Origin of the sequence: Streptomyces sp. VTCC 41912 (assembly GCF_045799175.1) — a bacterium.
Lineage (GTDB): Bacteria > Actinomycetota > Actinomycetes > Streptomycetales > Streptomycetaceae > Streptomyces > Streptomyces albulus_C.
On record NZ_JBJMAB010000033.1, the window covers coordinates 57672 to 99063 of the forward strand.

A 41392-nucleotide genomic window follows, 5' to 3' on the forward strand; every position below is an offset into this window, starting at 1 on the left:
TTTGCCGGTGCCGTTGTTTGGTTCGGGTCGGGTGTATCGGGCGCCGTCTTCGCCGCGGGAGCGGGTGTTGCATGAGGTGTTCGCTGAGGTGTTGGGGCGTGAGCGGGTGGGGGTGGATGACGGTTTCTTCGAGTTGGGTGGGGATTCGATCGCGTCGATGCGGTTGGCGGCGCGGGCGCATCGGGCGGGGCTGCTGCTGAGCGCGAAGGACATCTTCGTCCACAAGACCATCGCCCGCCTCGCCACCGTCGCCCAGGACGTGGACCCCGGCGCCGGAACCCCTCGCACCGACGACTTGGTGCGGATCGACGCCGACGAACTCGACGAACTCGAAGCCCAGTGGAAGAAGACATCGTGAGCCAGACATCCCTGGAAGCAGTCCTGCCGCTTACCCCGCTCCAGCAGGGCATGCTCTTCCACGCCCAGTTCGACGGCGGACAAGGCGAGGGCGAGGACGTCGACTTCTACAACGTGCAGACGCCTCTGGAACTCGTCGGTGCCCTCGACACAGAGGTGCTGCGCGGTTCCTGTGCCGCGTTGCTGGACCGCCACGGAAGTCTGCGCGCAGGCTTCCTCAGACGCCGCTCCGGCGAGGCCGTCCAGGCAATTGCCCGAACGGTGGAGCCCCACTGGGAGGAGGTCGACTTCTCCGGCTTCGGCGCCGCGGAGCGCCGGGCGCGTCTGGCGAGGTTCCTCACCGAGGACCGCGCCCGCCGCTTCGACATGGCCAGACCGCCGCTCCTGCGGTTCACGCTGGTCCGACTGGCAGCGGATCGGCACGTCCTGGTCCTCACCCACCACCACATCCTGCTCGACGGCTGGTCGGTCCCGCTGGTGCTCAGCGACCTGTTCCGCCTCTACCGGGACGGCGGCACCACCGAGAACCTGGCACCGGCGGTGCCGTTCGCGGACTACCTGGGCTGGCTCTCCCAACAGGACGGCGCGGAGGCCGAACAGGCGTGGCGCGCCGCGCTGTCCGACCTCGACGGTCCGACACTGGTGGCCGGCGGCGCCGGCACCGGCGCCTCCGACCGTGGCCAGCGGCGCGTCGTCGTGCAGCTGGCCGAGGCGGCCACCGCACGGATCGCGGAGGCCGCCCGCACCCGCGACCTCACGGTCAACACCCTGGTGCAGGGTGCCTGGGCGCTGATGCTGACCTCTTTGACCGGTCGCCGGGACGTCGTCTACGGCAACACGGTCGCCGGACGCCCCCCGCAGCTCGCGGGCAGCGACCGCATGGTCGGCCTGATGATCAACACCGTGCCCGCCCGGGTCCGCGTCGACCCGGCAGAGCCGGTGGCCCGCCTGCTGTCCCGCATCCAGGACGAGCAGACGGCCCTCTCCCACCACCACCATGTGGGCCTCGCGGACATCCACCGGGCCGTCGGTGTCCCCGAACTCTTCGACACCACCCTCGCGTTCGAGAACTTTCCCGTCGACCAGGCCGTACAGGGCGCTTCCGTGGCGGGCCTGACCATCGGCATCCTGCGGGACGCCGTCGAGGACACCCCGGAAGGCACCCACTATCCGCTGAGCCTGGCCGTCTACCCGGGCGAGGGCCTGCGCTTCGAGCTCAACTACCGCGCGGACGTGTACACCGCGCCGATCGCGACCGGCATCCTCACGCGGCTGTGCGCACTCCTGGAGAACATGGCCGCTCGCCCCGAACTGCCCGCCGCACAGCTGCCCGTGTGGAGCGACGACGAGCTGAGCGACCTGCTGGCTACGTCCACCGGCCGCTCCGTCGCGCACGCACCGCGGACCCTGCCGGACCTGTTCGAGGAACAGGTCCGTGCCACACCCGAAGAGATCGCCGTAGCCGATGCCACCACCAGCCTGACCTTCGGCAGGCTCAATGCCCAAGCCAACCGGCTCGCCCGGCTGTTGCGCGCGCACGGCGCGGGCCCGGGCCGGCTCGTCGCCGTCGCCCTGCCGCGCACCACCGACGCGGTCTCCGCGATCCTCGCGGTGCTCAAGTCGGGAGCCGGATACCTCCCCGTCGACGCCGAGAACCCCGCCGAACGGGTCGCCGCGATCTGCGCGGAGGCCCTGCCGGTGCTCGTCCTGGCCGCCGGCCCGACCGCGCACCTCCTGCCGGACGACGTACCGGCACTGCTCATGGACACGGCCGAGCTCCCCGACAACGCCTCCGACCTCACCGACGCCGACCGGACCGGGGCACTGCGCCCCGCCGACCTCGCGTACGTCATCTACACCTCGGGCTCCACCGGCCGCCCCAAGGGCGTCGCCGTCGAGCACCGCAACCTGGTCAACATGTTCCACAGCCATCGGGCGAACTACTTCGAGCCCGAGCGGGTCCGGGCGGGCGGGCGCCGGCTGACCGCCGCACTCACCAACTCGCTCGGCTTCGACGCGTCCTGGAGCCAGCTGCTGTGGATGGTCGCCGGGCACGAACTGCGCATCGTCGACGACACCGTGCGCAAGGACGCCCTCGCCCTCGTCGACCACGTGGCCGACACCGCGGTCGACGTTCTCGACACCACGCCCTCCGTCGCCCGGCAGCTGCTGGCCGCGGGCATGTTCGCGGGGGAGCGGCACCGCGTGCGGGTCCTCGCGCTCGGCGGCGAGGAGGTCGGCGAGGACCTGTGGGCCGAGCTGCGGGACGTCCCCGGGCTGTCCCTGTACAACCTCTACGGCCCGGCCGAGTGCACGGTCGACGCGATGTTCTGCCATGCCGACGCGGCTGCCCGCCCCTCCCTCGGAGGCCCCGCCGACAACACCCGTGTGTATGTGTTGGACGGGTTTTTGCGGCCGGTTCCGGTGGGTGTGGTGGGGGAGATTTATATCGCTGGTGTGGGGGTGGCTCGGGGGTATGTGGGTCGTCCTGGGTTGACGGGTGAGCGGTTTGTGGCGGATGTGTTGGGGTCGTCGGGTGGGCGGATGTATCGGACGGGGGATATGGGGCGGTGGTCTGCGGAGGGGGTGGTGGAGTACTGCGGTCGGTCTGATTTCCAGGTGAAGGTGCGGGGGCACCGGATTGAGTTGGGGGAGATCGAGGCGGTGTTGGCGGCTGATCCGTCGGTGGCGCAGGCGGTGGTGGGGGTGCCGGTGGATGGGGCGGGGGTGCGGCATGTGGTGGGTTATGTGCGTGCTGTGCCTGGTGTGGTGGTGGATGTTGAGGGTGTGCGGGGTCGGGTGGCGCGGGTGTTGCCGGAGTTCATGGTTCCGGTGCGGGTGGTGGTGGTGGAGTCCTTTGCGTTGACGCCGAACGGGAAGGTGGATCGGCGGGTTTTGCCGGTGCCGTTGTTTGGTTCGGGTCGGGTGTATCGGGCGCCGTCTTCGCCGCGGGAGCGGGTGTTGCATGAGGTGTTCGCTGAGGTGTTGGGGCGTGAGCGGGTGGGGGTGGATGACGGTTTCTTCGAGTTGGGTGGGGATTCGATCGCGTCGATGCGGTTGGCGGCGCGGGCGCATCGGGCGGGGCTGCTGCTGAGTGCGAAGGACATCTTCGTCCACAAGACCATCGCCCGCCTCGCCACCGTCGCCCAGGACGTGGCGGACTCCGAGAGGCGCAACGACCCCGCCGTACCCGCCGGCCCGCTGCTCACCCTCGACGACACCGAGCGGGCCGAACTCGACGCGAGCGGCCACCGGGTCGCGGACGTCCTGCCGCTGACCCCGCTCCAGCAGGGCATGCACTTCCACGCCCTGATGTCCTCGGACGCCGTCGACGTCTACGTCACCCAGCGACCGTTGCGGCTCGCCGGGCCGCTGTCACCCGCCGTACTGCGCACCGCGTTCGACTCCCTGCTCGCCCGCCACCCCGCACTGCGCGCCTCGTTCGTCTCGTTCGGCTCCGGGCGGACCGTCCAGGCCGTGCACGAGGACGTGCGCGTGCCCTGGCAGGAGGCCGACCTGTCGGCCCTGGACGCGGAGGAACAGCGTGCCAGGCTCGCCGAACTGCTGGCCGAGGACCGGACCCGGCGCTTCGACCTGGCGCGGCCACCGCTGCTGCGGGTGGCGCTGGTCCGGCTGGCGGCCGACGAACACCTGCTGCTGGTGACCCACCACCACCTGCTGCTCGACGGCTGGTCGCTGCCGCTCGTCTTCCGCGACCTGTTCGCCCTCTACGCCCACGCCGGCAACGACCGCGGCCGGCCGCCGGCGCCGTTCGCCGACTTCCTGCGCTGGCTCGGCACCCAGGACGACGAGCGCGCCGCCGAGGCGTGGCGCGAGGCCCTCGCCGGACTCGACGAGCCGACCCTGGTCGCCCCCGGCTCCGAGCCCGCCACGGCCACGCTGCCCGAACTGGTCTCGACGGCCCTCGACCCGACGGCCACCGAGCGGCTCACCGCCGCGGCACGCGCCGCGGACCTGACCCTCAACACCCTGGTGCAGGGTGCCTGGGCGACGGCGCTCGGCCACTTCCTGGGCCGTGACGACGTCGTCTTCGGCGCGACCGTCGCCGGGCGCCCGCCGGAGCTCGCGGGCGCCGAGGAGACGGTCGGCCTGCTGATGAACACCATCGCCGTACGCGTGGGACTCGACCCGGCGCGGCCCCTCGGCGACGCGCTGGCCGACCTCCAGGCCGCACAGGCCGGACTCCGCCCGTACCACCACTTCGGGCTCGCCGAGGTGCAGCGCGTCGCCGGGCTCGGCGAACTCTTCGACACCGTCGTGGGCTTCGAGAACACCCCCGTGGACCGGGACGCCGTCCAGGAGCAGGTGCCCGGCCTGCGGATCTCCGTCGACGACGCACCCGCACCCGGGGCGTCCCACTATCCGTTCAGCCTGGTCGTGGTGCCGGGCGAGCGCCTCAGCCTCGAACTGACCTACCGGGCCGACCTGTTCACCGCCGAGGTGGCCGGTGCCCTGCTCGACAGGGTCCGCAAGGTCCTTGACGCCTTCGTCCAGGACCCGGCGATCCCCCTCGGCCGGATCGAACTGCTCACCCCGCGCGAACACGGCGAACTACTGAGCACCGCGGCCCACCCCGCCGTGCCGCCGGCGCGTTCCACCTTCCCCGCGCTCTTCGAGGAGACGGTCCGGGCGAGGCCGGCCGCCGTCGCGGTGCACGAGGGGCCACGTGCCGTCACCTACGGCGACCTCAACGCCCGGGCCAACCAGCTCGCCCGCGCCCTGGTGGCCCGCGGCATCGGCCCGGAGAGCGTCGTGGCGGTGGCGGTGCCGAAGTCGGCCCAGCTGGTCCTCGCCGTGCTGGCGGTCCTCAAGAGCGGCGCCGCGTACCTGCCACTGGACCTCGGCTACCCGCCGGAGCGGTTGCGCTACATCGTCGCCGACGCCCGCCCGGACCTCGTGCTGACCACCGCCGAGGGCGCGGACCTGATGACCGAGGCGGGCGCCGGTGCGACCCTGCGCCTGGAGGGCGCATCGCCTGCCGAGAACCTCGGCGTGCCGGCCGAGTTGATCGCCGGGCTGGCCGAGACCGACCTGTCCGACGCCGACCGGACGGCACCGCTGCGCCCCGACAGCACGGCCTACCTCATCTACACGTCCGGCTCCACCGGCCGCCCCAAGGGCGTCCTGGTGCCCCACGCCGGCATCGCCGCCCTGGCCGCCCAGCAGCGCGAGGGGCTCACCCTGCGCCCGGACGAGCGGGTGCTGCTGTTCGCCTCCCCGAGCTTCGACGCCTCGGTGTGGGAGCTCGCCACGGCCCTGCTCACCGGTGCGGCCGTGGTCGCCGCGCCGGCCGACGAACTGCTGCCCGGGCCGGCTCTCGCTGCGACCGTGGCCCGGCACGGGGTGACGACGCTGCTGGTACCGCCGTCCTCGCTCGCCGTCCTGCCCGACGGCGCGCTGCCCGAGGGCGTCACTCTCGTGGTGGGCGGCGAAGCCTGCCCGCCCGACCTCGTCGAACGCTGGTCGGACGGGCGGCGCATGGTCAACGCGTACGGCCCCACCGAGGCGACCGTCATGGCCACGATGAGCCGGCCCCTGGCGGGTCGCACCAGCCCACCCCTGGGCGAACCGGTCGTGGGCGCCAGGGTGTACCTGCTGGACGACGCCCTGCGGCCGGTCCCGGTGGGCGTGACCGGCGAGCTCTACCTGGCAGGTGAGGGTCTGGCACGCGGCTATCTGCGCCGGCCCGGGCTGACCGCCGAGCGCTTCGTGGCCGACCCTTACGGCGCCGCGGGGGCGCGGATGTACCGCTCCGGGGATCTCGCCCGGCGCCGGCCGGACGGCACGGTGGAGTACCGGGGCCGCGGCGACCGGCAGGTCAAGGTGCGCGGCTACCGCATCGAACCCGGTGAGATCGAGTCCGTACTGGCCGAGGACCCCGCGGTCGCGCAGGTGGCCGTGGTCGTCCGTGAGGACAGCCCCGGCACGCGCCGTCTCGTCGCGTACGTCGCTCCCGCGGCCGGCGCCGAGCCGGACCCGGTGGCGCTGCGCGGCAGGGTCGCCGCCGCACTGCCCGAGTACCTGGTGCCCGCGGTCGTGGTCACCCTGGATCGGCTGCCGGTCACCCCGAGCGGCAAACTCGACCGGGACGCCCTGCCCGCGCCGGACTTCGCCGCGGCCGCGGACAGCCGTGCCCCGCGCACCGCCCGCGAGCGGCAGCTGTGCGAGCTGTTCGAGAAGGCCCTCGGGGCGCGCCGGATCGGCATCGACGACAGCTTCTTCGACCTCGGCGGCGACTCGATCGTCTCCATCAGGCTCGTCACGCTGGCCCGCGCGGAGGGCCTGGACATGACGCCCCGGGACGTCTTCACGCACAAGACGGTGGCCGAGCTCGCCACCGCGGTGAAGGAGCTCGTCGCGGTGCCGGAGGCCGAAGCCTCCGAGGAGCCACTGATCACCCTGGACCAGGACGAGCTCGCCGAGTTCGGCGAGGACTGGCGGGACACGGTGTAGGCCGCCCCTTGGGGACCACCCGCACCGCCCCCTTCCGTACGACCGCTGGACCACACCGTGGCCGGGACCCTGCTCGGCCGGTTCGGCGTGCACCAACAGGCGGCCCGGCCACCGGCGCGGGCCGCACAGGACCGAACGACGACGACCCTTGCGGTCCCGACCCGGTGAGGACACCGACCATGACACTCATATCTCCGCCCGCTGCCACGTCCCGCCCGGCCGAGGCCGACACACCGCTCGACACCCCTTGGGAGTTCCACCTCGACGCCGACGACGTGGCCGAGCTGGAGGCCGCCGCGCACCGACTCGGCAACTCCTGCGGTGACCCAGCACTGCCGGACTTCTACGACCGGGCGCAGCTCGCCGAGGAACTGCTGCCCGCCCGACTGCGCTCCTTCCTGACGGCATACCGGCGTTCCGGGCGGTCGGCCGCCTGCCTGCTGCACGGCTTCCCGGTGGACCAGGCGCGGCTCGGCCCCACCCCGGAGCACTGGCGCAAGGCCGTCGACGGCGACACCGCCCGGTCCCAGGAGACCTGGCTGGCGCTGTGCGGTCTGGCGCTGGGCGACCCGTTCGGCTGGGTGACCCTCCAAGACGGCCGCATCATCCAGAACATCCTGCCCATCCGCGGCGACGAGACGCGCCAGAGCGGGCACGGCAGCGAGACCCTCCTGGAGTTCCACACCGAGGACGGCTTCCACCCCAACCGCTGCGACTACCTGCTGCTGTTCGGCCTGCGCAATCCCGACCGGGTGCCCACCATCGTGGCGTCCGTCCGCGACGTCCGGCTCGATGACCATGACCGCACGGTCCTCGCGGAGGACCGCTTCCACATCCTGCCGGACACCGAACACCTCCGGCAGTTGGAGACGCACGCCCCCGATCACCCGGCGCTGCCCGGGCTGCGCGCCCTGCGCGACCGGCCAACGCCGACCGCAGTGCTCTTCGGCGACCGGCTCAACCCCTACCTGCGCATCGACCGGCCCTTCATGCACGTACGGACCGGTGACACCGAGGCCGAGGCCGCGCTCGACAGACTGATGGCCGAGCTGCAGCGCGTCCAGCAGGACGTCGCCGTGGGCCCCGGCTCGCTGCTGATCGTCGACAACTACCGTGCGGTGCACGGCCGCAGACCCTTCACCGCGCGCTACGACGGCACCGACCGCTGGCTCAAGAAGCTGACGGTCAGCCGGAACCTGCGCCAGAACCTCAACGGCTACGCCCTTCGGCACCCCCGTGTCATCGTCTGAGCCGGGCCCCGCCACTCTCCTCACCGACCCTGTGAAAGGGCAGCCAAGCGTGCGCACTGTCATCGTCTCCGGCGCGTCCAGTGGAATCGGGCAGGCCACCGCCGAGCGCTTCGCCCGCGCCGGCGACTTCGTCGTCAACCTCGACGTGAACGCCCCGCCCGCGGACACCCCGACCGGCCCTCGGGAGGGGGGCGGTCACCTGCGCTGGGTCGAACAGGACGTCGCCGACTGGGAGGGAGTGCGGACGGCCGTCGACGAGGTCCGGGCCGAGCGGGGCCGACTCGACGTGGTCATCGCCAACGCGGGCATCAGCGTGCGGCACGGCATCCTCGACCTGACCGAGGCCGACGCCCGACGCACCGTGGACATCAACCTGATGGGCGTCCTCGCCCTGTGGCGCCACAGCGTTTCGCACATGCTGGACCAGGGCGGGGGAGTGCTGTTGGCCACCGCGTCGGTCAACGGCACGCGGGGCTATCCGCTGTACGCCGACTACAACGCCTCCAAGGCCGCTGTGACCTCGCTGTGCCAGACCTTCGCCATAGAACTGGCCCCCCTGATCCGCACCGCCTGCGTCGCGCCCGGTGCCGTGCTGACCCCCATGCAGCGCGCCGAGTACACCGACGCCATGCTCGACGAGGTCAACGAGCGCATCCCCGCCCGCCGCCACGCCCGGCCCGAGGAGATCGCCGACGTCTTTTACTTCCTGGCCTCACCCGAGGCCGCGTTCGTCTCCGGCCAGCAGTTCGTGGTGGACGGCGCCGAGACCGCCGGAGCCACCACCGCGTTCTTCCCCGGCCCCACCGAGCCGACGCGGTGACCGCACCGACGCCCGTCCCACACCGCCGAGTCACCACTTCAGCAGGAGTTCGATGATGACCGCCATGACCAGCCGCCCCGAGCCGGCTCCGGACGCGCTCGGGGACGTGGACCTCGCGGACCCGCTGCTGCACGCCCGCCACGACCTGGGGCCGCTGTGGCGTCGTCTGCGCACGGAGGCCCCGGTCCACTGGCAGCCGGAGAGCGGCACCCGACCCGGGTTCTGGGTCGTCAGCCGCCATGCGGACGTCGTCGCGGTCCTCAACGACTCCCAGACCTTCACCTCCGAGCGCGGCAACGTGCTCGACACCCTGCTGGCCGGCGGTGACTCCGCCGCCGGCAAGATGCTCGCCGTCACCGACGGAGGCCCGCACAAGGCCCTGCGCAGCGCCCTGCTCAAGCCGTTCTCGCCGCGTGCGCTCGATGTCGTCGTCGACAGCGTGCGGCGTGGCACCCGGGCCCTGGTCGAGGAGGCGGTGGCCCGGGGCACGGTGGACTTCGCCGCGGACGTCGCCGCGCACATCCCGCTCGCCGCGATCTGCGACCTGCTCGGCGTGCCGCTCGCGGACCGCCGGCAGATCATCGAACTGACCTCCTCCGCGTTGTCCTCCGCGGACGGCGTCCCCACGGAGGAAGCGACCTGGTCGTCCCGCAACGGCCTGCTGTTCTACTTCTCGGAACTGGCCGCCGCGCGCCGCGAGAAGCCGCTGGACGACGTGATCAGCCTCCTGGTGACCAAGGAGATCGACGGCCGCCCGCTGTCGCACGAGGAGATCGTCTTCAACTGCTACAGCATCATCATGGGCGGCCACGAGACCACCCGGTTCGCCATGGTCGGCGGGGTGCAGGCGCTGATGGAGCGGCCGGAGCAGTGGCACGCACTCAAGACCGGGCAGGTGAGCACGGCCTCGGCGGTCGAGGAGGTGCTGCGCTGGACGACGCCCGCCCTGCACAGCGGCCGTACCGCCACGCAGGACGTCTTCCTCGGCGGGCAGTTCGTCGAGGAGGGCGACATCGTCACCGCCTGGATGGCCTCGGCCAACGGTGACGAGCGGGTGTTCGACCGGCCCGACGTGTTCGACCTGGCGCGCACCCCCAACAAGCACCTGTCGTTCGCTCATGGGTCGCACTTCTGCCTCGGTGCGTTCCTGGCCCGCGCCGAACTGGCGGCCCTGCTGGAGAGTCTGTGCGACCTGGTCGCCGTCGCGGAGCCCGCGGGCGCGCCGGGCCGTGTGTTCTCCAACTTCCTGAGCGGCTTTTCGTCCCTGCCGGTCACGCTCGTGCCGGAGGGCCGTCAGGCAACCTGAGGGAGACGATCCCCCCACTGCCCACTGCCCACTGCCCACTGCCCACTGCCCCTCCCACGGCCCTGTCACCGTCAGGGCCGTGGGGGCTTCCCGGCCCGCGCTCGCTACCGCGCCGACAGCGCCGCCAGTTCCTCGGCCACCGCTGCCACGGTGGCCCGCGGATGGCTCTGCGGAAAGTAGTGGCCGCCGGGCAGGACGTGCATCCGGTGCTCAGCCGTGGTGTACAGGTTCCAGGGCGCCACGTGCGCCACCGGAGACACCGCGTCCTCGGCGCCGGCGAAGGCGACCAGCGGGCAGCCCACGGCGACCGGCCGCGGGATGCGGTAGCCCTCCGCGAAAGCCATGTCGCTGCGCACGGCGCGCAGCAGGTCCCGCAGGAAGTCCGGAAAGTCGAGCAGTTCGTCGGGCAGTCCGCCGCTGCTGCGCAGCCAGGCGACCAGCCGGGCCTCGTCGCCGTCCGCGACGGGCTCCCCGTCGAGCGGCACGTGGGGAGCACGCGATCCCGACACCAGAAGGACGCTCGGCGGCCGCAGACCCGCCCCCCGCTCGATCTCCCGCTCGATCCGTCGCGTCAGCTCGTAGCCGAGCAGGGCGCCGAAGCTGTGCCCGAAGAGCGCGTACGGCAGGGTGAACTCGCCGCGCAGCCCGTCGAACAGGGCGTCCACCAGCGTGTCGAAGGACTGCGGCAGGGGTTCGTCGATGCGGGAGCCGCGACCGGGCAACTCGACCGGCGCCAGCTCGACCCCGTCGGGAAGGTGCGGTCGCCAGGAGCGGAAGGTACCGGCCCCTCCTCCGGCGTGCGGCAGGCAGATGAGCCGGGACCGGAGCGTGCCGGGGGCGTGCCGGGCACCGATCCAGTCGACGGTGGCCGGGGTGGGGTTCGAAGCGCACATGGGGCCAGCCTCGGTACTGCCGCCGGCGCCAACCAGGCAAGAGCTGCGGCAAATTGAGCGGGGTCCGCCCGCCCGCGCCCGGAGTTGCCGCTTGCCTGCCGGGTCCGTTGCCTGCGGCCGGTGGCGTGCCCGCCCGGCGTGCGGCGCGTCCGACCGGCGGGCCGGGAGCCGGCCTGCGGCGATCACCGCGCGTCGTCCGCCCGCCCGGTCGCCAGGCAACCGACCGGCAACCGGGATGCTGGTCGAAATGCCGCCGGTCCGCGGGTGAGTTACCGGCCGCTTGCCTGGCAGGAGCGGGGGGCGCGCCGCGATGCTGCGCAGCAGGCGGGCATGTGCACCGCGCCCCGTGCGTACCGGACGTGCCGCACCTCCCTGACCTTCCGAGAGGACAACTATGCTGGACATACCGGACCGGGGGCTGCTGGCGTGGCTGGACGAGGCGTCCACCGAGCGCGGCCTGTACTACGCCAACCGCGGCGACGACTGGGACTTCTCGTCCTACCACGACCTGGCGGAGCTGGTGTTGCGGACCGCCGCCGCACTGCGCGCGAAGGGCGTGGGCGAGGGTGACGTGGTGGGGCTGGTGCTGCGTTCCAGCCCCGGTTTCGTCGCCGGCTTCTTCGGCGCGCTGGCCGCCGGTGCGACGCCCTGCTCCATCGCCCCGCCGTTCGCCTTCCAGCGGGCCGACGAGTACGAGCGGCACGCGGCCCACCTGTTCGAGACGGTCCGGCCCAGGTACACCGTCTGCGACGACGAGTCGCTGGAGCGGATCCGCAAGGTCACCGCAGGGGTCGGGGTGCCCGAGCCGGAGGTCTTCGCCCAACTCGTCGCGGGGGTGGCCCCGCTGGAGCGGCCGCTGCCGCTGCCGGAGACCGCGCTGGTGCAGTTCACCTCGGGCTCCAGCGGCTTCTCGCGCGGCGTGCGGATCTCCGCCGACGCCCTGCGGACCAACCTCACCGGCATGCGCCGCTGGATCGACTGGACCCCGGACCGCCCCGGCGTCAGCTGGTTGCCCGTGCACCACGACATGGGCCTCGTGGGCTTCCTGCTGAACGCGGTCGTCACCGGCTGCGACGCCTGGATGATGCAGCCGGACGACTTCATCCGCTCGCCGCTGCGCTATCTGCGGTGCATCAGTGAGCAGGGCGCTGCCATGACGGGCATGCCGAACTTCGGTCTCGCCTACCTCCTGCGCCGGGTCAAGCCCGCCCAACTACAGGGCCTGCGCTTCGACTCGATGCGGGCCGTGATCATCGGGGCGGAGCGGGTCGACCCGCAGGTCCTGGAGGATTTCCACGCGCTGTTGGGGCCGCACGGCCTCGACCGCGGCGCGCTGCTGCCGGCGTACGGCGGCGCGGAGGCGACGCTGGCGGTGACCGGTCTGCGGCCGGGCGAAGGCTGGGCGACGCAGGTTCCGGACGACGGGGACGCCGCGGCGCTGACCGGGACGGCGGTGGTCGGCTGCGGCCGTCCGTTGGAGGGCCGGGAGGTGCGGATCGTGTCGGAGGACGGCGAGGAACTGCCGGACGGGCAGGTCGGCGAGATCGTCGTCACCGGGGTGTCGATCGCGAGCGGATACGTCGGCGACGGGGGTTCCGCGTCCGGAACCAGCCTCGCCGGGGAGGGGCTCGCCTCAGGTGACGCGGGCTTCGTGCGCGACGGGCAGTTGTTCGTGATCGGCCGGCTCGGTGACGGGCTCAAGGTCAGCGGAAAGATGGTCTTCGCCGAGAGCCTGGAGACCCTGCTGCACCAGCGGGGCATTGCCGAGCGCCGGGTCGCCGTCCTGCTCGGGGTCCTGGACGGTCGGCCCACGGGTGTGGCCGTCTTCGGCGGTGTGCAGGACGGCTGGCGGGAGGCCGCCCACGAGGTTCTCTCGGAGTGGCTCGGGGACGCCGACCTCCTGGCCGTCGAGCTGCCCCGCGGCGGCATCGCGGTCACGTCCAGTGGCAAGCCCCGCCGCCGGGTCATCTGGAAGGCGCTGTGCGCGGGGGAGTTCACCGCCGCCACCACCCCACTGACGAGGCCGTGACCAGGACGGGAGAGCGGGCGGAAGGCCGACGCCGCCGGCCCTGTGGCGCGTCACCCATTAGTGCGTCCGTAGACAATGGTGTGCGTCGCACACTATGGTGTCTTCGTGTCCGTGGAAGAACTGACTCTCGCCCAGGCCCATGAACTGCGCCGTGGGACGGTGGTCCTGGCCTGCCTCGCGCTGCTCCGGGAGCCGAGTTACGGCTATGCGCTTCTGGAGACGCTCAACGCTGCCGGGGTCTCCGTCGACGGCAACACCCTCTACCCCTTGCTGCGCAGGCTGGAGAAGCAGGGCCTGCTCACCAGCGAGTGGAACACCGACGAATCCCGGCCGCGGAAGTTCTACCGGGTGAGCCCCGACGGCTCCCTGGTCCTCGCCGGCCTGGTCCGCGAGTGGCAGGACCTCTCGGCCACGATCGCACGACTCACCAAGGAGAACGGATGAGCACCAGCAGTCTCACCGAGCGTTACGTGGACGAGGTCGTCCGGCGGCTCCCGGCCGCCCAACGCGACGACATCGGCGAGGAGCTGCGCACCACGATCGCCGACACCGTCGAGGCCCGCGAGGCGGCGGACCCGCAGTCGGCCGAGCGCGAGGTGCTCACCGAGATGGGCGACCCCGTCCGGTACGCGGCCCGCTACACCGGCCGGCCGCTCGCGCTGATCGGGCCGGACCTCTACCCGGCGTACATCCGCCTCCTGGTGCTGCTGCTGTCCTCCGTGCTGCCGGTGATAACCACCGTGTCCGTACTGGTGGAACTGGCCGACAGCGGCGACGTCGGCGCGGCGGTCGGCGAGGGCGTCACCACCGTGCTGACGCTGGGCGCCCAGATGATCGCCGTGCTCACCGTCGTCTTCGCCCTGGTCGACCGGCTCCGCAGCCGGGACGGCGCGCCCGCCCGAAGCGCCGCGTGGACCCTCGACGACCTGCCCGAGCCCCGGAAGAAGGACAAGGTCGGCATCGTGGATGCCCTCGGGGCGGCGTGGTACGCGCTGCTGATCTCCCTGACCGTGTGGCAGCACGTCGCGAAGCCCTACGGGGCCGACGGCCACGGCGGCGGCAAGGCCGTCGAGGTGCTCGACCCGGCCCTGTGGTCGGGCTGGATCTGGCCCGTCCTCCTCGGCCTCGCCGCCATGCTGGCGCTCTCGGCGGCCCGGATCACCGTACGGGGGTGGACCGTTCGCCTCGCCGTCCTGAACACCGTGGCGCAGGCCGTGTTCGCCCTGCCGTTCGCCTGGATCCTCCAGCACCGGATGCTCTTCAACCCGGAGTTCCTGAAGACCGCGGCCACGGACGCGCTGACCCAGGAGGTCTACTCGGGACTGGCCGTCATCGTGCTCGTCCTCGGCGCGAGCGCCGTGGTGACGGGCTTCCGCTCGGCCCGGCGCTGAGACGGGGCTCCCGGTGGCACCGACCGTGCCGATGACGCCGACCGCGCCGACCGTGTCGACGTACGGCACCGCGCCGACGTACGGCACCGCGCCGGCGCCTGACGCGCCGGCGCCCGGGTGGACGCGCTCTCGCCGGCATCCGCCCGGGCACCGCGGGACTCGTCGGCCGGCTGGCCGGCCGGCGCGAGCGGTGCGGGCCGCGGCCGGGCCCGAACCGCTGCCGTCAACGGACCCGCAGGGTCTCCGGGCGCACCAGGTTCTCCGCGAGCAGCAGATCCTTCACCCGGTCCGAGAGCATGTCCAACTGGCGCAGCACGAAGATGACTTGCTGGAACAGCATCTGCCGGTAGGTGGCCATCATCGGGTTGGTCCGCGCGAAGTGCAGCCCCTTGGCCACGTCGAGGTCCATCCGCTCCCAGACCTCGCGCAGCATGAACCGACGCGACATCAACTGGATCGCCTCCAGCAGGAAGTCCTCGCGCTCCCGCAGCTCCGCGGAGGTGACCTGGCTGTACATGCCGGTGAGCGCGGTGACGCCGAAGGCGATGTGCCGGGCCTCGTCCTGCGCGACCATCCTGGTGATCTGCCGGATCACCGGGTCGCCGAAGCCGCTGCTCGCCAGGCGCAGCGCCGTGATCGCCAGCCCCTCGACGACCACCTGCATGCCGAGGTAGACGATGTCCCACCGGGACTCCGACAGCAGATCGCGCAGCAGCGTCTTCAGCCCGGGGTTGATCGGGTAGACGGACCGCAGCTTCTCGTCGACGTAACGGGCGAACGCCTCGACGTGCCGCGCCTCGTCGGCGACCTGCGAGGCGGCGTAGGTCTTGGCGTCGAGGTCGGGCACGGTCTCCACGAGACGGGCGGTGGTCACCAGCGCACCCTGTTCGCCGTGCAGGAACTGGCTGCACATCCACGCCTGGTACTCCCAGCGGAACTGGGTCAGCAGCTCGCGTGGCACCGGACTGCCCTCGCCGACGACGAAGGACGCGAGCCGCGCACCGTTCTCCTCCGACAACTCGGCGCCGAACTGGACGTCGTGGTCCCAGTCGATGTCGGTGGTGGCGTTCCACTGTGAGACCTTGTTCTTCTCGTAGAGGTTCCACACGCGGCTGTCGCGGTCCCCGTAGTTCCAGTTCAGGCACGCCTGGAACATCGCGTCGACCTCCATGAGGTCGGCCTTGACGGCATCCAGGGTGAAGAGCGTCGCGTCGGACGTCTCGTCGGGCACTGTGGTCATTGGATTGCGGTCCACCCCTCCGGCGCGGAACAGGACTGTTCGCGGTCAGTTTTGGTGCGCCGAACCCCTCTTTCCAGGAACTGCCGGGGCAATTTGACGGCAGACCGGTTGCCGGTTCCCTTGCCTGGCCCCGCCCTCCCACCCGCCGCACGATGGAGCACGGCGGGCAGCAGCCCCCCCGCACACCGGCCGAAGGAGGAGCGGGATGGGAACCCGAGCCACCGCACCAGTCGCCTCCCCGAAGAGCGCACCGGTGCACGACCGGGCCCGCCCGTGGATCGTCGGCCGGGTCACCGCGCCCGACCCGCGCCTGCGACTGATCTGCCTGCCGCAGGCGGGCGGCAGCGCGGGCTCGTTCGCGCCCTGGCGCCTCGTGCCGCCGGCCGGGGTGGAACTCGCGACCGTGGAGCTGCCCGGCCGGGGCGTGCGGAGCGCCGAGCGCCTGCCCGACACCCTCGAAGAGCTCGCCGATGCCGTGATCGACGGTATCCGCGACGAGTTCGACCAGCCCTACGCGCTCTTCGGACACAGCTTCGGCGCCCTCCTCGGCTACGAGATCGCCGTCCGCATCGCCCGGCGCGGCCTCCCCTCGCCCCGCGCACTGCTCGTGTCCGCCGCCCGGGCACCGCACACCCCGGTGCGCCGGCGCGTCTCCGACCTGGCCGACCCCGAACTCCTCGGCTGGCTCGACGGGTTCGGCGGCTTCCCGCCCGAACTGGCCCGCTACCCGGCGTACCTCCGGTACGCGCTGCGCACGGTCCGCCGCGACCTCGCCCTCACCGAGTGCTACCTGGCTGCGGGGCCGGCCCGGGTCGGCTGCCCGCTGCACGTCTTCGGCGGCGCCGACGACCCGCTCGTCAGCGGTGCCGACCTGGCGCGCTGGCGCGACTGCGCCGCGGCCGGCTTCACGCTCCGGTCGCTGCCCGGCGGGCACGACTACCCCTTCACCGGTGCGTCGGCGCTCGACGCGATCGTGTCGGTCCTGCCCTGACCGGCGACCGGCCGGGAGGGACCGCTGCCGTCAGGTTCCACACGGTGCGCGCCCGCCGCCCTGCCGTCCTCACGGCGGCCCCGGAACAGGTTCACGGCCCTGTTCCGGGGCACCGGGGTTCGCCACGAGTGCCACCGCGGTGAACACCAGCCCGGACCGTGCGGACCACCGACCCGTGAACCCCGCGGCCCAGGGGCCCGCAGCCGTCAGGACGGCATCCGGCGGGACGGTGCGGAACGTGCCGTCGGCCCGCAGCCGCACGCGGTAGTCCCCGAAGCCGAACCGGGCCCCGGTCCACGGCGAGAACGCCTTGTAGGACGCCTCCTTGGCGCAGAAGAGCACCCGGTCCAGCGGTACGCCGGCACCCCGCGGAAACTCCTCGCCGAGCCAGCCGCGCTCGGTGTCCGTGACGATCCGGTCCGCGACCGCGCGGGGCAGGGGCTCCTGCGGCTCCGCGTCGATGCCCACCGCGGCGAAGTCCGCGGCACGCGCGACGGCGGCCGCGCGGTACCCCCGGCAGTGGGTCATGCTGCCCACCACCCCCGCAGGCCAGCCGGGAGCGCCCAGCGCACCGGGCACCAGGGGGACGGGGCGCACTCCGATCCGGCCCAGCGCCGCGCGGGCGCAGCCCCGTACCGTGGTGAACTCCCTGCGACGTTCCTCGAACACCCCTGCCACGGCGGCCTGTTCGGCGGCGAAGAGCACGACGGTCGCCTCGGGGCCCGTGTCGCCGAACGCCTCGTGGGTGCGGACGCCCGCGGGGACGAGCTGAGTGATCACCCGCAGATCATGCCACCGGCCCGCCCCCCTGAGAGTTGCCGGTGCACTGCCTGGCCCGGCCCCTGACGCATCGGCCAGCATGCAGGGGAGGTCCACGGCGCAGGCCCGGACGAGCACACACCAACGGGCGGGAAGACGGGTACCCATGGCGCAGTCGTGTCCCGAGGAGTCGGCGGAAGACCGCAAGCGCCCGCCGCCGTTGTGGCGTGACCGCGACTACCTGTACTGGTGGACGGGCAACGGCCTGTCCGCACTGGGCACCAGCATGTCGACGCTCGCCATCCCGCTGCTCGTCCTCCACCTCACGGGATCGGCGACGCAGGCCGGTCTCATCACCGTCCTGCACATGATCGGCAGGCTCGCCACCCTCGCGATCGGCGGAGTGCTGGCGGACCGGATGAACCGCCGCGCCATCCTGTGCCTCGCCCCGCTGGTCCAGGCGCTGTCGATGGGCGCCGTCGCCCTGCTGGCGTACCGGGGGGACCCCTCGATCGCCGTGATCGGCGCGATGGCGCTGGCCGGCGGGCTCGCGGACGGGCTGAGGAACGCCGTGTCGATGCCGGTGCTGCGCCGGATCGTCCCCAAGGAGCAGGTCGCCGCCGCCACGGCCCAGAGCATGGGCCGTGACATGGTCGCGCAGCTGGTCGGTGCCCCCCTCGGCGGTCTGCTGTACGCGATGGGCCGTTGGATCCCGTTCCTCGTCGACGCGCTCTCCTTCCTCTTCGTGTCCCTGGGCTCCGTACTGATCCGCCGCCCGCTGGGGCCGGACCGGCGCGCCGACGACGCGCCACGGGCCGGCCTGGGCGAGGAGTTGCGTGACGGCCTGCGCATGATCAGGCGCAGCGACTACCTGGTGTTCACGATGGTCTGGGGAGCTCTGCTGAACGTGGTGGCGGAGGGCTTCACCCTGCTCTTCGTCGTGCTCGTGCAGCACCGCGGCGGTGGGCCCGCCGCGGTCGGCACCGCGACGTCCCTCGCGGTGGCGGGCGGCGTCCTCGGGGCCGTCGTCGGGCCGTGGCTGATGGGGCGGCTGGGGGCGCGACGCGTCCTCCTGCTGTCCGCATGGGTCTTCACGGCGTCCTTCGCCGCCGCGGTGGCGGTCCCCAGCCCGTGGCAGATCGGCCTGGTCATCATGGTGGCCATGGCGGCCATGGTGCCGATGAACGTCGTCATCGAGTCCTACGAGGTCCGTCTCGTCCCGGACCGGTACCAGGGCCGGGTCGCCGCACTGAGCCGGTTCTTCGTCCAAGGGCTCCAGTGGGTCGGCCCGCTGGCGGCGGGGGTCCTCGCCGACGCGGCCGGGGTGGCGGGGGCCGTTCTCACCCTGGCCGGGGCGATGGCGCTGCTGGCCATCGCGCTGCACACCTCCCGGCGCCGCCTCGCGGTCCTGGACACCCCGCTCGCCGCGGTCCGGGAACTCGACCCGCCGCCGGCCGCCCGGCCGCTGCCCGAGCCGGTCGCGTAGGGCCGGGCGTCGCCAGGCAGGGGCCGACCGGGCACGGCCCACCGCGGCACGGCCCACCCCAGTCACCACGCATCGCAGGAGAAGGGAAGGACAACACGTGCAACCGTCAGTGGAGATGGGCATCGTCTCGACCGGCATGGCGTTCGGCGAGCGGCGGGACGTAGCCGCCACGGCAGCCGACTACGTCCCCTACCCGGAGGACGTCGCCGCCCTCGGGTACGAGAGCTACCACCGGATCGCCGACGGCGTCACCGCGACCGCCCTCGCGGTGGAGGCGGCCCGGGAGGCCCTGGAGAACGCGGACCTCGCCGTCACCGACGTCGACCTGATCGTCGTCGGCAACTCCGACGTCCCCGAGTACTTGGGCTGGGACGGTTCGGCGGCGGTCGCCCGGGCGCTGGGTGCCCACGGCACGCCCACGGTGCTCGTCACCCAGGCGTGCGCCGCCTGGTCGCTGGCGTTGGACCACGCGGCCGGCGCGATGGCCCTCTCGACCGACACCAACACCGTGCTGGTGGTCCTGGTCAACGTGGTCAGCGAGGCGCACAGCAACCGGATGGACTTCAACGGCTCCATCGCCAGCGACGGCGCCGTCGCGGCCGTACTGCACCGGGGGCACCCGCGGTTCAGGCGGCTGGCCTCCGCGCGCTTCACCAACCCGGAGTTCGCGGACCTGTTCCGCATCGAGCGCGGCGGCGCCGCCGCGCCCCTGCCGCTACCGGGACGCGAGCACCTGCGGTCGGACCCGATGGCCGCGGTCTTCGAGCACTTCGGCCGGGACCCCCGGCGCTTCAAGGAGTTCATCGAGGAGATCCACGGGCGGGTCGCGGACGTGGTCGACCAGGCCCTCGCCCGCGCCGGGAAGCACCGCGAGGACCTCGCCCGGCTCGTCTACGTCAACGAAGGGCAGCAGGCCATCCGCGCCGTGGCCGACGCGGTGGGCATCCCCTTCGAGCGCACCAACGCCGAACTCGCCCGCGAACTGGGCCACATGGGCGCGGCCGACCAGCTGATCTGCCTGTGGCGGCACGTCGAGGCGGGGGAGTTGGCGCGCGGCGACCTCGTGGCGCTCGCGGGCGTCGCCTCACCGGGCATGCACTGGTTCTGCACGCTGATCGAAGTCTGAGCGGCGCGGCTTTCCTCCCGTACGCGAACAGGCCGGTCCGGGGCGGATCGTCAGGTGATCCGCCCCCGGACCGGCCTCCGTACGGGACCGAGCGCCAAGGTCAGCCCCGAGGCCGGTCCGTCAGCAGTGCCAGGCACGACGCGGCGCGGGCCGTGGCCGCCTCGCGCGGGGTCGTCGACCCGTCGGCCGCGCCGTCGAGCGCCGACACGACGAGATCCTCCATCACGGCGGAAACGCGCGCGTAGGCCGACGCGGCGGTCGGCTCGATGTCCCCGAACAGCGTCCACCACCACCAGGCGTTGCCCGCCGAGTTCGCGACGAAGTCGGGGATCACGGCCGTGCCCCTGGCGGACAGCGCGCGCTCGGCCCCGGGCGTCACCGAGATGTTGGCGCCCTCGACCACGTAACGCGCGCTCACCCGCTGGTGGTTGTCCTCGTCGATGGCGTACGGGATGGCCGCCGTCACCAGGACGTCGCACGGTACGGACAGCCAGTCGGACGCCGCCGGCCGGTCGTCGGGGCGCAACCGTGCGCGGTCGACGAGCCCGTCCGCGGTGCGGTGCGCGAGCAGGTGCTCCACGTCCAGCCCCGCGGGGTTGGCCACCACACCGTGCTGGTCGGCGACCGCCACCACACGCAGCCCGGCCTCCGCGAGGTAACGGGCGATGGCGCCTCCCATCGTCCCGAAACCCTGTACCGCGGCGGTCGCCCCGCGCACCCGGTCGCCCCGGTGCTCCAGCGCGGCGAGGGTGGCCCTGGCCACCCCGTAGCCGCCGATGAGATCGGCCAGCGAGATCCCGCCGACCTCCGCCGCGAACCCCGCGTCGAGGCGGGCGAGGCCCGCCTCGGGGCCGTCCGGCACGTGGGACAGCGCCGCCTGCACGGTCGATGCGATGCCGACCTCGGCCGCGGCCTCGTCGAGCAGCCGCTGCTGCACCCCGAGATCCTCGCCCATCGCCCAACAGGTGTCGATGTAGGGCTTCATCGCGCCGAGATAGCGGGTGAGCACGCCACGGGCCTCGGGACGGCGCGGGTCGAAGTCGATGCCGCCCTTCGCGCCGCCATAGGGAACGTAGCGGTCCGAAGGGCGGTAGTTCAGCGCCTCCTTGAGGCTCATCGTCCTAGCGAGGTCCGCGACCTCCGCGAGGGTGCAGCCGCCGCGCATGCGCAGACCGCCGCTGGAGGCACCGCCCAGCAGCCGGTCGATCACCAGGTAGCCGCGTGCCGTCGTCTCGGGATCCGTCCAGATCACCTGTAGATAGGGGTCAGTCATTACCGTCTTCCGGGTTCGGCGAGTGGGCGGGGATCGTGATCAGGGTCGGCCCCTGGCGTGCCAGGGCCGCGGTGACCTCGGCGGTCACCGCGGCGGGGCTCGCGGCCACCACGCCGTGCGCTCCGTAGGCGGCGGCCAGGGCGGTGAAGTCGGGGCTCGGCAGGTCCGCGCCCAGGGGCGGGACGCCGAGCCGGGACTGCTCCGTGCGCACCGAACCGTAACCGCCGTTGTCCACGATGACGACGGGCAGCGGTCTGCCCAGCAGGACCGCGGTGGCCAGCTCGTTGACGGTGAACTGGAGGCCGCCGTCGCCGGTGAGCGCCACCACCGGCAGATCGGGGCGGCCCACCAGGGCGCCGATGGCCGCCGGCAGCGCGAAGCCGAGCGTGGCGAACCCGGTGGGATGGAGGAACGCGTCGGGGCGCGGCACGCGGAAGCCCTTGAGCGCGCCGTAGTGGGACACCATCGAGCTGTCGCTGGTGAGGACCGCCTCGGGCGGCATCGCCGCGCGCAGCGCGTCGATCAGCCCTGTCCACCGGGCTCCCTGACCCGCATGCTCGGCCTCTATCCGGGCCCGGACCACGGCGAGTTCACGCCGGTACGCCGCGCTCACCGGCGTACGGTCGCGCACGGCGTCGAGGGCGGCCAGGAGCTGGGGCACGACGGTGTCCGCGTGGCCCGTGAGCGCGCGGGCCGCCGCCTGGTTGCGGTGCCGCTGCCCGGGGTCGATGTCCACCCGGACGACGTCGCCCGGCAGGTCCAGGGGGCCGGACCAGGTGTCGGTGTCGGCCAGTTCGGTGCCGACGGCGAGGACCACGTCGGCACGGCGCAGGAAGTCCCGGGCGGACCGCAGGTGGAGCGCCGCGCCCAGCGCGTGCGGGTGGTGTTCGTCGATCACTCCCTTCCCGTTCGCCGTGGTGACGACCGGGGCGCCGGTCTGCTGCGACAGGCGGGTCACCGCGGCGGACGCGGCGCGGGCGCCGCCGCCCGCGATGATGACGGGCCGCCGGGCGCCCGCGATCAGGCCGGCGGCGTGCGCGATCCCGCCGGGGTCGGCGGTCCGTTCGGTGGGTGCCGCCTTCCGTGCCACGCCCGGGACCGTCCCCGCAGGACCGGCCCACGACACCTCCGCCGCGAGGACGTCGGCAGGGATCTCGACGTGCACGGGCCGCGGGCGGCGGGCGGCGAAATCGTGGAACGCCCGCGCCAGCAGTTCCGTGAGCAGGTCCGCGTCGGTGGCCCGCAGGCTCCAGGCACAGATGGCGTCCATCGCGGCGGACTGGTCCTTGACCTCGTGCAGCAGGCCGTCGCCCGGCCGCTGTCCCACCGGGGGGCCGGCGGAGAGGAACAGCACCGGTACGGAATCGGAGTACGCCTGTCCGGCCGCCGCCGCGGCGTTGAGCAGCCCGGGACCGGCGGTGGTCAGGACGACACCGGGGCGCCCGGTGACCCGCGCGTACCCGTGGGCCGCGTACCCCGCGCCCTGCTCGTGGCGCGGGGTGACCGTCCTGATGCCGCTGTCGCCGAGATGCCGGAAGACCTCCAGGTTGTCGATGCCCGGGATGCCGAACACGGTGTCCACCCCGTGCCCGGCCAGCGCGTGGACCAGCAGCCGGCCCCCCGTGCCGCGGCGGGCCGCAGCGCGGGGAGCCGGCTGGGGGGCGTGCCCGGAGGTCATGAGCGCGGCTCGACGTCCCGCTCCGCCAGCAGTTCCTGGATGTGGGCGTTGACGCGGTAGCCCTTGAGGACGTCCTCGGCCAGGAAGGCCGCACCGGTCACCTTGCCCACGCAACCCGGTGCCGCGCACGCGCAGGTGAACGGGCTGGCCATCTCCCATTCGGTGGAGGGATAGAAGAAGGTCAGCTCGTCCCCGGGCACGAGCCGCCGGGTGGCGACGACGTTTCCGGCGGCGGCGTCCACGTAGGTGCTCGGGTCGCAGGAGTGGTTGAGGAACCGGATGTCCGTGCCGATGACGTGCTTGTCCCGCTCGACCTGGATCGTGTACTTGGTGGCTTCCGCCGGGACGCAGTCGCTCAGGGTCATGATCTCGGCCCCCTCCTCGATGACCGCGCCGGCCACCAGCCCGCTCCCTACTGCCAGTCCCGTGACGGTCCGGTAGTTCCGCTCCACCGTGAGCTGCGTGCCGTGCGAGTTGCTCATGACTGTGGTGCCCTTCGTCTGTTCTTGCGTGGGTTGAGGGGGGAAGGGGGACGGCTCAGCCGCCGTCGAACGCCTTCACGACCAGGACGGCGTTGTGCCCGCCGAACCCGAACGAGTTGCTCATGGCCGTACGGATCTCGCGCCGCTCGACGCCCCGCGTGCCGAGGTTCAGCACCGTGTCCTCGGGGCCCGTGCAGTTCGTGGTCGGCGGTACGGTGCCGGTGCGCAGGGCCTCGACGGTCGCGATCAGGTCGACGGCGCTCGCCGCGCCCATCATGTGGCCGAGGACGGACTTCACCGAGGTCGTGGGGATGCGGGGCAGCCGCTCGGCGAACACCTCGCGCAGGGCCGCGAGTTCGACCCGGTCCCCGCCGACGGTCCCCGTGGCGTGCGCGTTGATGTAGTCGATCCCGCCGGCGTCCGTCTCCGCGTCCGCCAGCGCCAGCCGGATCGCCCGCTGCAACCCCTGCCCCTCCGGGTCGGGAGAGGTCAGGTGGTAGGCGTCGGTGGTCGCGGCGTACCCGGCCACCTCGGCCAAGATGCCGGCGCCCCGCCGCAGCGCGTGCTCGGCCTCCTCCAGCACCAGCACACCGGCGCCCGCGCTCATCACGAACCCGTCGCGCCCCAGGTCGAACGGGCGGCTCGCGCCCGCCGGGTCGTCGTTCCGCCGGGACAGCACCCCCGTCCTGATGGTGGCGGCCATCTGCACGGCGGTGAGGCAGTCGTCCGAGGCGCCGGCCAGCATCACGTCGGCCGTGTCCGTCGCGATCATGCGCGCGGCGTCACCGATGCAGGTCGCCCCCGTGGCGCAGGCGGTGCTCATCGAACCGGACGGGCCCTGCGCGCCGAAGCGCAGCGCGACGTCGACGGCCGCGGAGTCGATCCCGCCGCTGACGGCGTAGTACGGGCTGACCGCCCGGGAACCCTTGGTGACCAGTGCCTGCGCGGCCTCGAAGGTCGACTTCTCCGCCCCGTATCCGGAGCCGATGAGCACCCCCATCCGGTCGCGCCGGACCGCCGGCACGTTCAGGTCGGCCGCCTCCACCGCCTGCACCGCCGCGGCGAGCGCGTACTGGGCAAAGGGGTCCAGGCGCCGGACCGTCCGCTTGGGCATGTACTCGCAGGGGTCAAAGTCCCGTACCTCTCCGGCGATCGTCACCGCGAGGTCCGTGGTGTCGAACCCGGTCACCTCCGCGATCCCGCTCCTGCCGGACAGCAGCGCCTCCCACAGGGAGGGAACGTCCGGACCCACCGGCGTGACCGCGCCGTAGCCGGTCACCACCACCCGCCGCCGTGTCGTGCGCGCCGCTCCGGCCCTCACCGCCCGGCCCCGTTCTGCGCGCCGCCCCACAGTGCCGGATGCTCCTCGCGCAGCAGCTGCCGCAACTGCCCGGTGTCGGTCTTCCCGTTCCGGTTCAGCGGCAGGTCGGGCAGGACCACGACGTGGTTGGGCTGCTCGTACGAGGGAAGCAGCGAACAGAGCAGCTCCCGCCACCCCTTGGGGTCGCCCTGCTCCGGATCGGCCACGACGAAGATCAGCCGGCTTCCCCACCGCGCGTCGTCGACCGGCACGACCACGACCTGCCGTCCGCACCGGCTCGCCTTCGCGGCGAGGGCCTCCGGGTAGAGCAGGTGCCCCATCCGGTGGACGGCCTGGGAACGGCCGATCACGTACAGGTCGCCCTCGTCCGAGAGGTAGCCGAAGTCGCCGGTCTCGTACCACTCGTCGGTCTGCTCGCGAAGCGAACCGTCGGGCTCCAGATAGCCGACCAGGGCGTCGGGGGAGCGCACCCAGAGGTGACCGAACTCGGCACCGCGGTCCGACTCCGCACCGTGGCCGGCCTCCGGGGCCGGGGCACCGGGTGCCGCGCCGTCGCTGTGCGCAGGAGCCAACCGGACGTCGATCCCCTCCAGCACCCTGCCGCAGCCCTTCGGCCGGTCAGGGGTGGCGAAGGAGACGTTGCCCAACTCGGTACTGCCGTAGCCGTCCAGCAGAGGGGCGCCCACGACGGACCGGAACCGCTCCGACAACGCCTGGTCCAGCGGGGCGCCCCCGGTGCACCAGAGCCGTACGCCCTCCAGCCCTTCGAGCAGATCCGGGTTCCGCCGGGCCAGGTTGAGCAGGCTCCGGTACGTCGACGGGGTGGCGTCGACGAGGGTGGCGCCGTGCGCCGCACCGGCCCGGATCGCCAGGTCGACCCGGTGGAACGGGGAGACCATCAGGGCGGCGCCGGAGAGCTGGGCGAGGAAGATCAGCGAGAGGCCGTACTGGTGGGAGAACGGCAGCAGCGGAAGGAACGTGTCGCTGTCGCGGTAGCCCATGTGCGCCAGGGTCCGCTCCAGGTTGGTGAGGAACCCGTCACCCGATTTGACGATCCCCTTGGCCCGGCCCGTCGAACCGGTCGACCAGGCCACCAGCGCGTCGGTGCGCCGCCGCCACCGGGAGAAGTCCAGAGCGGGGTCGGCCGCATCCGCCGCGCCGGTCGCGCCCGCCGGCGGCCCGGCAGCCGCGACGAGCGTGTCGAGGGCCAGGAAGCGGGACGCCCCGGGTCCGGGGAGCAGCAGGCCGCCCGGCGCGTCACCGATCACCCAGCGGACCCGGCACTGCTCGATGACCGTACGGGTCTCGTCGTCGGTCTGGCGGTGGTCCAGGACGACCAGGGAGGCGTCGAGGTGCGCGAGGGCCAGCAGCGTGTACACGTACGCGGCGGAGTTCTCCGCCTTGAGCACCACCCGGTCACCGGGCCTGAACCCGCGCCGTGTCATCTCCTCGGCGACCGCGAGGGAGGCGGTCGCCATGGCGGACCGGGTCGGTACCTCGACACCGTCCGTGACGTCAGCCGGCACACTCATCGTTTCTCCTGAGCTGTTCAACGCGTCACTGACCACGGACGGTCGTCGTGGTGGCCTTCGGCATGCCGTACGCGGACGGCCGCCGCGGGTGTTTCGCTCACGCCTCGCCGCCACCCGCCGCGACGCGCTCCGCCGTCTCCCGGATCGCGCGCACCGAGCGGAAGTTCCGCAGGGACAGCGCCCCGGTGGGGACCGTCACGCCGTAGTGGTTCTCCAGCCAGGCCACCACGTGCAGCACACCGAGGCTGTCGATCGACCCCTCGGCCAGCAGATCCCGCTCCGGATCGAGGGCGTCCACGTCGTCGTCGAGGAAGTGGTCGACGACGAACCGGGCGATCTCGTCCTCGGAGACGGCGGGCGTCGTGGTGGGTGCGGCGGGAGGCTCAACAGGCATGGACGTTCCTCTCGAAGAGTGCGGGTTGGTGGGCCACGCAGCTGCGGTCGGCGGTGAGGCACCCGCCGACGTCTCCGGTTGCGACCGCGCTCGCTGCCACGTACTCCCCGTCCGTCGCATGCGCGGCCGGCCACGCCACTTGGTGTGGCCCCCGCCATGGATGCTCGGGGATCCCTCACTGCGCGACCAGGCAGTGCACCGGCAATACGGGGGGCCAGAGCACCGGCAACTCGGGAGGCCGAGGGGGCGCCGGTGACCAACCGGCTGACCGTGCCCGCACCCCGGGCACCGGCCCGACGCCCCACGTGCGACGCGGAGTTGCCGTGATTTTGCCGGGCCCTTTGCCTGGGTGCCGGGCCCGCCTCGCCCTAGCGTCGGCACCATGACTCAGACCCCTGCCGCCCTCGGCAACGAAGCCGTCGCTCCCGTGGTGAGCGGACTCGTGCGGCTGATCGCACCGCGCAAAGTCGACCAGGTCGAGGCGGACCACCGCCTCGTCGGCGACCTCGGCTTCCACTCGCTCGTCCTCGCGGAACTCGGCTACAACCTGGAGGAGCTGTACGGCCTGCGGTCGCTCAACCCCGAGGAGGCCATGCGGCTGGAGCGCGTCAGCGACGTGATCGAGCTGGTCGGCGCCGAGGTGGCCGAAGGCAGGGCGACCCTCCCCGCGGACGACGACGTCGCCGGCATGTTCGCCCGCTACGGTTTCGAGGGCCCCGCGGCATGACGGACCGCGCCTTCGACCGCCCGGCCTACGCACTGGCCGCCGATCTGGACCGGGCGCTGGGCGACCCGACCGCCGACAGCGGCCCGTTCAGCTACGCCGCGATGGTCGCGCACGAGGAGAACGGTGAACTGCCGCCCGGCGCGGTGGACCTCATCAGGTCCTGGGGGTTCGCGCAGTACCTGGTGCCCGAGGAGTTCGGCGGCCGGCTGCGGAACCTGGAGCAGCTCTTCCTGCTGACCCGGTCGCTCTCGCGCCGCAACCTGACCGTCGCGGTGATGTTCGGCTCCGCGGTCCTCGGCGTCAACCCGGTGTGGCTGTGGGGCGACGCGGAGCAGCGCGCGAAGGTCGCACGGGGCATCCTCGGCGGCGACCTCGCCTGCTTCGCGGTGTCCGAACCGGACCACGGCAGCGACCTGGGCACCAACGAGACCGCGGCGGTGCCGCACGCCGGCGGATACCTGTTGACCGGCGAGAAGTGGCCCGTCGGCAACGCCACCCGCGGCCGCTTCGTCACCGTCTACGCCGCCGTCGAGGGCGCGGGCTCATCGTTGCTGCTGCTCGACAAGGAGGAGCTGGACGACGGCAGTTGGCACAATCACCCCTTCGTGCGGACCGTGGGCCTGCGCGGACACGACCTCAGTGGCATCACCTTCCAGGACACCAAAGTGCCCGCCGGGTCGCTGCTCGGCCGCCCCGGCGCGGGCCTGGTCGAGATCCTCCAGGTCCTCCAGATCACCCGCACGGCGATCGGCGGACTCTCGCTCGGCACCATGGACTCCGTCCTGCGGATCGCACTGCGCCACGCGCGGGAGCGGATCCTGTACGGGCAGGAGATCTATCGGCTGCCGGTGATCCGGCGGCACCTGCTCGACTCGTACCTCGACCTGCTGATTGCCGAGTGCACGGCGCTCCCCGTGGCGCGCTCGCTGTCCGTCGCGCCGTCCCGGCTCAGCCTGTGGTCCTCCGTGGTCAAGTACCTCGTCCCGACACTCGGCGAGCAGGTCGTCCAGGAGTGCGCCCGGGTCCTGGGCGCACGCGGCTACCTGCGCGAGGGCGTGGCCTCCGGCGTCTTCCAGAAGCTCCAGCGCGACCACGCGATCGCGAGCATCTTCGAGGGCACCACCCACGTCAACCTGCACAGCATCGCCTCGCAGCTCCCGGCCGTGGCCCGGGTGGCCGACCGGCCTTCCCGCGGCGGCGAGGACGTGCTGCGGCAGCTCTTCGACTGGTCCGAGGAAGCACCCGTGTGGCACCCCTCGGGGCGGGAACTGCGGCTGACCAGCGCTGCCGAGGACGAGATCACCCGCGGATGGGCCCCGGCCGTCGAGGAGGCGCTGCGGATCGCGGAGCACGAGCTTCCGGAACCCGAGGGCACGGCGCTCGCCAAGGTCGTCGGCGAGTTGTCCGCGCGCCGGACGGCGTTCTACACGCACCTCGCCGCCGCATCGCTCGACGCGGCGACGACGGAGGGGCAGGACCGGGCCGCCGAGCACTGCGTCCACCACGCGGCGGCGTCCTGCCTCTACACCTGGCTCCACACCTTCGGGCAGGAGCGCGCGGAGACGGGCGGCAGTGGTTGGCTGGTGCTGGTGCTCCAGCGGCTGTTGCAGCGGCTGGAGCCGGAGGCCGTACTGGACGAGACGTTCCTGCCCTGGCTGGAAGAGCGGATCATGTCGAGTCTCGACGCGGGGGAGTACTTCTCGCTGCGGACGGTCAAGGAGGCCGCCGGGCAGTCGGGGGCCTGAGCAGCGCTCCGGATGCGCCGCCGCGTTCGAGGCTCTGGTGGTTCCTGTCGTCCGGGCGGGGTGCCGGCCCTTCCACACCCCACCCGGGATCCGTCCGGGGCCCTAGCGGCCGAGTCCGAGGGGTGCGGCGCCTCCCGCCGGGCTGGGCCGCCGCGCGTGGGTGAGCAGCCAGTGCCGTACGAGTGCATGGACCCGGTACGTGTAATGCAGTTGCCGTTCGATGTGGACCAGCGAGGCATCGGCGAGGTCTGCGAGGAGGTGAGCGACCTGCGTCGCATCGGGGTGGCCCTGCTGGACCCTGAGCACGTCGTCCAGGGAGAACGGGCTCTGTAACGCGACGAGTTCGTGCAGCAGTTCCTGGTGCGGCGCGGGGAGCAGGTCGTAACTCCACCGCACGCTCTCCGAGAGCGTGCGGTGCCGGGACAGGCGGCCCGCGTCGACCTGGTCCAGCAGGGGGAAGAGGTTGCCGCTCTGCACGAGCGACGTCAGCGGCAGCGACCTGAGCCGCTGGGCCGCAATGTCCAGGGCCAGCGGTATTCCGTCGAGCAGCCGGCACAGGCGGGTGACCAACGGCAGATGGTCGCTCAGGTCGAGGGTCGGCAGGCCGGCCTGCACCCGGCGCAGGAAGTGTTCCACCGCACTCGGTACGGCCGTCTCGCCGTCCTCCGGTCCGTCCACCCGCAGCGGCTCGACGTCCCAGGTCTCCGCGGCACCGACGGACGGCGTGCGACGGGAGGTGATCAGCAGATGGAGACCCGGATGCTCGCTGAGCAGGTTCCGCGCGATCCGAGCCGTGTGCTGGACGACGTGCTCGGCGTTGTCGAGCACCAGGAGCCGGGACCCGGTCCACGAGCCGCCGCGCAGGAAGCCGTCCTCACCGTCCAATTCCCGCACGATGCGCATCAGTTCACTGCCGGCGAGCGAGGAATCAAGGTGCTCGGGCGGGCAGTCGTGCAGGTCGGCGACGGCCACCCCCTCCCGGAACAGCGGGCGCAGCTGGACCGCGGCCGCGTGCGCCAGCCGGGACTTGCCCACCCCGCCTGCTCCGGTCAGGGCCACGAGCCGACTGCGCTGTACGGTGGCCACGACGTGCCGCAGGTCGGTCTGCCGGCCCACCAGCGGATCGTTGAGCAGCCAGGGCCCGTACCAGGGCGGCAGTTCCAGGGCGTGCGAAAGGTGCGACTCGGTACGTTGCTCGGGCAGTGCCGGCCAGCCGGTGCTGCCCCAGAAGGTCGTCTCGGCGGCGGTTGCGGTCGCGCCGAAGGCGGAGAGCAGCAGGTCCACCGAGGTGCGGCGCGGGTTGGTGTTGGAGCCGGTCTCCAGGTTGCGGATCGTGCGGACGCTGACGCCGGAGCGCTCGGAGAGCTCCTCCTGGGTCCATCCGGAGATCTTGCGCTGATTGATCAGGAAGTTCCGCAGCCGGTGGATGTCTTTTCTGTCGTGCAGAAAGTGGCCGTTCGGAACCAGCATAGTTAATCCTCCCCCAAGAATTATATGTACAGCGCCCGGCGTACCTCGCGGCATGCGAATGGATCACCAAGCATCGGCCCCGCTGGTCGACAGGGTGGTGCTGTGGAGGCGGCAAGCTGGACCCAAACGGGCTGGTTTGCCGAGCGTTGATGTGGATCCTACTCGATCAAACGCGCGAGTCCATAGCCCCGGGTTCCCCGTTGGGGCGGCGCTCCAGTACGCCGGTATGGGCCCGCGCCTCGATTGCCCAACTGCCGTTCGGACGTAGCGGGGTTCACCTGTGATGCTCACGAAAAAGGATTCCGTCACGGCATTGTCGAAGCTAAATCCGACGCGCCCCACCGAGCGACGTATGCCGTGCTCACGACATGCTGACGCGAACGCGGCCGACGCGTTTTGCTCGGCTGCAAGGTGTCGTCGCACCCCGTTGCTCCGGAGTGCGAGTAGCGGGTAGTTGGGGGCTTACGGGGGTTCGCCGACCGGGTGTGGTGCGGGAGCGGGGGCGGGAACGGGTGTGGCGGGCGACGTCGACGGCGCCGCGAACTGCCCGGGCGCCGAGACCGGGCGGGGCGGGGGCCGCTCTTGAGTGGCGAACCGTTGTGAAGCCGCTGACCGTCCGGTGTGCTCCCGTTCGGGAACACGGTGTCATGCGGGGAGATCACCTTCGGGATGACGACCCGCCACGCTTTGCATTCCTAGGGGCTTTGTGGCGGCCTTTTCTGGATGCGAACCCTCCTGAACGGCCTCCATCGCCACCGTTCATGGCGAACCATGTCGATGATGAGAACGATCTTTTTCATTGATATTTCATCGCGGTCTCTCCGGTGTCCTCGGCGTCATCGCACCCGTATTGAAGTGCAACGTGCGGTAGGCCGCCAGATGCAACTGGCCCTTGAAAATTACCGATACGGCCGTTCTGGCAGCGGGCCACGCCTGCCACACTCGCGGAGGACAGTCAACACCACTGCGGCGCTCGACATTAAGGATTCCCCCGATTCTCGTCCCAGGGTCCGTTTACCGGCCCGGGCGGCCGGCCGGCGTTTTCGCAGTCCGAGGGTGCTCGGCGCAGGGAGGGCGAGGAGCGGACCAAGCCGGAGCGTCGGGCGCGCTGGCGTCGCCTTGCCGAACCGGGCGGTGCCATGGACGATCCGGCCCTGGAATCGGCCAGGCGCCGGCCGGGGTGGGCACGTGAATTCGTGTGTGTTCGGCCTCTTGTGTCGGCTTTCGGAGATGCCAACTTCAAGGGAACCGACGCCGGATGCGCTCACCGCATACCGGAAGGGAGGAGTCCCCACGGGCCGGAATGCCGGGATGGGCGGTGAAGTGCGGAGCGGACGGGCGGTTCGCCGATTGGCCCCACGTGTTCTCGATGGCCCACAGGTGTTCTCGATGACCCGCCAAGTGGAGTGCGGGACGATCCTTGAAGGTGCCGAAAGGCGCCGCCGACCTACGTTCTTGATGAGTGCGCACAATGTGCGCTGTGTGCGGTATGGGCGATATCGCGACGCTGAAATGGCGCTCTCGACGTTGTCCTGAAGGGGCCTTCCCCTTCGCGCGCGGGCGACCAACCGCGGTACCGCGTGAGCATGTCCCGCTCGGCCCGTGGCCTGACGGCTGGCAGCCCTCCCTTTCCCGGCGCCGGAGCACGATGGCGATGGCGATGCGGTATCGGCCCGACTGGCCGCCGAAGCCGGATGAGCGACGCAGCCCCCAAGACGCCCCACGGAAGCCGCCGCACCCCCTTCTGGCCCGCTTCCACGCAGCTCAGGAAGGGGGCGGCGGCACTCGCCCGAAGCGCGGTCAGATGTCCCGGAAGATCTCGATCTGGGCCCCGATCGAGTTGAGGCGTTCGGCGAGGTCCTCGTAGCCGCGGTTGATGACGTAGACGTTGCGGAGGACCGAGGTGCCCTCGGCGGCCATCATGGCGAGGAGGACGACGACGGCGGGGCGGAGTGCCGGGGGGCACATCATTTCCGCGGAGCGCCAGCGGGTGGGGCCGTCGACCAGGACGCGGTGCGGGTCGAGGAGTTTGACCTGGGCGCCGAGGCGGGTGAGGTCGGTGAGGTAGATGGCGCGGTTGTCGTAGACCCAGTCGTGGATGAGGGTCTGGCCCTGGGCGGTGGCCGCGATGGCCGCGAAGAAGGGGACGTTGTCGATGTTGAGGCCCGGGAAGGGCATCGGGTGGATCTTGTCCAGGGGGGCCTGGAGCTTGGAGGGGCGGACGGTCAGGTCGACGAGCCGGGTGCGGCCGTTGTCGGCCGGGTACTCGGCGCCGCGCTCGTGGTCCAGGCCCATCTCCTCCAGGACCGCCAGCTCGATCTCCAGGAACTCCACCGGCACCCGGCGGATGGTCAGTTCCGACTCGGTGACGACGGCCGCGGCCAGCAGGCTCATCGCCTCGACCGGGTCCTCGGACGGCGCGAAGTCCACGTCGCGGTCGATCTTCGCCACGCCGTGCACGGTGAGGGTGGTGGTGCCGATCCCGTCGACCCGGACGCCCAACTCCTCCAGGTAGAAGCACAGGTCCTGGACCATGTAGTTGGACGAGGCGTTGCGGATGACCGTGACGCCGTCGTGCCGGGCGGCGGCCAGCAGCGCGTTCTCGGTGACGGTGTCGCCGCGTTCGGTCAGCACGATCGCGCGCTTGGGGGCGACGGTCCGGTCGACCTCGGCGAGGTAGGTGCCGTCGGTCGCGGTGATCTCCAGGCCGAAGTGCCGCAGGGCGGTCATGTGCGGCGTGACGGTCCGGGTGCCGAGGTCGCAGCCGCCCGCGTAGGGCAGTTTGAAGTGGTCCATCCGGTGCAGCAGCGGGCCGAGGAACATGATGACGCTGCGGGTGCGGCGGGCCGCCTCCAAGTCCATCGATTCCAGGTCGAGTTGGGCCGGCGGCACGATCTCCAGGTCGTTGCCGTCGTTGATCCACCGGGTGCGGACGCCGATGCTGCCCAGCACCTCCAGGATGCGGTAGACCTCCTCAATGCGGGCCACCCGGCGCAGAGTTGTGCGGCCCGCGTTGAGCAGGGTCGCGCACAGCAGCGCGACACAGGCGTTCTTGCTCGTCTTGACGTCGATGCTGCCGGACAGCCGGCGCCCGCCGACCACGCGCAGATGCATCGGTCCGGCGTATCCGAGCGAGACGATTTCGCTGTCCAGGGCTTCGCCGATGCGGGCGATCATCTCAAGGCTGATGTTCTGGTTGCCGCGTTCGATCCGATTGACCGCACTCTGGCTGGTGCCGAGCGCCTCGGCGAGCTGCGTCTGTGTCCAGCCACGATGCTGCCGGGCGTCACGGATGAGCCTGCCGATGCGTACGAGGTAGTCGTCTGCCATGGGGTGACCGTATCTCAGATATGAGATTGACGCGGCGCGCCATACCGTCCCGCTAGTTGTTCTACTAATATGCGAACAACTGGAGGTTGCCATGATGCGATCCGCACCCTCGGCCCCGCCCGCGCCCGTCCGTCCGCGGGGCTGGATAGCCGCCTTACCGTTCCTTCTCGTCACCGTCTGCCTCGGCGGCGTCTACGCCGTCGTCGCCGACCGGCTGCCCGAGCGGCTCGCCACCCACTTCGGCCTCGACGGCCGGCCCAACGGCTACGCGTCGACGCAGGGCCTGCTGTGGTGGTCCCTGGCCGTCCTGCTCGCCGCCGGCGCCGGCACCGCCGCCCTGTCGCGGCGAGCGCTGCCCGCGCGCGGCGGGCGCCTGCTCATCGCGGCGGGCTACTTCTTGGCCGTCGTCCTGGGCTACCCGGCAGCCGCGATCCTGTGGGGGAACGCCGACGCGGCCGACGCCGCCGCGGTCCGCATGCCCCTGTTGCAACTGGCCGCGTCGTTGGGGGCGGGCGTGCTCGCCGCCGGACTGGGCTGGCTGCTCGCCGGTCCCGACCCGGAAGGGCCCCGCCCGGAGCCCGGCCGGGTGCGTCGCCTCGACCTGCCCGCCGGCGTCCGGGCCGGCTGGACGCGCACCATCAGCTCCCTGCCGATGGCCGCCCTGGCGGCGCTGGTGGCCTGCGTCGGGGTCGTCCTCGGGGTGTCCGCCGGGTGGGTCGGCGGCGGCGCGCTGCTCCTCTGCGCGCTGTTGGTCGCGGTCCACTGCTCCGTGCGGGTGACCGTCGACAAGCGGGGGCTGACCCTCACCCCGCTGCTGTTCCCGGTCCCGCTGCGCCGCATACCGCTGGCGGGCGTGGCCGAGGCGACCAGCCGCCGGATCTCCCCGCTCGCCGAGTACGGTGGCTGGGGGTACCGCATCCGGCCCGGCGGCAGCGGTCTGCTGCTCCGTTCCGGTGAGGGCCTGGTGCTGCGGCGCACCAACGGCCGGGAGTTCGTGGTGACGGTCGACGACGCGGCGACCGCCGCCGCGCTGCTCACCACCTATCTCGATCGCCGGCGCTCCACAGAGGGGGACTGAGATGCTCTTCCGCGTCGACCCCGGCTCGTCCGTCCCGCTCGGCGACCAGATCGCCGCCTCGGTCCGCGGCGCCATCGCCGACGGGTCGGTCCCGGCCGGCGAACGCCTGCCCGCCGCCCGCGCGCTCGCCGCCTCCCTCGGCGTCAACGTCCACACCGTGCTGCGCGGTTACCAGCGGCTGAAGGAGGAAGGGCTGATCGAACTCCGGCGCGGCCGCGGTGCGGTGGTCACCGGCGCCGCCGCACCGGGCCGGGCGCGGCTCGGCGAGGCCGCCGAACGCCTCATCGCCGAGGCCCGTCACCTGGGCCTGACGGACGAGGAGATCGTGCGGGTGGTCCGGGTGGGGCTGGAAGGCGGATGACGCGGCCCGGCCGTGCCGATGCGGCGGTCGTCGGTCCTCCGGTCGGGCCCGGCGGTCGCCGGTCCCGCGCGGGCCGGCGGGGGCCGTACGCCCGGTCCCGGCAGGGCGGTTGAGGCCGCCGGAGTCCGGGCAGGTGGCGGGGGATCGGATCCGGGACGTCCGCCCGCGGCGGACGGGGCAGGGGGCGGCCATGCGGGCGGCGACGGACACGCGGGAACCGGTGCCGCCGGCCACCGCGGCGCTGCTCCGCACATTCCTGACGGGCCTTCAAGACCGTGTGCCGCTGCGGGCGTTGTGGGCGCACGGCTCGCTGGCCGGCGGTGACTACCAGGAGGGCCGCAGCGACCTCGACCTGGTCGCGGTCCTCGCACGTCCCGCCACGGCGCGGGAGGAGGCGGAACTGACCGGTCTGCACCGCCGGCTCGCCGCCACCGGCGGTCCGGCGGCCCGGGCGGTGCACTGCGCCTACCCCGACGTCGCCGCGCTCGACGATCCGACGCGCTGCCATCTCGGGTGGGCGCACGAGGAGTTGCTGCACCGGCCCCTCACCCCGGTCACCCGCCGCGAACTCCACCTCTTCGGTCTGGTCCGGTACGGCGACGGCCCGGCCGCCCTGCTGCCCCCGGTGACCGACGCCCGACTGACCGCCTTCGTCCTCGCCGACCTGCGCGGGTTCTGGCGGCCCGCGCTGGAGCGCCCCGCGTACTGGCTGCGCGACGTCTGGGTGGACCTCGGGTTGCTGACCCTGGCCCGGGCGACGGTGACGTTGCGGGACGGCAGCCTGATCACCAAGGGCGAGGCGCTGTCCGTCCTGGCCGGAATGGGTGCGCCGGCGCCGCTCCTCGCCGACCTCCGGCACCGGCGCTACGGCCCGCCGGCCACCGCGCCGGGTCCGACCGCGGCCGGGGCGTCGGCGGCCGACCGCGCACACTGGCCGGCCCGGCGCGCCGCACTCACCCGGGCCTTCCTGGGCCCGGCGATCGACCGGACGCTGGCCGCGTACGGGGGCGGTTGAGCAGCCCGCCCCCGAGACGGCCGCGCGCATCCGCCGCCTGACGCTCCGGCAGGCGTCGCCCGTGCGGGAATGCCGGGTCCCGGGCCGTCCGGGAGAACGGCGAGCGGCCGGCGCGGCGCCGTGGGGCGCCGGGCCGGCCGCTGCCGGTGGTGCGTCGGGGAGGGGCCGTATCGGCCGTATCGGCCGCCCGGCGCTGGCGGGTCAGTCCGTGCCGAACTCCATCGCGGCGCGGTCCAGCATCTCGTCGTCACCGGAGACCTCGCCGCGGGAGGCGATGGCCTCGGCGCCGCCCTCCGGCATGTTGCCGATCAGCCCGGTCGCGGCGGCCTGCGCGGCGCCGACCGCGGGGCTGGTGGTGCCGATCAGGCCGATGCCGGCGTACTGCTCCAGCTTGGCGCGCGAGTCGGCGATGTCGAGGTTGCGCATGGTGAGCTGGCCGATCCGGTCCACCGGGCCGAACGCCGAGTCCTCGGTCCGCTCCATGGACAGCTTGTCCGGGTGGTAGCTGAACGCCGGGCCCGTGGTGTCGAGGATCGAGTAGTCCTCGCCGCGCCGCAGCCGCAGGGTGACCTCGCCGGTGATAGCCGCGCCCACCCAGCGCTGCAGGGACTCGCGCACCATCAGCGCCTGCGGGTCCAGCCACCGGCCCTCGTACATCAGCCGGCCGAGCCGCCGGCCCTCGTTGTGGTACTGGGCGAGGGTGTCCTCGTTGTGGATCGCGTTGACCAGCCGCTCGTAGGCGGTGTGCAGCAGCGCCATGCCGGGCGCCTCGTAGATGCCGCGGCTCTTGGCCTCGATGATCCGGTTCTCGATCTGGTCGGACATGCCCATGCCGTGCCGACCGCCGATGGCGTTGGCCTCCATCACCAGGTCGACGGGGGAGACGAACTCCTTGCCGTTGACGGTGACCGGGCGGCCCTGGTCGAAGCCGATGGTGACGTCCTCGGGGAGGATCTCCACCTCGGGGTCCCAGAACCGCACGCCCATGATCGGCTCCACCGTCTCCACGCCGGTGTCCAGGTGCTCCAGGGTCTTCGCCTCGTGGGTGGCGCCCCAGATGTTGGCGTCGGTGGAGTACGCCTTCTCCGTGCTGTCGCGGTAGGGCAGGTCGTGGGCGACCAGCCACTCCGACATCTCCTTGCGGCCGCCGAGCTCGGTCACGAAGTCCGCGTCGAGCCAGGGCTTGTAGATCCGCAGGTTCGGGTTGGCGAGCAGGCCGTAGCGGTAGAACCGCTCGATGTCGTTGCCCTTGAAGGTGGAGCCGTCGCCCCAGATCTGGACGTTGTCCTCCATCATCGCCCGGACCAGGAGCGTGCCCGTGACGGCGCGGCCCAGCGGGGTGGTGTTGAAGTACGCCCGCCCGCCCGAGCGGATGTGGAACGCCCCGCAGGTGAGGGCGGCCAGGCCCTCCTCGACCAGTGCCGCGCGGCAGTCGACGAGGCGGGCGATCTCGGCGCCGTAGGTCTTCGCGCGACCGGGCACCGAGGCGATGTCGGGCTCGTCGTACTGGCCGATGTCGGCGGTGTAGGTGCACGGGACGGCGCCCTTGTCGCGCATCCACGCGACCGCGACGGAGGTGTCGAGGCCGCCCGAGAAGGCGATGCCGACGCGCTCGCCGGCGGGAAGGGAGGTGAGGACCTTAGACATAGGAAGAGTATGCATCCTCGCGCATGGTCATGCAAAGGGGGTGCGGGGGATGAATGGTGCGGAGGGGCGTTCGGGCGTGTCGCCGCACCGATCGGCCGGCGGGAAGGTGGTGGGGTGGCCGCCGTCGGGGCATGACCCGGAAGCGGTGATGTATTAGAGTTATCTCGACATCGAGATATCTGCCGAGAGGCGTACCGCTGCCGCGCTAGTAAGGCGCACCTAACTTAGGTTCACCTTAGCTGATCGGCAACGAACCTGTGACGGCAGGATTGCGGTGGTACGCGCGAATTCATTGAAGGAGACTGTCGTGTCGGCGAACAGCTTCGACGCCCGTAGCACGCTGCAGGTGGGCGACGAGTCGTACGAGATCTTCAGGCTGGACAAGGTGGAGGGCGCCGCCCGCCTCCCCTACAGCCTCAAGGTGCTGCTGGAGAACCTGCTCCGCACGGAGGACGGCGCCAACATCACCGCCGACCACATCCGTGCGCTCGGCAACTGGGACTCCCAGGCACAGCCCAGCCAGGAGATCCAGTTCACGCCGGCCCGCGTGATCATGCAGGACTTCACCGGGGTGCCGTGCGTCGTGGACCTCGCGACCATGCGCGAGGCCGTGAAGGAGCTGGGCGGCGACCCGGCGAAGATCAACCCGCTGGCGCCGGCCGAGCTGGTCATCGACCACTCCGTCATCGCCGACAAGTTCGGCACCAAGGACGCGTTCGGCCAGAACGTGGAGCTGGAGTACGGCCGCAACAAGGAGCGCTACCAGTTCCTGCGCTGGGGCCAGACCGCCTTCGACGAGTTCAAGGTCGTCCCGCCCGGCACCGGCATCGTCCACCAGGTCAACATCGAGCACCTGGCGCGCACGGTCATGGTCCGCGGCGGCCAGGCATACCCCGACACCCTCGTCGGCACCGACTCCCACACCACCATGGTCAACGGCCTGGGCGTGCTGGGCTGGGGCGTCGGCGGCATCGAGGCCGAGGCCGCGATGCTCGGCCAGCCGGTCTCCATGCTCATCCCGCGCGTCGTCGGCTTCAAGCTGACCGGTGAGCTCAAGCCGGGCACCACCGCCACCGACCTGGTGCTCACGATCACCGAGATGCTGCGCAAGCACGGCGTCGTCGGCAAGTTCGTCGAGTTCTACGGCGAGGGCGTCGCCGCCACCTCGCTCGCGAACCGCGCCACCATCGGCAACATGTCGCCGGAGTTCGGCTCCACCGCCGCGATCTTCCCGATCGACGGCGAGACGCTGAACTACCTGAAGCTGACCGGCCGCTCCGAGCAGCAGGTCGCGCTCGTCGAGGCGTACGCCAAGGAGCAGGGCCTCTGGCTCGACCCGGCCGCCGAGCCCGACTTCTCCGAGAAGCTGGAGCTCGACCTCGCCACGGTCGTCCCCTCCATCGCCGGCCCGAAGCGCCCGCAGGACCGCATCGTCCTCGCGAACGCCGCCCAGCAGTTCGCCCAGGACGTGCGCAACTACGTCTCCGACGACTCCGAGGCGGGCAAGGAGTCCTTCCCGGCCTCCGACGCCCCGGCCGTCTCCAACGGCGTCCCGTCGAACCCGGTCACCGTGACCGCCCCCGACGGCACGACGTACCAGCTCGACCACGGCGCCGTCACCGTCGCCGCGATCACCTCCTGCACCAACACCTCGAACCCGTACGTGATGGTCGCCGCCGCGCTCGTCGCGAAGAAGGCCGTCGAGAAGGGCCTGACCCGCAAGCCGTGGGTCAAGACCACCCTCGCCCCGGGCTCGAAGGTCGTCACCGACTACTTCGACAAGGCCGGTCTGACGCCGTACCTCGACAAGGTCGGCTTCAACCTCGTCGGCTACGGCTGCACCACCTGCATCGGCAACTCCGGCCCGCTGCCGGAGGAGGTCTCCAAGGCGGTCAACGACCACGACCTGGCCGTCACCTCGGTGCTCTCCGGCAACCGGAACTTCGAGGGCCGGATCAACCCCGACGTCAAGATGAACTACCTGGCGTCCCCGCCGCTGGTCGTCGCGTACGCCCTCGCCGGTTCGATGAAGGTCGACATCACCAAGGACGCGCTCGGTGTCGACCAGGACGGCAAGCCCGTCCACCTGGCCGACATCTGGCCGACCGAGGCCGAGGTCAACGACGTCGTCGCGAACGCCATCGGCGAGGACATGTTCAACAAGTCCTACTCCGACGTCTTCGCCGGTGACGCCCAGTGGCAGGCGCTGCCGATCCCGACCGGCAACACCTTCGAGTGGGACACCGAGTCCACCTACGTCCGCAAGCCCCCGTACTTCGAGGGCATGACGATGGAGACCACCCCGGTCTCCGACATCACGGGCGCCCGCGTCCTGGCCAAGCTCGGCGACTCGGTGACGACGGACCACATCTCGCCCGCCGGCGCCATCAAGGCCGACACCCCGGCCGGCCAGTACCTCACGGAGCACGGCGTCGAGCGCCGCGACTTCAACTCCTACGGCTCGCGCCGTGGCAACCACGAGGTCATGATCCGCGGCACGTTCGCCAACATCCGCCTGCGCAACCAGCTCGCGCCGGGCACCGAGGGCGGCTACACCCGCGACTTCACGAAGGACGACGCCCCCGTCTCCTTCATCTACGACGCCTCGCGCAACTACATCGAGCAGGGCACCCCGCTCGTCATCCTGGGCGGCAAGGAGTACGGCTCCGGCTCGTCCCGCGACTGGGCCGCCAAGGGCACCGCGCTCCTCGGCGTCAAGGCCGTCATCACCGAGTCGTACGAGCGCATCCACCGCTCGAACCTCATCGGCATGGGCGTCCTGCCGCTCCAGTTCCCGGAGGGCCAGTCCGCCGAGACCCTCGGTCTGACCGGCGAGGAGACCTTCTCCTTCACCGGCGTCGAGGAGCTCAACAACGGCACCACGCCGCGCACGGTCAAGGTCACCACCGACACCGGTGTGGAGTTCGACGCGGTGGTCCGCATCGACACCCCCGGCGAGGCGGACTACTACCGCAACGGCGGCATCATGCAGTACGTGCTGCGGAGCCTGATCCGCAAGTAAGCGGCACGGCACGGCAGTGAACGAGGGCCGCACTCCCCGGAAGGGGGGTGCGGCCCTCGCGTCGTGCCACGTCGGCCGCGCCGGCCGGCCGCCTCGGGCGAGGCGACCGGCCGACGCGGCCGGTCGGTCAGGAGAACAGCTTGGTGTAGATGTTCCAGCCGGTGCCGATCTGGACGCGTGCCTGGTAGGGGCTGG

Annotated in this window: 29 protein-coding genes (1 of these 29 running past the window's edge); 17 read left to right on the plus strand and 12 right to left on the minus strand. The window is 72.1% G+C overall.

All coding sequences use genetic code 11. The features are described 5' to 3' along the window. From ACJ6WD_RS31915 to ACJ6WD_RS31935, 5 genes are all read left to right on the plus strand, one after another. Positions 1-358, plus strand: partial view of an amino acid adenylation domain-containing protein gene (locus tag ACJ6WD_RS31915; protein ID WP_407617057.1) — the final stretch only. It extends 6053 nt beyond the left edge of the window; the window shows 358 of its 6411 coding nt (coding positions 6054-6411); its start codon lies off the left edge, out of view; its stop codon occupies positions 356-358. Next, on the plus strand, positions 355-6831 hold the full coding sequence (locus tag ACJ6WD_RS31920) for an amino acid adenylation domain-containing protein (protein ID WP_407617058.1): 6477 nt from the start codon (positions 355-357) through the stop codon (positions 6829-6831). The genes ACJ6WD_RS31915 and ACJ6WD_RS31920 overlap by 4 nt, the downstream gene beginning before the upstream one ends. Before the next feature lie 179 nt (positions 6832-7010). Next, entirely contained in the window at positions 7011-8081 is a 1071-nt protein-coding gene (gene gntD / locus ACJ6WD_RS31925) for a guanitoxin biosynthesis L-enduracididine beta-hydroxylase GntD (RefSeq protein WP_407617059.1), read from the plus strand. Positions 8082-8130: 49 nt separating this feature from the next. Continuing rightward, the gene (locus tag ACJ6WD_RS31930; protein WP_016570403.1) at positions 8131-8901 is read left to right on the plus strand and encodes an SDR family NAD(P)-dependent oxidoreductase; all 771 of its coding nucleotides are present in this window, start codon (positions 8131-8133) and stop codon (positions 8899-8901) included. A 55-nt stretch (positions 8902-8956) separates the two neighbouring features. Further along, the gene (locus tag ACJ6WD_RS31935; protein ID WP_331248490.1) at positions 8957-10207 is read left to right on the plus strand and encodes a cytochrome P450; all 1251 of its coding nucleotides are present in this window, start codon (positions 8957-8959) and stop codon (positions 10205-10207) included. Positions 10208-10311: 104 nt separating this feature from the next. On the opposite strand, the gene ACJ6WD_RS31940 is transcribed toward ACJ6WD_RS31935, so the two are convergent. Then, positions 10312-11100: an alpha/beta fold hydrolase gene (locus ACJ6WD_RS31940; RefSeq protein WP_331248489.1), complete on the minus strand. Its 789-nt coding sequence runs from the start codon at positions 11098-11100 to the stop codon at positions 10312-10314. Between the two features lie 394 nt (positions 11101-11494). Between ACJ6WD_RS31940 and ACJ6WD_RS31945 the strand changes: the two genes are divergently transcribed. The 3 genes from ACJ6WD_RS31945 to ACJ6WD_RS31955 all read left to right on the plus strand — a co-directional run bounded on the left by ACJ6WD_RS31945 (position 11495) and on the right by ACJ6WD_RS31955 (position 14520). Beyond that, positions 11495-13129 carry an AMP-binding protein gene (locus ACJ6WD_RS31945; RefSeq protein WP_407617060.1) on the plus strand — a complete coding sequence of 545 codons (1635 nt, stop codon included), beginning with the start codon at positions 11495-11497 and terminating at the stop codon, positions 13127-13129. 105 nt (positions 13130-13234) lie between these two features. Beyond that, positions 13235-13573, plus strand: coding sequence for a PadR family transcriptional regulator (locus ACJ6WD_RS31950; protein WP_233657800.1), 339 nt, complete (start codon positions 13235-13237; stop codon positions 13571-13573). Beyond that, a complete protein-coding gene (locus ACJ6WD_RS31955; RefSeq protein WP_407617061.1) occupies positions 13570-14520 on the plus strand; it encodes an HAAS signaling domain-containing protein in 951 nt (316 codons plus the stop codon). The genes ACJ6WD_RS31950 and ACJ6WD_RS31955 overlap by 4 nt, the downstream gene beginning before the upstream one ends. 223 nt (positions 14521-14743) lie before the next feature. Here ACJ6WD_RS31955 and ACJ6WD_RS31960 read toward each other — a convergent pair whose 3' ends face one another. Beyond that, complete coding sequence (locus ACJ6WD_RS31960; protein WP_233657802.1) at positions 14744-15760, minus strand: diiron oxygenase; 1017 nt, start codon at positions 15758-15760, stop codon at positions 14744-14746. A gap of 205 nt (positions 15761-15965) precedes the next feature. Between ACJ6WD_RS31960 and ACJ6WD_RS31965 the strand changes: the two genes are divergently transcribed. Further along, the gene (locus ACJ6WD_RS31965) at positions 15966-16751 is read left to right on the plus strand and encodes a thioesterase II family protein (RefSeq protein WP_407617062.1); all 786 of its coding nucleotides are present in this window, start codon (positions 15966-15968) and stop codon (positions 16749-16751) included. Positions 16752-16820: 69 nt separating this feature from the next. Here the strand turns inward: ACJ6WD_RS31965 and ACJ6WD_RS31970 are convergent, their stop codons facing one another. Further along, positions 16821-17531: a 4'-phosphopantetheinyl transferase gene (locus ACJ6WD_RS31970; protein WP_376558063.1), complete on the minus strand. Its 711-nt coding sequence runs from the start codon at positions 17529-17531 to the stop codon at positions 16821-16823. Between the two features lie 145 nt (positions 17532-17676). Between ACJ6WD_RS31970 and ACJ6WD_RS31975 the strand changes: the two genes are divergently transcribed. Both ACJ6WD_RS31975 and ACJ6WD_RS31980 read left to right on the plus strand, forming a co-directional pair. After that, positions 17677-18996, plus strand: a complete 1320-nt coding sequence (locus tag ACJ6WD_RS31975; RefSeq protein ID WP_233657805.1) for an MFS transporter — start codon at positions 17677-17679, stop codon at positions 18994-18996. Positions 18997-19093: 97 nt separating this feature from the next. Then, entirely contained in the window at positions 19094-20122 is a 1029-nt protein-coding gene (locus tag ACJ6WD_RS31980) for a 3-oxoacyl-ACP synthase III family protein (protein ID WP_233657806.1), read from the plus strand. Between the two features lie 100 nt (positions 20123-20222). On the opposite strand, the gene ACJ6WD_RS31985 is transcribed toward ACJ6WD_RS31980, so the two are convergent. From ACJ6WD_RS31985 to ACJ6WD_RS32010, 6 genes are all read right to left on the minus strand, one after another. After that, entirely contained in the window at positions 20223-21395 is a 1173-nt protein-coding gene (locus ACJ6WD_RS31985; protein ID WP_233657807.1) for a Glu/Leu/Phe/Val dehydrogenase dimerization domain-containing protein, read from the minus strand. Beyond that, positions 21388-23073 (minus strand): thiamine pyrophosphate-binding protein, encoded by a 1686-nt coding sequence (locus tag ACJ6WD_RS31990; protein ID WP_233657808.1) that lies wholly within the window; start codon positions 23071-23073, stop codon positions 21388-21390. Before ACJ6WD_RS31990 ends, ACJ6WD_RS31985 begins: the two co-directional genes overlap by 8 nt. Further along, complete coding sequence (locus ACJ6WD_RS31995; protein WP_233657809.1) at positions 23070-23555, minus strand: SET domain-containing protein-lysine N-methyltransferase; 486 nt, start codon at positions 23553-23555, stop codon at positions 23070-23072. Before ACJ6WD_RS31995 ends, ACJ6WD_RS31990 begins: the two co-directional genes overlap by 4 nt. Positions 23556-23610: 55 nt before the next feature. Beyond that, complete coding sequence (locus tag ACJ6WD_RS32000) at positions 23611-24876, minus strand: beta-ketoacyl-[acyl-carrier-protein] synthase family protein (RefSeq protein WP_407617063.1); 1266 nt, start codon at positions 24874-24876, stop codon at positions 23611-23613. Next, entirely contained in the window at positions 24873-26408 is a 1536-nt protein-coding gene (locus tag ACJ6WD_RS32005) for a class I adenylate-forming enzyme family protein (RefSeq protein ID WP_233657811.1), read from the minus strand. Before ACJ6WD_RS32005 ends, ACJ6WD_RS32000 begins: the two co-directional genes overlap by 4 nt. A gap of 97 nt (positions 26409-26505) precedes the next feature. Then, positions 26506-26802, minus strand: coding sequence for an acyl carrier protein (locus tag ACJ6WD_RS32010; RefSeq protein WP_233657812.1), 297 nt, complete (start codon positions 26800-26802; stop codon positions 26506-26508). A 382-nt stretch (positions 26803-27184) separates the two neighbouring features. Between ACJ6WD_RS32010 and ACJ6WD_RS32015 the strand changes: the two genes are divergently transcribed. Next, positions 27185-27529: an acyl carrier protein gene (locus tag ACJ6WD_RS32015; protein ID WP_044379752.1), complete on the plus strand. Its 345-nt coding sequence runs from the start codon at positions 27185-27187 to the stop codon at positions 27527-27529. Continuing rightward, positions 27526-29274 (plus strand): acyl-CoA dehydrogenase family protein, encoded by a 1749-nt coding sequence (locus ACJ6WD_RS32020; protein ID WP_407617064.1) that lies wholly within the window; start codon positions 27526-27528, stop codon positions 29272-29274. The genes ACJ6WD_RS32015 and ACJ6WD_RS32020 overlap by 4 nt, the downstream gene beginning before the upstream one ends. A gap of 102 nt (positions 29275-29376) precedes the next feature. Here the strand turns inward: ACJ6WD_RS32020 and ACJ6WD_RS32025 are convergent, their stop codons facing one another. Continuing rightward, positions 29377-30744 carry a helix-turn-helix domain-containing protein gene (locus tag ACJ6WD_RS32025; protein ID WP_331248480.1) on the minus strand — a complete coding sequence of 456 codons (1368 nt, stop codon included), beginning with the start codon at positions 30742-30744 and terminating at the stop codon, positions 29377-29379. 1800 nt (positions 30745-32544) lie between these two features. Beyond that, positions 32545-34074 (minus strand): UDP-N-acetylglucosamine 1-carboxyvinyltransferase, encoded by a 1530-nt coding sequence (locus ACJ6WD_RS32030; RefSeq protein WP_233657815.1) that lies wholly within the window; start codon positions 34072-34074, stop codon positions 32545-32547. A gap of 91 nt (positions 34075-34165) precedes the next feature. Between ACJ6WD_RS32030 and ACJ6WD_RS32035 the strand changes: the two genes are divergently transcribed. The 3 genes from ACJ6WD_RS32035 (at position 34166) to ACJ6WD_RS32045 (ending at position 36528) form a co-directional block, all read left to right on the plus strand. Further along, positions 34166-35152 (plus strand): DUF1648 domain-containing protein, encoded by a 987-nt coding sequence (locus ACJ6WD_RS32035; RefSeq protein WP_407617065.1) that lies wholly within the window; start codon positions 34166-34168, stop codon positions 35150-35152. A gap of 1 nt (position 35153) precedes the next feature. Next, a complete protein-coding gene (locus tag ACJ6WD_RS32040) occupies positions 35154-35513 on the plus strand; it encodes a GntR family transcriptional regulator (protein ID WP_233657817.1) in 360 nt (119 codons plus the stop codon). 190 nt (positions 35514-35703) lie between these two features. Continuing rightward, positions 35704-36528: a nucleotidyltransferase domain-containing protein gene (locus tag ACJ6WD_RS32045; protein ID WP_407617066.1), complete on the plus strand. Its 825-nt coding sequence runs from the start codon at positions 35704-35706 to the stop codon at positions 36526-36528. A 201-nt stretch (positions 36529-36729) separates the two neighbouring features. On the opposite strand, the gene argG is transcribed toward ACJ6WD_RS32045, so the two are convergent. Further along, positions 36730-38175, minus strand: coding sequence for an argininosuccinate synthase (gene argG, locus ACJ6WD_RS32050; RefSeq protein ID WP_233657819.1), 1446 nt, complete (start codon positions 38173-38175; stop codon positions 36730-36732). Between the two features lie 307 nt (positions 38176-38482). Between argG and acnA the strand changes: the two genes are divergently transcribed. After that, complete coding sequence (gene acnA, locus ACJ6WD_RS32055; RefSeq protein ID WP_233657820.1) at positions 38483-41197, plus strand: aconitate hydratase AcnA; 2715 nt, start codon at positions 38483-38485, stop codon at positions 41195-41197. The last annotated feature ends 195 nt before the right edge of the window (positions 41198-41392 follow it).

What these genes read in the sequence shown, in the direction of transcription:
- ACJ6WD_RS32030 (WP_233657815.1), bottom strand. Translation starts at nt 34,074, where the DNA reads ATGGCAGACGACTACCTCGTACGCATCGGCAGGCTCATCCGTGACGCC.
- ACJ6WD_RS31985 (WP_233657807.1), bottom strand. Translation starts at nt 21,395, where the DNA reads ATGACTGACCCCTATCTACAGGTGATCTGGACGGATCCCGAGACGACG.
- ACJ6WD_RS32015 (WP_044379752.1), top strand. Translation starts at nt 27,185, where the DNA reads ATGACTCAGACCCCTGCCGCCCTCGGCAACGAAGCCGTCGCTCCCGTG.
- ACJ6WD_RS32020 (WP_407617064.1), top strand. Translation starts at nt 27,526, where the DNA reads ATGACGGACCGCGCCTTCGACCGCCCGGCCTACGCACTGGCCGCCGAT.
- ACJ6WD_RS32045 (WP_407617066.1), top strand. Translation starts at nt 35,704, where the DNA reads ATGCGGGCGGCGACGGACACGCGGGAACCGGTGCCGCCGGCCACCGCG.
- ACJ6WD_RS32035 (WP_407617065.1), top strand. Translation starts at nt 34,166, where the DNA reads ATGATGCGATCCGCACCCTCGGCCCCGCCCGCGCCCGTCCGTCCGCGG.
- ACJ6WD_RS31990 (WP_233657808.1), bottom strand. Translation starts at nt 23,073, where the DNA reads ATGACCTCCGGGCACGCCCCCCAGCCGGCTCCCCGCGCTGCGGCCCGC.
- ACJ6WD_RS32040 (WP_233657817.1), top strand. Translation starts at nt 35,154, where the DNA reads ATGCTCTTCCGCGTCGACCCCGGCTCGTCCGTCCCGCTCGGCGACCAG.
- gntD (WP_407617059.1), top strand. Translation starts at nt 7,011, where the DNA reads ATGACACTCATATCTCCGCCCGCTGCCACGTCCCGCCCGGCCGAGGCC.
- ACJ6WD_RS32025 (WP_331248480.1), bottom strand. Translation starts at nt 30,744, where the DNA reads ATGCTGGTTCCGAACGGCCACTTTCTGCACGACAGAAAAGACATCCAC.
- ACJ6WD_RS31995 (WP_233657809.1), bottom strand. Translation starts at nt 23,555, where the DNA reads ATGAGCAACTCGCACGGCACGCAGCTCACGGTGGAGCGGAACTACCGG.
- ACJ6WD_RS32010 (WP_233657812.1), bottom strand. Translation starts at nt 26,802, where the DNA reads ATGCCTGTTGAGCCTCCCGCCGCACCCACCACGACGCCCGCCGTCTCC.
- argG (WP_233657819.1), bottom strand. Translation starts at nt 38,175, where the DNA reads ATGTCTAAGGTCCTCACCTCCCTTCCCGCCGGCGAGCGCGTCGGCATC.
- ACJ6WD_RS31935 (WP_331248490.1), top strand. Translation starts at nt 8,957, where the DNA reads ATGACCGCCATGACCAGCCGCCCCGAGCCGGCTCCGGACGCGCTCGGG.
- ACJ6WD_RS31955 (WP_407617061.1), top strand. Translation starts at nt 13,570, where the DNA reads ATGAGCACCAGCAGTCTCACCGAGCGTTACGTGGACGAGGTCGTCCGG.
- ACJ6WD_RS31940 (WP_331248489.1), bottom strand. Translation starts at nt 11,100, where the DNA reads ATGTGCGCTTCGAACCCCACCCCGGCCACCGTCGACTGGATCGGTGCC.
- ACJ6WD_RS31945 (WP_407617060.1), top strand. Translation starts at nt 11,495, where the DNA reads ATGCTGGACATACCGGACCGGGGGCTGCTGGCGTGGCTGGACGAGGCG.
- ACJ6WD_RS31975 (WP_233657805.1), top strand. Translation starts at nt 17,677, where the DNA reads ATGGCGCAGTCGTGTCCCGAGGAGTCGGCGGAAGACCGCAAGCGCCCG.
- ACJ6WD_RS31965 (WP_407617062.1), top strand. Translation starts at nt 15,966, where the DNA reads ATGGGAACCCGAGCCACCGCACCAGTCGCCTCCCCGAAGAGCGCACCG.
- ACJ6WD_RS31960 (WP_233657802.1), bottom strand. Translation starts at nt 15,760, where the DNA reads ATGACCACAGTGCCCGACGAGACGTCCGACGCGACGCTCTTCACCCTG.
- ACJ6WD_RS32005 (WP_233657811.1), bottom strand. Translation starts at nt 26,408, where the DNA reads ATGAGTGTGCCGGCTGACGTCACGGACGGTGTCGAGGTACCGACCCGG.